43 protein-coding genes, 2 pseudogenes and 1 CRISPR repeat array (1 of these 46 cut by a window edge) are annotated in these 57671 nt (G+C 42.2%); of the genes and pseudogenes, 18 read left to right on the top strand and 27 right to left on the bottom strand.

The genetic code is table 11. From position 1 onward, the window contains the following. The 3 genes from IQ274_RS11095 to IQ274_RS11085 form a co-directional block, all read left to right on the top strand. Positions 1 to 1763: the 3' portion of a cation:proton antiporter gene (locus IQ274_RS11095; protein WP_194142338.1), read on the top strand. 376 nt of this gene lie to the left of the window's left edge; 1763 of the gene's 2139 nt are visible here — the last part of the coding sequence; its start codon lies beyond the left edge, outside the window; the stop codon is at positions 1761 to 1763. Between the two features lie 421 nt (positions 1764 to 2184). Next, positions 2185 to 3135: a UDP-glucuronic acid decarboxylase family protein gene (locus IQ274_RS11090; RefSeq protein WP_163933337.1), complete on the top strand. Its 951-nt coding sequence runs from the start codon at positions 2185 to 2187 to the stop codon at positions 3133 to 3135. A 149-nt stretch (positions 3136 to 3284) separates the two neighbouring features. Further along, the gene (locus IQ274_RS11085; protein WP_163933336.1) at positions 3285 to 4676 is read left to right on the top strand and encodes a UDP-glucose dehydrogenase family protein; all 1392 of its coding nucleotides are present in this window, start codon (positions 3285 to 3287) and stop codon (positions 4674 to 4676) included. Between the two features lie 333 nt (positions 4677 to 5009). Here the strand turns inward: IQ274_RS11085 and IQ274_RS11080 are convergent, their stop codons facing one another. From IQ274_RS11080 to glyA, 5 genes are all read right to left on the bottom strand, one after another. Then, positions 5010 to 5804: a DUF2993 domain-containing protein gene (locus tag IQ274_RS11080; protein WP_194142284.1), complete on the bottom strand. Its 795-nt coding sequence runs from the start codon at positions 5802 to 5804 to the stop codon at positions 5010 to 5012. 283 nt (positions 5805 to 6087) lie between these two features. Then, positions 6088 to 6513 carry a type II toxin-antitoxin system VapC family toxin gene (locus tag IQ274_RS11075; protein ID WP_194142283.1) on the bottom strand — a complete coding sequence of 142 codons (426 nt, stop codon included), beginning with the start codon at positions 6511 to 6513 and terminating at the stop codon, positions 6088 to 6090. Beyond that, positions 6500 to 6760 carry a CopG family transcriptional regulator gene (locus tag IQ274_RS11070; RefSeq protein WP_194142282.1) on the bottom strand — a complete coding sequence of 87 codons (261 nt, stop codon included), beginning with the start codon at positions 6758 to 6760 and terminating at the stop codon, positions 6500 to 6502. The genes IQ274_RS11075 and IQ274_RS11070 overlap by 14 nt, the downstream gene beginning before the upstream one ends. Positions 6761 to 6808: 48 nt before the next feature. After that, positions 6809 to 8059 carry a competence/damage-inducible protein A gene (locus IQ274_RS11065; protein WP_194142281.1) on the bottom strand — a complete coding sequence of 417 codons (1251 nt, stop codon included), beginning with the start codon at positions 8057 to 8059 and terminating at the stop codon, positions 6809 to 6811. Between the two features lie 107 nt (positions 8060 to 8166). Continuing rightward, on the bottom strand, positions 8167 to 9450 hold the full coding sequence (glyA, locus tag IQ274_RS11060; RefSeq protein WP_194142280.1) for a serine hydroxymethyltransferase: 1284 nt from the start codon (positions 9448 to 9450) through the stop codon (positions 8167 to 8169). 414 nt (positions 9451 to 9864) lie between these two features. On the opposite strand from glyA, the gene IQ274_RS11055 reads away from it, so the two are divergent. Both IQ274_RS11055 and IQ274_RS11050 read left to right on the top strand, forming a co-directional pair. Beyond that, a complete protein-coding gene (locus IQ274_RS11055; protein WP_194142279.1) occupies positions 9865 to 10611 on the top strand; it encodes a hypothetical protein in 747 nt (248 codons plus the stop codon). Between the two features lie 9 nt (positions 10612 to 10620). Then, positions 10621 to 11244 carry a DUF4231 domain-containing protein gene (locus tag IQ274_RS11050; RefSeq protein WP_194142278.1) on the top strand — a complete coding sequence of 208 codons (624 nt, stop codon included), beginning with the start codon at positions 10621 to 10623 and terminating at the stop codon, positions 11242 to 11244. Positions 11245 to 11826: 582 nt separating this feature from the next. Here IQ274_RS11050 and IQ274_RS11045 read toward each other — a convergent pair. From IQ274_RS11045 to IQ274_RS11035, 3 genes are all read right to left on the bottom strand, one after another. Next, positions 11827 to 14604: a M16 family metallopeptidase gene (locus IQ274_RS11045; RefSeq protein WP_194142277.1), complete on the bottom strand. Its 2778-nt coding sequence runs from the start codon at positions 14602 to 14604 to the stop codon at positions 11827 to 11829. A gap of 590 nt (positions 14605 to 15194) precedes the next feature. Then, positions 15195 to 16873: direct repeats of the CRISPR family, unit length 37 nt; unit sequence GTTTCAATCCCTAATAGGGATTTTATTTGATTGCAAT. A 367-nt stretch (positions 16874 to 17240) separates the two neighbouring features. Further along, a complete protein-coding gene (locus IQ274_RS11040) occupies positions 17241 to 18008 on the bottom strand; it encodes a circadian clock KaiB family protein (protein WP_163939652.1) in 768 nt (255 codons plus the stop codon). Positions 18009 to 18203: 195 nt separating this feature from the next. Continuing rightward, positions 18204 to 19487 carry a type IV pilus twitching motility protein PilT gene (locus IQ274_RS11035; RefSeq protein WP_194142276.1) on the bottom strand — a complete coding sequence of 428 codons (1284 nt, stop codon included), beginning with the start codon at positions 19485 to 19487 and terminating at the stop codon, positions 18204 to 18206. A 732-nt stretch (positions 19488 to 20219) separates the two neighbouring features. On the opposite strand from IQ274_RS11035, the gene IQ274_RS11030 reads away from it, so the two are divergent. Further along, complete coding sequence (locus IQ274_RS11030) at positions 20220 to 20594, top strand: hypothetical protein (protein ID WP_012409057.1); 375 nt, start codon at positions 20220 to 20222, stop codon at positions 20592 to 20594. Positions 20595 to 20849: 255 nt separating this feature from the next. Then, the gene (wecB, locus tag IQ274_RS11025; RefSeq protein ID WP_163939119.1) at positions 20850 to 21980 is read left to right on the top strand and encodes a non-hydrolyzing UDP-N-acetylglucosamine 2-epimerase; all 1131 of its coding nucleotides are present in this window, start codon (positions 20850 to 20852) and stop codon (positions 21978 to 21980) included. 203 nt (positions 21981 to 22183) lie between these two features. On the opposite strand, the gene IQ274_RS11020 is transcribed toward wecB, so the two are convergent. From IQ274_RS11020 to IQ274_RS11000, 5 genes are all read right to left on the bottom strand, one after another. Then, the gene (locus tag IQ274_RS11020; RefSeq protein ID WP_194142275.1) at positions 22184 to 22855 is read right to left on the bottom strand and encodes a peptidoglycan-binding protein; all 672 of its coding nucleotides are present in this window, start codon (positions 22853 to 22855) and stop codon (positions 22184 to 22186) included. Positions 22856 to 23159: 304 nt separating this feature from the next. Further along, on the bottom strand, positions 23160 to 23570 hold the full coding sequence (locus IQ274_RS11015; RefSeq protein ID WP_194142274.1) for a response regulator: 411 nt from the start codon (positions 23568 to 23570) through the stop codon (positions 23160 to 23162). A gap of 169 nt (positions 23571 to 23739) precedes the next feature. Further along, a complete protein-coding gene (locus IQ274_RS11010; RefSeq protein WP_194142273.1) occupies positions 23740 to 24483 on the bottom strand; it encodes a Crp/Fnr family transcriptional regulator in 744 nt (247 codons plus the stop codon). 80 nt (positions 24484 to 24563) lie between these two features. Then, positions 24564 to 25310: a Crp/Fnr family transcriptional regulator gene (locus tag IQ274_RS11005; protein ID WP_194142272.1), complete on the bottom strand. Its 747-nt coding sequence runs from the start codon at positions 25308 to 25310 to the stop codon at positions 24564 to 24566. A gap of 186 nt (positions 25311 to 25496) precedes the next feature. Further along, positions 25497 to 26234 (bottom strand): Crp/Fnr family transcriptional regulator, encoded by a 738-nt coding sequence (locus tag IQ274_RS11000; RefSeq protein WP_194142271.1) that lies wholly within the window; start codon positions 26232 to 26234, stop codon positions 25497 to 25499. Positions 26235 to 26625: 391 nt separating this feature from the next. On the opposite strand from IQ274_RS11000, the gene IQ274_RS10995 reads away from it, so the two are divergent. The 4 genes from IQ274_RS10995 (at position 26626) to IQ274_RS10980 (ending at position 30583) form a co-directional block, all read left to right on the top strand. Then, complete coding sequence (locus tag IQ274_RS10995) at positions 26626 to 26829, top strand: hypothetical protein (RefSeq protein WP_194142270.1); 204 nt, start codon at positions 26626 to 26628, stop codon at positions 26827 to 26829. 453 nt (positions 26830 to 27282) lie between these two features. Next, complete coding sequence (locus IQ274_RS10990) at positions 27283 to 28320, top strand: NADP(H)-dependent aldo-keto reductase (protein WP_194142269.1); 1038 nt, start codon at positions 27283 to 27285, stop codon at positions 28318 to 28320. Between the two features lie 144 nt (positions 28321 to 28464). After that, positions 28465 to 29592 (top strand): aryl-sulfate sulfotransferase, encoded by a 1128-nt coding sequence (locus IQ274_RS10985; protein ID WP_194142268.1) that lies wholly within the window; start codon positions 28465 to 28467, stop codon positions 29590 to 29592. A 319-nt stretch (positions 29593 to 29911) separates the two neighbouring features. Further along, positions 29912 to 30583 (top strand): glutathione S-transferase family protein, encoded by a 672-nt coding sequence (locus IQ274_RS10980; RefSeq protein WP_194142267.1) that lies wholly within the window; start codon positions 29912 to 29914, stop codon positions 30581 to 30583. 233 nt (positions 30584 to 30816) lie between these two features. Here IQ274_RS10980 and IQ274_RS10975 read toward each other — a convergent pair whose 3' ends face one another. From IQ274_RS10975 to nrdJ (IQ274_RS10965), 3 genes and pseudogenes are all read right to left on the bottom strand, one after another. Then, the gene (locus tag IQ274_RS10975; protein ID WP_194142266.1) at positions 30817 to 31830 is read right to left on the bottom strand and encodes a zinc-dependent alcohol dehydrogenase family protein; all 1014 of its coding nucleotides are present in this window, start codon (positions 31828 to 31830) and stop codon (positions 30817 to 30819) included. A 363-nt stretch (positions 31831 to 32193) separates the two neighbouring features. Continuing rightward, positions 32194 to 33267: pseudogene (gene nrdJ, locus IQ274_RS10970) on the bottom strand (ribonucleoside-triphosphate reductase, adenosylcobalamin-dependent); the annotation flags it as partial. A gap of 285 nt (positions 33268 to 33552) precedes the next feature. Then, positions 33553 to 34782, bottom strand: a pseudogene (gene nrdJ / locus IQ274_RS10965) (ribonucleoside-triphosphate reductase, adenosylcobalamin-dependent); the annotation flags it as partial. A gap of 257 nt (positions 34783 to 35039) precedes the next feature. On the opposite strand from nrdJ (IQ274_RS10965), the gene IQ274_RS10960 reads away from it, so the two are divergent. Both IQ274_RS10960 and IQ274_RS10955 read left to right on the top strand, forming a co-directional pair. Further along, positions 35040 to 35549, top strand: a complete 510-nt coding sequence (locus IQ274_RS10960) for a GNAT family N-acetyltransferase (protein ID WP_163934991.1) — start codon at positions 35040 to 35042, stop codon at positions 35547 to 35549. Then, on the top strand, positions 35546 to 36049 hold the full coding sequence (locus tag IQ274_RS10955; protein ID WP_194142265.1) for a GNAT family N-acetyltransferase: 504 nt from the start codon (positions 35546 to 35548) through the stop codon (positions 36047 to 36049). The genes IQ274_RS10960 and IQ274_RS10955 overlap by 4 nt, the downstream gene beginning before the upstream one ends. Positions 36050 to 36146: 97 nt before the next feature. Here the strand turns inward: IQ274_RS10955 and IQ274_RS10950 are convergent, their stop codons facing one another. The 3 genes from IQ274_RS10950 to IQ274_RS10940 form a co-directional block, all read right to left on the bottom strand. Then, positions 36147 to 37532 carry an AtzE family amidohydrolase gene (locus IQ274_RS10950; RefSeq protein WP_194142264.1) on the bottom strand — a complete coding sequence of 462 codons (1386 nt, stop codon included), beginning with the start codon at positions 37530 to 37532 and terminating at the stop codon, positions 36147 to 36149. 9 nt (positions 37533 to 37541) lie between these two features. Further along, a complete protein-coding gene (locus IQ274_RS10945; protein WP_194142263.1) occupies positions 37542 to 38168 on the bottom strand; it encodes a DUF4328 domain-containing protein in 627 nt (208 codons plus the stop codon). An 89-nt stretch (positions 38169 to 38257) separates the two neighbouring features. Then, positions 38258 to 38446, bottom strand: a complete 189-nt coding sequence (locus IQ274_RS10940; RefSeq protein ID WP_194142262.1) for a DUF4089 domain-containing protein — start codon at positions 38444 to 38446, stop codon at positions 38258 to 38260. Positions 38447 to 38542: 96 nt separating this feature from the next. On the opposite strand from IQ274_RS10940, the gene IQ274_RS10935 reads away from it, so the two are divergent. From IQ274_RS10935 to IQ274_RS10925, 3 genes are all read left to right on the top strand, one after another. Then, positions 38543 to 38818: a glutaredoxin family protein gene (locus IQ274_RS10935; RefSeq protein WP_163935008.1), complete on the top strand. Its 276-nt coding sequence runs from the start codon at positions 38543 to 38545 to the stop codon at positions 38816 to 38818. Positions 38819 to 38871: 53 nt separating this feature from the next. Next, positions 38872 to 40374, top strand: coding sequence for a UDP-N-acetylmuramoyl-L-alanyl-D-glutamate--2,6-diaminopimelate ligase (locus tag IQ274_RS10930; protein WP_163935011.1), 1503 nt, complete (start codon positions 38872 to 38874; stop codon positions 40372 to 40374). A gap of 276 nt (positions 40375 to 40650) precedes the next feature. After that, on the top strand, positions 40651 to 42132 hold the full coding sequence (locus IQ274_RS10925) for a DICT sensory domain-containing protein (RefSeq protein WP_194142261.1): 1482 nt from the start codon (positions 40651 to 40653) through the stop codon (positions 42130 to 42132). 325 nt (positions 42133 to 42457) lie between these two features. Here IQ274_RS10925 and IQ274_RS10920 read toward each other — a convergent pair whose 3' ends face one another. The 6 genes from IQ274_RS10920 to IQ274_RS10895 form a co-directional block, all read right to left on the bottom strand. Beyond that, a complete protein-coding gene (locus tag IQ274_RS10920; protein ID WP_194142260.1) occupies positions 42458 to 45907 on the bottom strand; it encodes a HEAT repeat domain-containing protein in 3450 nt (1149 codons plus the stop codon). Positions 45908 to 45988: 81 nt separating this feature from the next. After that, entirely contained in the window at positions 45989 to 46237 is a 249-nt protein-coding gene (locus IQ274_RS10915) for a hypothetical protein (protein ID WP_194142259.1), read from the bottom strand. Between the two features lie 198 nt (positions 46238 to 46435). After that, entirely contained in the window at positions 46436 to 46822 is a 387-nt protein-coding gene (locus IQ274_RS10910; RefSeq protein ID WP_194142258.1) for an endonuclease domain-containing protein, read from the bottom strand. A gap of 268 nt (positions 46823 to 47090) precedes the next feature. Next, positions 47091 to 47567: a hypothetical protein gene (locus tag IQ274_RS10905; RefSeq protein ID WP_194142257.1), complete on the bottom strand. Its 477-nt coding sequence runs from the start codon at positions 47565 to 47567 to the stop codon at positions 47091 to 47093. Positions 47568 to 47736: 169 nt separating this feature from the next. Then, positions 47737 to 50925, bottom strand: coding sequence for an efflux RND transporter permease subunit (locus IQ274_RS10900; RefSeq protein WP_194142256.1), 3189 nt, complete (start codon positions 50923 to 50925; stop codon positions 47737 to 47739). 162 nt (positions 50926 to 51087) lie between these two features. After that, complete coding sequence (locus tag IQ274_RS10895; protein ID WP_194142255.1) at positions 51088 to 52545, bottom strand: efflux RND transporter periplasmic adaptor subunit; 1458 nt, start codon at positions 52543 to 52545, stop codon at positions 51088 to 51090. 567 nt (positions 52546 to 53112) lie between these two features. Between IQ274_RS10895 and IQ274_RS10890 the strand changes: the two genes are divergently transcribed. Together IQ274_RS10890 and IQ274_RS10885 are read left to right on the top strand one after the other, a co-directional pair. Continuing rightward, entirely contained in the window at positions 53113 to 53994 is an 882-nt protein-coding gene (locus tag IQ274_RS10890) for an Npun_R2479 family HD domain-containing metalloprotein (RefSeq protein ID WP_012409034.1), read from the top strand. 136 nt (positions 53995 to 54130) lie between these two features. After that, on the top strand, positions 54131 to 55246 hold the full coding sequence (locus IQ274_RS10885; protein WP_194142254.1) for an ABC transporter permease: 1116 nt from the start codon (positions 54131 to 54133) through the stop codon (positions 55244 to 55246). Here IQ274_RS10885 and IQ274_RS10880 read toward each other — a convergent pair. Together IQ274_RS10880 and IQ274_RS10875 are read right to left on the bottom strand one after the other, a co-directional pair. After that, complete coding sequence (locus IQ274_RS10880) at positions 55209 to 55430, bottom strand: hypothetical protein (protein WP_194142253.1); 222 nt, start codon at positions 55428 to 55430, stop codon at positions 55209 to 55211. The genes IQ274_RS10885 and IQ274_RS10880 overlap by 38 nt on opposite strands. Before the next feature lie 125 nt (positions 55431 to 55555). After that, positions 55556 to 57671 (bottom strand): AAA family ATPase (locus IQ274_RS10875; protein ID WP_228058139.1); only part of this gene is annotated, 2116 nt, incomplete at its 5' end.

The raw sequence follows: 57671 nt of genomic DNA, 5'->3' as shown, positions 1-57671 counted from the left end.
GTTATGGCTGGAATACTTCAATTTTAATTGGCTCTTTATTCACTTCCTATACTCTTTTGGCATATCCCATAATCAGCCGTTTGGGAGTAGTAAACAATAAAGCTGTTACTGTCACCATTGGAGCTAAGATTTTTACAGATATTGGGGCAGTGCTGATCTTAGGCGTTTGCGTAAGCATCACTCATGCTGGAGCATTCAGCTTTGCTAAACTACTCACCTTGTCGGGTTGGTTAATTATTTACTCTGTTGCCGTTGTTACAGGCTTTGATTGGGCAGGTAAGGAATTTTTCAAGCGGTCTGGAGATGATGAAGGAAACAAGTTTTTGTTTGTATTACTTTCCGTATTTCTGGCGGCTGTAGGCGCTCAATTGATTGGGGTAGAAAAAATAGTTGGTGCTTTTTTAGCAGGTTTGGCGGTGAATGAAGCTGTGGGTGAAGGCCCTGTCAAAGAAAAGGTAGTATTTATTGGCAGTGTGTTGTTTATTCCCATTTTCTTTGTTGACCTTGGCTTACTGATCAATCTATCCACCTTTGTGAACAACGTGGATACGCTCAAGTTAACGCTGTTGATGATAGTCGGATTGATTGCCAGTAAATTGATTGCAGCTTTGTTGGCAAAACTGCTTTACCGCTACAAGTGGCAAGAAACGTTAACCATCTGGTCGCTATCACTTCCTCAGGTTGGTACAACCTTAGCAGCTACGTTAGTGGGATATCAGGCTGGGTTGCTGCCACTAGGAGTATTACACAGTGTCATTGTCTTAATGGTGGTAACTTCAACTTTGGGGCCGTTGATAACCAGTCGAATAGCTGTTGGTTTGAATTCCTTACCAGAGGAAGATCCGGCACCACCTCTACCTGACCAGAATGCACTAGAGAAAGATAGCGCTTTTACGATAGTCGTACCTGTCTATAATCCTCATACCGAACAGCATTTAATTGAAATGGCAGCGTTATTAGCGCGTCAGTCCCAGGGGAAAATTATACCACTGGCGATCGCAACTGCTGCGGCTCAGATGGATGCACCACAGTTAGAAGCTTCTCTACAACGCAGTGAGCAGTTATTGACCAAAGCGACGACACACAGTCGATTATTGGGCGTAGTCGCAGAACCAATGCTGCGAATTGATGATGCCTTTGCTCAAGGAATTAGCCGAGCCGCCCGCGAACAAAAGGCTAATTTAATCGTGATGGGTTGGGGTAAACGGACTGGGTTACGAGCGCGTTTATTTGGGAATGTGATTGATGGTGTGCTTTGGGCATCCCATTGTCCAGTAGCAGTAACACGTCTAGTAGAATCACCGAAAAAAATTCAGCGTATCTTAGTACCAGTAGAAAACTTAACAGCACCTATATTACAGCCTGTACAATTTGCCCAGATGCTGGCAGAGGCAAATCAGAGCCACATTACTGTGCTAAATGTGTGCGATCGCCGCACGAGTTCCAGTAAAATTGCTTGGAGGCGATCGCACCTCTCCCTAATGGTATCTAATTTAGCTTTGGCTAATGCTCCAGAAGTTCAAATTATCGCTCATGAAAATGTTGCCCAAGCAATTTTGCAGGCAGCACGATTATATGATTTAGTTGTTTTACCTTTTATACGCAATCGTACCAGTCCTGGAGGGTTAGCCATTAGCGATGTTACAACCCAGTTAGCCAGACAACTAACCTGCTCCATTGTCATGCTTGGAGAACCGCAGCGCACCCAAACCACAAACGCAGTTATGTCTAACACGGTTACTAGTATTACATCTGCTGTATAATATCAAGCAGATTTTAGTCTATCTGAGTGAACTGGGGCTGCGATCTGTATTCAAAAAAAGCTTTGCAACAAAAGAATTGACTGTAAGAATATATAGATATTCCTACGGTCAATTCTTGACTGCTTTGCATCCAACTGAGAACAGCAATAACCGTAAAAACATTTTATATTATTGAAGATTTGATGAACTTTAAGTGGAAGACTAACAATATTGAGACTAAGTTTGTTATTTTGCTAGTTAAATTGTTAAAAAAGCAGGTAAAAACATCACAAGACTATAACCATAGCAAAATAAGTAAGTTCAATAACACTTTTTGATTAAGCCTTGTTCTTTTTTGAGTTCTGTATTTTTGTCCCCAAGCTGGGTAATCTAAAAGTAAGTGCAATAGGTACTGAAAATATTTGTAAGTAACTGGGAAACTATGAGAATTTTGGTGACGGGCGGTGCTGGGTTCATTGGTTCCCATCTTATCGACCGATTAATGACCGATGGGCATGAATTAATATGCTTGGATAACTTTTACACTGGCCATAAACGTAACATTCTTAAATGGTTAGGTCATCCGTATTTTGAAATGATCCGCCACGATATTACCGAACCAATTCGGTTAGAAGTGGATCAAATTTACCATTTAGCTTGCCCTGCTTCACCAGTACATTACCAGTACAACCCAGTTAAAACCGTTAAGACTAACGTCATGGGAACCCTGAATATGTTGGGGCTGGCTAAACGTGTGAAAGCTAGATTTTTCTTGGCTTCAACTAGTGAAGTATACGGAGATCCAGAAGTTCATCCCCAAACTGAAGAGTATCGGGGTAGCGTCAATCCCATTGGGATACGTTCATGCTACGACGAAGGTAAAAGAATTGCTGAAACTTTAGCATTTGATTACTACAGACAAAATAAAGTTGATATTCGAGTTGTGCGGATATTTAACACCTACGGCCCGAGAATGTTAGAAAACGATGGTCGGGTAGTAAGTAATTTTATAGTTCAAGCCTTGCGGGGTAATCCTTTAACCGTGTACGGGGATGGTTCGCAAACTCGTAGTTTCTGCTATGTTTCCGACTTGGTAGAAGGATTCATCCGCCTGATGAATAGCGACTATATTGGCCCAATGAATTTGGGGAATCCTGGTGAGTACACGATTTTACAGTTGGCACAAGCTGTGCAGAACATGATCAATCCAGATGCACAGATTAAATTCGAGCCATTACCTTCGGACGATCCCCGCCGTCGCCAGCCCGATATTACCAAGGCAAAGAATTGGTTAAATTGGGAACCTACCATTCCTCTGCAAGAGGGGTTAAAACTGACAATAGAAGATTTCCGCGATCGCATTCAAGGCGATGTCAATAATTCAACCAACTAAGTAGCGCCTAGCGTTGCTCTGAATTTTTATGCAGGCTCACCCACAGGGTAGCTGGTATGCTTAGTTACTGAGTTTTCTAACTGTGTGTTAAGTGTCATATTGATAACTTCTTTTTGAAGACTACACCAAAAAAATTAGGGAGTTAAAGAATGCGTGTTTGCGTGATTGGTACTGGCTACGTTGGTTTAGTTACAGGTGCTTGCTTGGCTCATATTGGGCATGATGTAATTTGCGTAGACAACAACGAAGAAAAAGTTAAGTTAATGAAGTCTGGACAGTCCCCAATTTTTGAGCCGGGACTCTCAGAAATTATGCAGTCTGCCATTCAAACACAGAAGATTCATTTTACAAGCGATCTTGCTGCTGGAGTTTCCCACGGTGAAATTCTGTTTATTGCTGTGGGAACACCACCTTTGCCCACTGGTGAAAGTGATACTCGTTACGTTGAAGCTGTAGCCCGTGGGATTGGCGAAAATCTCAACGGTGGTTATAAGGTGATAGTGAATAAGTCTACAGTCCCCATTGGCTCAGGTGACTGGGTGCGGATGCTTGTTCTAGATGGTGTTGCAGAGCGGCAGAAAACACTGATACCCGCAGGTGGAGTGCCGAGTGATGATAAATTACCTGAATTTGTAGCCGAGTTTGATGTAGTAAGCAATCCAGAGTTTTTGCGCGAAGGTTCGGCTGTTCACGACACTTTCAACCCCGATCGCATTGTACTAGGAGGCAATAGTCAAAGAGCAGTAGCATTAATGCAACAACTGTATGCCCCGATCGTGGAACGCAAGTACGCTGAGGATCAATCTTTACCCCCAGTGCCAATTCTGGCAACAGACCTGAGTTCGGCGGAGATGATTAAATACGCCGCTAATGCTTTTTTAGCCACTAAGATTAGTTTTATTAACGAAGTTGCTAATATTTGCGATCGCGTCGGTGCTGATGTCACCCAAGTAGCCAAAGGTATTGGTTTAGATTCCCGTATTGGTAACAAGTTTTTACAAGCTGGTATCGGTTGGGGTGGTTCCTGCTTTCCCAAAGATGTCTCGGCTCTAATTCATACTGCTGATGACTATGGTTATGAAGCCCAGTTACTAAAATCTGCCGTTAGTGTTAACGAACGCCAACGCTTGATTGCTCTGGAGAAACTCCAACAAGTTCTGAAAATTCTCAAAGGCAAAACAGTTGGACTACTCGGACTGACCTTCAAGCCAGATACCGACGACTTGCGCGATGCTCCAGCCCTTATTTTAATTGAGCAGTTAAACAGACTAGGAGCCAAAGTTAAAGCTTACGATCCAATTATTTCCCAAACAGGTATGCGTCATGGCCTTTCTGGGGTGCTAGTAGAAACCGATGCCGAAAGATTAGCTGACGGCTGCGATGCTTTAGTACTCGTAACCGAATGGCAGCAGTTCAGCACTCTCGACTATGTGAAGATGGCAAAATTGATGGCCCACCCCGTTATCATCGATGGTCGTAACTTCCTTGACCCTGAAACACTGATACGCGCTGGATTCCAATATGTAGGCGTGGGAAGGTAGAGAGTTAGGAAGTTAGGGCAATACGGTTGGTTAAAGTTTTAATCTTTTGAAGATCCCCCCCAACCCCCCTTTTTAAGGGGGGCAAAAAGCTCTCAAAGTCCCCCTTAAAAAGGGGTCGCCGCAGGCGGGGGGATCTTAACCAAACCGTATTGGGAGTTAGGGGTAATAAGTAAAAATGAATAACAACCTATAATCAATTACTCCGAAATCCCTTAAAAACCTAAAGATTTAAACTACCGCCTAGAATAATCTAGGCGGTATTTAATTTGTTTAAAGTTTTGCACAAAGTTGCTCAGAAAGACTTTACTTTGATTTTTTGCGTGTTAATTCATACTAGCTGCTACTTGGTATACGTTCAATTTCAGCATATCCACTGAAAATAAGTTTTTGACCTTCAGTTTCTAATCGGTTGAGCCGCATTTTCACTCCATCGAGGTCAAAACGATCCAAATCAACCATATTATCTAAAATTTCTACCAGCGCTACGCTCAAGGTTTGCGAGATTTCTCGTTGTGCTTCTGGCACTTGATCAAGTTGAATTTTCGGATCTTTGAAAGAAACTCGCCGCCGCCTTTCAATACCTATAGTTAGGATCATGCTCAGGGGTACAAGTTCGCCATTGTTTAAATCTGCTTTTGCTACAACCTGCAACCGATTTTCAGGTAATAGCTGTACCTGAACTTCCGTAAAGGAAACGGGTTCACCGCCAGATAATGCCGTCAGAGAGGGTACGGAGAGGTTAAGCAGACGCTTTTTCACCAGTTCCGCACTAAAGGCTTGGTTAATGCCTGCTTCTGATAGAATTACTTGAGCGATCGCTTGAGTGGGTTGCTTAAGACTAAGTTTGCCACTTAAAACCGAGCCGAAGTCAATAGCCACCGCATCGGTTTCAAAAGACATCTCTTCTACCGCGAAATCTCTCCGAATCACTAAGCCACGACCGCTCATTTTGAAGCTATCAATGCTGCCTTGCAAGAGCTTGCTGGAGGGGTAGCAGCGCACAAAGACTTCTACTGACTCGCTTTGGGTAAACAGGTGGCGAATCGTTTGGCTGGCGACCGTGTTGAGCATCCGCTCACCCCAATCAGTGCCTTTAGGATCTTGTAAACCAGTAAGTCCGCCGAACATGTGGTTTTGGGTCTCTAGAAGTTCTTTGTACTTTTGTAACAAATCGTGAAGAATACAGCAAGCGATCCCGTGATTAATTGTGCTGATGGGTAGGAGTTGGATAACTGATGATTAGAAGTTTACTGTGTCAAATGTTACTTTTTATCTAGTGAGTGGGAATCATTGAACTAAGTTATTGCAAAGATTCTCACCAATACTAAATATGATACAGCTAAATATTCTAGAACTTGCCAAGCAGGGTGATACAAATGCGATTAACACTCTGGTAAGTCAGTGGTTAAATTTACCCAGAATTACCCCAAAAACTAGTTTCAAACGGATACTGATTTTTCCAACGGTAAGCATTAAAATCTCTGAAATCTATAGACAAAATTCTTCCATGTCCCAGATGTTCTGCCAAAACTACTAACGAAGCATCGGCCAGATCCATTGGTAAGTTCGCATATTTTTCCATCAGTTCACAAATGCGTTTACCATGATGGGGTTGCAAATCAAAAACCGTAAAGGCCCCTAAAAATAAGTTATTAATGAAACTTACTTGGGCGTGGTTTCCCATCTTTGTTAGCAATAGATAGCAAGTCTCTGTAACGACAGCCCAAGTCGTAATCAGAGGTTCGTTGACATTGGCAAGTACTGTTATTGCTTGAGTGTGGTACGAGTCATTGCGATTTGCCAATGCTAACCAAAAGCCAGTATCAACGATAATCATACTTAGCTTTCAAGCCATCTCTCAAAATTGATTTGTAATTTACGGATAGATCCAAATGTGTCTCACCGCAACCAATAAAGCCTGTTTGGGTGAGCATTGAGAAAGGATTCTTTTGCTCCTGCTGAAGCTGCTGGTAGTACAATTCGAGAGCAGATTTAATTACATCTGTTACTGCCTGATTAGTCTGCTGTTGAATGAAGGCTAGTTTGTCAGCATACTCGTCATCTAATCGCGCATTAATTCGCATGGTTAGGTTTGTTTGTCATACATTTGTATGACAAAGATAACATACCTTCTACCTCGTCAACAACTTCCGCCGCAGATTATCTAACGCTGCATTCGCACTGACATGACGAATTAGAGCGCGGCCTCTCACTGTACCAAACTGATATTCAAAACTTGCTACTTCATCCTTTGGCCCAGCTAAACCAACGTAAACTAAACCCACTGGCTTTGTATCTGTCCCTCCAGTTGGGCCAGCAATACCAGTAATACTCAATCCCCAAGTTGTTGCAAGGTGAGTTTTGACTCCAATTGCCATTTGCTCTGCAACAGTTGCACTTACTGCCCCAAATTTATCTAAATCTTCCTGGTTAACCCCCAGCAGCTTAACCTTCACCGAATTGTCATAAGAAATTACTCCACCCCAAAAGTAATCAGAACTTCCAGAAATTTCGGTCAACATTTGCCCTAAACCGCCACCAGTGCAAGATTCTGCCACTGAAAGCGTTTCTTTTGATGCCCGCAATAACTCTCCGACAACGGAAGCAAGAGTATCATTATTAACGCCGTAAAAATCTAGTCCGGCAATTTCTTTAAGTTGTTTCTCAATGGGCGCAATTAGTTCTTCTGCGGCGGCTTCAGAAGTGGCTTTAGCAGAAACTCGCAATCTTACTTCCCCCTTACCTGCGTAAGGCGCTACTGTGGGATTTGGCAACTTCAAATAGGAAGAAACCTTTTCCGCCAAAGCAGATTCACCAATACCCCAAAACTTTAAACTGCGGCTGTAAATAATTTCTTTACCCCAACCTTGACTTTTGAGAAATGGGACGGCTGTTTCTTCCCACATTGGGTACATTTCACTGGGAACACCGGGAAAGGTAAAAATCGTGATTTCAGGACGGGGTTGCCAAATGATACCGGGTGCTGTTCCTGTGGGGTTGGGGAGAATTTCTGCACCTTGGGGAATCAAAGCCTGTTTGCGGTTACTTGGTGACATAACCCGACCTCGTTGGGCGAATTTCTGGGTTATGTCTTCGATGATTTCTGGGTTTTCTACCAAAGGGGTTTTAAAAAAATCGGCGATGGTTTCGCAGGTGAGATCATCTGGTGTGGGGCCAAGTCCACCAGTGAAAATGAGAATTTGCGCTCTGGAAATAGCAATTTCTATAACTTGCTTCAACCGTTCTGGATTATCCCCAACTACTGTTTGATAGTAGTGGGGAATTCCTAGCTGCGCTAATTGTTGCGCCAAATATTGAGCATTGCCGTTGAGGATATCTCCTAGCAGCAATTCAGTACCAACACAAATAATTTCTGCACTCATTGGAATTGGGAATTGGGAATGGGGAATGGGGAATTGGGAATGGGGAATGGGGAATTGGGAATTGGGGAAGAAGAACTATTTACCAATGCCCTATGCCCCATGCCCAATTATGCTAGTGCTGGTACAGGAATTTCCAGGTGAGGATATAAGGGGAAGCGATCGCACAATGCTGCTACCCGTTGCCGACAATCTTGGGTTACTACGTCGGAATCTGGAGAAAGCAGGCGATCGCTAATAATATTTGCAATCTCGGTAAATTCTGCTACTCCTAAGCCTCGTGTGGTCATTGCTGGCGAACCTAACCTCAGACCACTGGTAACAAATGGCGATTGTGGATCGAAGGGAATAGTATTCTTGTTAGCAGTAATATTCACAGTGCTGACTAGCTGATCTGCCTGCTTACCAGTTAGATTTACAGAACGTAAATCCACGAGAAGTAAATGGTTATCAGTGCCATTTGACACTAATTTTAAACCCCGATTTTGTAGTTGTTCTGCCAAAGCACGAGCATTTTCAATTACTTGAGCAGAATAAGTTTTAAACTCAGGCTTTAGGGCTTCTCCAAAAGCCACTGCCTTACCAGCAATGACGTGTTCCAATGGCCCGCCCTGAGTGCCAGGAAAAACAGATTTATCTAGCTTTTTACCTAGTTCTGCATCGCTGGTCAAGATTAAACCACCTCTAGGGCCGCGTAGAGTCTTATGTGTAGTTGTTGTTACTACATGACAATGAGGAATGGGATCGGGGTGAAGACCACTAGCAACTAAACCAGCGATATGAGCGATATCGGCAAGTAAGTAAGCACCGACTTCATCAGCAATACTACGGAATTTTTCAAAATCAATTATCCGGGGATAAGCCGAATAACCACAAATCAAGAGCTTAGGACGCTCCCTCAGCGCCAGCTCCCGAATTTGGTCATAGTCAAGTTGTTCTGTTTGTTGATTCACACCGTAGTGGCTAACTTGAAACCACTTACCTGAGACATTTACAGGTGAACCGTGGGTGAGATGCCCCCCGTGAGACAAATCCATCCCCATAATTTTGTCCCCTGGTTGCAGCAGCGACAAGAATACAGCAAAATTGGCTTGTGCGCCAGAATGGGGTTGGACATTTGCATGAGCAGCGCTAAATATCTGTTTAGCACGATTGATCGCTAGTTGCTCAATTTTGTCAACATACTCGCAACCGCCATAGTAGCGTTTACCAGGTAATCCCTCGGCATATTTATTTGTCAGTACTGAACCTTGAGCCGCCAGTACAGCAGCAGAGGTAAAGTTTTCGCTAGCAATCAACTCCAAGTGATCTCGCTGGCGTTGTAGTTCGTCGTTGATTAACTCCGCGATCGCTGGATCGGTGGAGGAAAGAAAGTCTGAATTAGTCCTAGTCACTTCAATTATCCTTATGGAAATTTGTACAACGGCTGATTTTGGTTTGGCACAGCACCTAACAGCTTTATAGAGGCGATTAATCGTCTCCGTATTCTAGAGGTTTGTTTGTGCCAACTTATTTATTATTAGGCGTAAGCTTGATTAATGCATTAATTATCATAACGTTGCTTTTTGAAGCTGCACCAAATAATACTTCTGACATAGGCGTAGCCCTTCTCCTGTCGGAGACGCTTCGCGTAGCTTGCTTCCACGAAGTGGTACGGCTGCGCTCAGGAACCACCCGTCGGAGACATCGCTCCTCGGTAGAACAAAAATCTGAACGCTTCGACAATTAACTATCGGTAATACAACCCTTGCGAAACATGGCTAGGAACCTCTACCCTGGGAAACTTAATCAGTCAGAATTGTGGACAAATGAAAAATCCTGTGAAACTTACCTTTGACAGAGGACAAACAGCATTAGCTATTCGAGTCGATCAACAAGCCGAATTACCAGATGCTCTTGAGCAAATAGGGCTTGGCGGTTCGCGTTCTATTTTAGTAGTGGTAGGGGGTGCAAGTAAAATCAGTGAAGCTGATTTTCTTCGTATTAAACGGTTGTTTACGGAAGTTTTAGCCCCAATAGCCGAAAGTTTGGGTGCTTATGTTGTGGATGGAGGTACGGATGCAGGAGTTATGCAATTGATGGGTGAGGCTCGTAGCCAGATAGGTGCTAAGTTTGCTTTGATTGGTGTAACACCTGAAAACAAAGTGGCTTTACCTAATCAACAAGAACCCGGCGCTGATTTGACACCGTTAGAGCCAAACCATACTCATTTTGTACTGGTTCCTGGCGATAATTGGGGCGACGAATCACCTTGGATATCTAACGTTGCAACTATGCTGGCTAATAATGCACCTTCGGTGACTGTACTTTTAAACGGTGGTGAGATCACCTTTGATGATGCGTTTTATAGCGTTAATACTGGAAGGTTAGTTGTTGTGATTGCTGGTAGTGGTAGAACCGCAGATATCCTTGCCGATGCTTTGCGTGGAAAAGCTACTGATGAGCGAGCTAAAAAGTTAGCAAAATCTGGTATATTACAATACGTCAACTTGATTGACATAGAGAATGGGGTTAAAAATTTAGGACAAATAATTAAAGATTTGCTTTCTAATTAGGAGTGAATAATGGCAAAAAAAGATAGTTATCAGGAATTTTTAAAGGAAGATTTTAACAAGTTATTTGAAGGTATGAATTTAGGCGATGGGCAAAAGCATTTTTTGCGATCGCGCTGGTTAGACCAAGTACTCTGGATGGAAGGTAAGGCTAATTTATCACGCGATCGCCATTATTTTTTGCGGATAACAACTATTATTGGCGGTGTAATTCTCCCAGCGCTGGTAAGTTTAAACATTAACACTAATTCTACTTTACAAGTTAACGAAAGATCCAGAAATATCATTATCTGGTCAACTTTTGGTTTGAGTCAAATTGTTGCTATTAGTGCTGCCATTGAAGAGTTTTTTCATTACGGTGAACGTTGGCGGCACTATCGCCGTACAGTCGAATCTTTGAAAACCCAAGGGTGGCAATTCTCCCAGTTGACAGGCCCTTATCGTGATTATACAAGCCACCAACAGGCGTTTAATCTTTTTGCGGGTAATGTAGAAGATGTTATTCAACGAGATGTTGAAATATATTCCACTCAAGTTATACAAGAAAAGAAAGAAGAAAAACAGAGCCAGGAAAACTATATCCTGATGCCAAATGCAAAGATAACCAATTTAGAAGAAAAGAAAGAAGAAAAATAAAATCGGAAAAACAAGATATTGCGAGAGTTAGAAGTTGAATTTGCTCTATTTACATGCTTCTTTACGAATTACATTAACAATGTGGAAGCGTCATTAAAAATTATTTTCACGAAGGTTAGGGATAATCAAGGCTTAAACTAAGCTGATTGATTTGAAAAAACTCTCATCTCGTTGGTGCAGCCATCGATTGTTTAAATAAACTCTCCCCCGTTAGATAAAAACATGGGGAGAGCTAGAACAAAGTTCGGTAGGGTAATCGGGCTACTTAAGTTTTTATTATTTTTAGACTTTATGTTATTCCTCCTAAAGACAGATAAATATTTTATTGGAATTCCATGTTGGTAGCTTTTGAAAAAAATTCCCCATTTCTATCTAGAAATGAGGAATATAGGAGTTAAAGTTCGTCAGGTGATCGGAATATCTGTTTATTTTGTCCTGATACTATCTTTCTTAATTCCTCCATTAGATAGAGAAATACTCTCTCGAAATGTTCAGGTATGTGTTTCTTAACACTGTCAGGTTAAATTTGGAATTTTGAATCTTTCAATTCCATTATCCAAAATTAAAAATTCAGTGAGCTAATTAACCGCCTTTAGGTAAAGTTTCTCCAGGCCCGGCGGTGACAATTACCAGATTTTCTGGCTTAATTAAATCCTCAATTGCCTGTTGCATCTGAGCCATAGTGACTGCTTGAATCCGTTGAGGAAAGTCTCGGATTTCCGATCGTGAAAGTCCCAAGACAGCATTATCCAAAATGATACTTGATACATTACTGGGATTAGCTAAATCCACGGGGTAGCTATTAGTAAGTGAGCGTTTTGCCGTGTTGAATTCAGCCTCAGTTACTCCTTGTTCGCGCAACTGTTTAAGTAAAGCGAGAGTACTGGCGATCGCGTTTTGGGTATCTCCAGGAGCAGTCTGCATCTGAATCAAGAATGGGCCGGGATTGATGCCGGCGGCAAAATTACTATAGATACCGTAGGTTAGACCAAGGCGATCGCGCACTTCCGTACCCAAGCGGCTCGATAATGTATCACCACCCAAAATTTGATTCAGTATCAGTGCCGCATAATAACGCGGGTCTTTGCGAGAGATGCCGTTGTAGCCGATGTAGGTAACAGCCTCAGCTTTACCAGGAATTATTTTGTTTAAACGTGTTGAAGTTTGCGGTAATGGCACGGGTGATATTTTCAGCACAGGTGGCTTACCTGTGGCTTGCCATTTGCCAAACGCCTGATTCAGCAAAGTTTTTACCTTAACTGGATCAAAGTCTCCAACTATTGCGATCGTTGTATTATCTGGTCGGTAGTGTGTCTGATAGAAGCCAAGCAAATCATCACGACTAATGCTTTTTAAGCTCTCAAATGTAGGAAAGCTATGAAATGGATGAGTTTCAGGATAAATTGCCTGCTGGAATACTTGTCGTCCTAGTCCTCTAGGATCATCTAGCTGGACTTTAAGACTTGTCAACGCTCGTTGACGGCTCAATTCTAGCTGGTCGGCTGGGAAAGTGGCGTTTTCTAACACATCTGCCAGAGTTTGAATCAGTATCGGCAGGTTCTTTGAAAGTGCTTCACTGCTAACGTTCACTCCCTCACGGCTAGCACTGAAGCTCAAATCGGCTCCTAGGTCTTCTAAGGTTTTTGCTAGGGTAAGAGCATTTTTAGTCTGCGTCCCATTCATTAAGTTGGCCGCAGTCAGATTCGCTAATCCAGCTTTTTGATTACCGTCAAATTCAGTACCAGCGTCAATTTGTCCACTTAGGTTAATAGTGGGGAGACTGCGATCACGTAACAACAAAACCCGCAAACCATTATTTAAGGTAAACTCATCTGGTAGCGATTGTTTGGCCGAATCTGTAGCTGATGTGGCAGGTGGGAGATATTTAGCTAGTTCTGCCGGATCTACAGGTTTACCGGGGCTGAAATTTTCTACTGTGCGACCAGAACCAGCGCTAGAAGTCCCTGGTTTCCCATCCGGTTGAGTCGGCTCAAAGAAGCCGATAGTTTGTTTAGCCGGATTTAGGTAAGTTTTCGCTACTTTTTGTACTTGGGCTGGGGTGACTTTAGCGATCGCAGCGAGGTACTGTTCAATAAAATGATAATCGCCCGCGATCGTTTGGTTATATCCGAGTTGGCTAGCCTGACTAGTAATATCTTGATTACCCAAGATATATGAAGCTTGCAGTTGCGTTTTTGCTCGGTTCAATTCTTCTGTGGTGACAGGCTGCTGTTGCAACTTTCCTAAAGATTCCTGAAGCACCTGGGCAATTTTACTTAACTCTTGACCTGGAGCCGCCGTAGCATTAATTTCATACCAACCTGGTTCGATGAGTTCGGCAGCACCGCCACTTACTGAACTGGCAAGTCCAGATTCTACCAAAGCCTGGTAAAGTCTAGAGCTACGTCCACCCGTGAGAATGGCATCCATCACATCAATTGCCGGCACATCAGGATGCTTGATATCTGGTAAAGGATACACTGCTTGTAGTAGTGCCGCGCTTCCAGGTTGCTTCAAAACAATCGGTGCTTTTTTAGTAATAGGGGCAACTGGAGAAGATGGAGCGACATTTCTCCTTACATTGCCCTGTTGCGATCGTTTTGCCAATTTCCCATAAGTTTCTTTAACAACTTTGAGTACAGGTTCTGTGGCGAAATCCCCCGTAATTACTAACGTGGCATTTTCTGGGCTGTAGTAGGTTTGGTAATAATTCCGTACCTGCTCCACCGTGAATTTCTCTACATCAGCTTTTGTGCCTCCCACTGGTAAGCCATAAGCTCTGTTAGGGAAAGCATCTCGCATTACTGCCCGACTCAGACGATAGCCTGGTGAATTTTCGTACCCTTGTAACTCGGATATCACCACTCGCTTTTCACTTGTGAGTTGTTCAGACCCAACTAAGGAATTTTCCATGCGATCGGCTTCCAGTGTCAACAATGCTTCGAGTCTGTCTCGTTGCACTGTGCCAAAGTAAGCTGTTTCGTCATAACTAGTAAAAGCATTGAACTGGCTACCCAAGGCACTAAACAATCTTCCAAACTGCACTGGGCGGGCAGTTGTACCCTTGAACATCAAATGTTCTAGCTGGTGAGAAATACCATTTTCTCCCTTAACCTCGTTACGGGAACCAACTTTATACCAAACTTGCACACTCACCACTGGAGCAGTATGAACTTCCTTGGTTAGCACTGTTAAGCCATTGTCCAACACCGTTTTTTTAACCCCTTGGGTGAATGAGGCCGCAGATACAGGTGCGACTGCTGTCGGTATTGCAGCATTTATGAAATTGCTCGAAAAAGGCAAAAAAGTTAGGAGCAGACTCAGAAAAAAACCTATAAACATATATGAACGTAACTTCATAAGCAATGCCAAATGCAAACTTTCTAATTTTGAAGAAGAATTCAGAAGCAAAGCCGGGGACTCCGCAACTCCGGTCACAATCAATTAGTAAGGGACTCACTACCTCTGTGCTATCCACCAGTTGTACAGCATTCATTCTGTAGCTTGCTTCCCTGAAAGGGTATTCTGACTCCTGAATTCTGTTTTGATAAAACAAAACCTTAGTACCACTTCGTGGAAGTGAGAAGACTTAACATTCTCAGCTTTTTTAACATTTTTAATGGTAGCTTTATTTTTCCTATGCCGTAATAGTCGGTTTTCACGTTGACTTATTTGCAATACACTTACAAGCAATAGTCCACAATAATGGTATAAAAAGTTTTGTTGCTATCCCATAACATTTGTTTTATCTTTTCAAGCTAGATATAAATTTACGTACTGTTACTAACTATTTTAATTATATTAACTACTATTGCAATGTGTTCCATTTGACAAGTGTTCTGTGTTGGCCTCTGCTGTCTCAAACTCTAATTCCGTAATATTATCCGCCTGTCAATAGGGTTTGAGACGCGCTAACCCTGGACTGGGTATCAGTAAAATTTATTAAATCTGTTTCAATCCCTAATAGGGATTTTATTTGATTGCAATTCGGTCAGCCAGGTTATCCCCAAGGGTAGTTGAGCCTGTTTCAATCCCTAATAGGGATTTTATTTGATTGCAATCTATTAATGCAGCCATCGCAGAACGGAGTACTTTGTTTCAATCCCTAATAGGGATTTTATTTGATTGCAATAAATTTAGTGGACGGGGACTTTGTTTTTGGAAGACGGTTTCAATCCCTAATAGGGATTTTATTTGATTGCAATTTCACTCCCGGCTCTGGGTTCGCTCCCCTGCGGCGTTTCAATCCCTAATAGGGATTTTATTTGATTGCAATTCCTGGCTCTGCGTGTGCGCTTGCTGGTTCGTCCGTTTCAATCCCTAATAGGGATTTTATTTGATTGCAATCTTCCCGTTCTTCTATATTTGGAAGCCCAACAAAAGTTTCAATCCCTAATAGGGATTTTATTTGATTGCAATTTTCAGCGAACCAGCCATAACTTCAAACCCTTAAAGTTTCAATCCCTAATAGGGATTTTATTTGATTGCAATCCATAATTTTTCCCCTTTGAATAGAACGTTTTACCGTTTCAATCCCTAATAGGGATTTTATTTGATTGCAATCTGCTCAAGTAGATGAAAGAACTGGAGAGCTTGGTTTCAATCCCTAATAGGGATTTTATTTGATTGCAATCTGTAGCTGGTCTTATGTCAGCGTGCTTGAAATACGTTTCAATCCCTAATAGGGATTTTATTTGATTGCAATGTAACAAGGTGCAATGTAGTGTATATGGAGTACGGGGTTTCAATCCCTAATAGGGATTTTATTTGATTGCAATATTAGAGAATACATAGCTATTCTAGAAACTGTTTCAATCCCTAATAGGGATTTTATTTGATTGCAATTCCTGCTTTCGGGCAGATTATCCCAATTCTTCTGTTTCAATCCCTAATAGGGATTTTATTTGATTGCAATCCAATTTTTGATTAGTCGGGGAGATACTTCGTCACTGTTTCAATCCCTAATAGGGATTTTATTTGATTGCAATTATTTAATCCGTTCACCCACGAGATTGAAACTGTTTCAATCCCTAATAGGGATTTTATTTGATTGCAATAAGTTAAAGCCCAATTAACAGCAATTCAACTAACAGTTTCAATCCCTAATAGGGATTTTATTTGATTGCAATTTCCATCTTCTGATAAATAGCCCACCAAGCGAAAAGTTTCAATCCCTAATAGGGATTTTATTTGATTGCAATTTGTCTCGTCATCTGCCAAAATATCGCTTGAGATGTTTCAATCCCTAATAGGGATTTTATTTGATTGCAATCATTTCATGGTTCTGCTAATTATGCATTTTTTGATGTTTCAATCCCTAATAGGGATTTTATTTGATTGCAATTTCTAAGCGATACAAGATTAGAAGTATTATTGCTGGTTTCAATCCCTAATAGGGATTTTATTTGATTGCAATCACGCCTTGGGATAATTGGACTCCTCAGCAAAGTTTCAATCCCTAATAGGGATTTTATTTGATTGCAATTACAACCAGACAAGGAACCTGTCAATCTTTCAAAGGTTTCAATCCCTAATAGGGATTTTATTTGATTGCAATCTGTTGGGGCAGAGAATAATCCGAGTGCATCCGTTGTTTCAATCCCTAATAGGGATTTTATTTGATTGCAATCGCTGGCATTTAAAAGCTTTGTGTTATTTGGTTTTCAAGGTTCAAGAGCGCGAATAGAAAAATCATAACATGAAGAGTGGCAATGTGTCATACGAAAATCGCTGAAAGTCAGTCCACATAAGGTGCGCGGATGTCTTCAAGATTCTACAGTCGTCAAGTCTTTGCATACACGGCAATTCAGCCATGTTTGTAGTCACCTCTTCACCAACACCTACCCATTCGCGCACTTGGCAAAAAAACTAGTCTTATTGCAAAGCGGTTCACGAGCCATGAGCTTACTACAAACTTTCTTTGATTTCTAGCAAAAACAATTGCCACCTCTCAAATCTCTGCATTTTACTTTTAACGCTCAATTTCGTTATAAAACTTAAAATTTTTCCTTAGCAGCTAACATCTGTAAAATCTTTTCTACATGATCCAACTCTCCAACGATTCGCCGAATTGGGTGCGGCCAAACTTTGACAAGGGTAGGAGTTGCAGAAACTTGATTGAGTTCTGCTTGTTCTGGATGACTTAAAACATCAATTACTTTCAGAGTATAAGGATGTCCGAGCGATCGCTCCAACAATTCGTGTAAATTTTGCAGAATGCGTTCGGTTGTACTGCTATGTCCTGCAACAAACAAGCGGAGAACATAGCCTTGTGTGATGACTTCCTTTTTTTGTACTATTACCGGCTGGTGGTATTTTGGCACAGGCTCAGAAAGGTCTAGACGAACAATTAAATCGTGATCTTCCCAAAGCTGCCCAAATGAAGAACGATAAGATGTTAATACCATGCGATCGCACAACCCCTCTTGCCAAGGAGCAGCTTGCCATACTAACTCCCCTGTACCAAAAATGGCATTAAGCAAAGCTTGATGTCTAATTACAGCCGGATAAGCTTCAGCAAAAGTTCGCACTTGTTGAGTGCGCGGATCTAACCAGTGGTCAATAGTCGCAGTATAACAAGGTACTAAAAAGTGCGGTGGCTCTGGCAAATCTAGAATTTCTTGCAAAGCCGAACACAAATGCAAATGCCATCGACCTTGTTTGCTAGGGTCGATGCAGTAAATTAAATCTCCTCCAGGTGTAAATAGGGCAATGCCTTTAAACAACTGGGGTGTAGATAGTTTGTTTGTTGTCAAGTTATTCACAAAGGCTAGGAAGCTAAAAGTAAAAATTCTCTCTTTTACCTTTTACCTTAGCTATAACCGTAACCAGGATGACAAAGATATTTGGGAGTGGGGGATGGATGAGGGAGCAGGGGAGGCAGGGGGGCAGGGGAGGTAGAGGAGAATAATTAATAACCAATGCCCAATGCCCAATTCCCCATGCCCAATGCCCAAATCTTAAACTCTACCTCGGAGAAACTGTGCCATTTCATTAGGAGTTGGTGACATTTCCAAAGCAGTTTCTTCAGTGATGCGACCCTCTTGATAGAGATTGAGCAAGGACTGATTCATCGTAATCATGCCGTCAAAACCAGCTTGTTTCATTAACTCGCCAATTTCATCATACTTACCGTCTTTGATCCATTCTTTAATAGCCTCAGTATTGATCAGCACATCGTGGAAAGCAGCTCGCTTCCCGTCAGTTGTGCGGCACAAACCTTGAGCAATTACCGCTACTAAAGACTCAGAAATTGCTACCCGCATTGCATCCTGTTCGTCACCAGAGTAGAGGTTGAGAATCCGTTCAATGGTTTTAACCGCGCTATTGGTGTGTAGGGTTCCCATGACCAAGTGACCAGTCTGAGCAGCTTTTAGGGCAGTGTTGACTGTTTCCTTATCCCGCATTTCCCCCACCAGAATCAAATCTGGGTCTTCCCGCAAAGCTGCTTTCAAAGCGTTGTCAAATTTCCGGGTATGCATTCCCACTTCCCGTTGTTTGACTAAAGATTTGCGGCTTTGATGGATAAATTCGATTGGGTCTTCAATGGTAATGATATGCTTGGCCATCTCTTTATTGATATAGTCAACCATCGCTGCCATTGTGGTGGACTTACCAGAACCAGTGGGCCCAGTTACCAAAATTAAACCTTTGTGGTGATGACAAATATCTCGAAAAACTGGGGGTAATCTCAACTGTTCCATAGTTAAGATTTTCAGAGGAATCAACCGCAACACCATTGCAGGCCCTCTAAGAGTGCCAAAAACGTTAATCCGCACGCGAGCAAAGTCATATTGAGTTGCTCCGTCAAATTCTAAGTGTTCTTCAAAGCGCTGAATTTCCGCCTCACTCATTACCTCCCGCAACCAACTCATAAAAGCTTCTTTACTTACTTCTGGATAATCCCATGATTGAATTTCTCCTCGGGTGCGGAAGCGCGGTACTTCACCGACACCTAAGTGCAAGTCAGAATATCCTTGATCGTAAGCTTCTCTGATTAACTTCTCTAAAGTGGGCCCCGCACTGCTGGTTTTAGGAAGAACTGAAGTAGGTATTGGCGGTGGACTAACCGGACGATGACCTGCAACAGGCGTGTTGGTACTCCTATCCATTGACATATCCAATGTTTGTGTCATCTGCCTCTGTGTACTAAAGGTTGGCGGAGGTGGCGGCATTGGGGGCATTGGGGGCAAGTTATGTTCGGTAACAGGGCTAGAATTTGATGGAGACTGTGATTCTGTCATATATCTTCACATTTAGCGGGTAAAAATTTGAATTAGTGAGAAGTCAAGTCACTTACTTTGATGACTTTTGGAAAATGCTTGCGTGCAAGCCCTAGTGGTGATGGGAGGCGATTGAAAATCTAGAACCACGGTCAATCCATTTCATCCACATAAACTGGTATCTTTTTTTCCTAAGATTCCGCTACTCAGAATATTTAGAAAAATTATTTAACCTATATATAATGGTTAACACACCTAATAGCTTAGAACGCCTCAGCAAAAGTCCAGAGATTGCATGGTGCTTTATAATACTTTTGATATAAAATATGAATATTCTCAGCCATTAGATGAGAAATTTATCTTGGGCATCAATACAAATTGCCAGCAATTAACAGCATAAATACTGACTATTCATTTATTCAGCCCATCTATCAATTATGAGAAACGCTATCAATTTTTATAAGAAATGTTAAGCTTGGTAGGAGCAATATCTGGGGATCAACGTTAAAAGCCCATAAGTTTTAGGTTATATACCTGAAGACAGATGCAGAAAGCAAGTTATTCTAATAGATATAAACTTGGTTTTAAATTCACAATTACAAAAAACTAACTGTAAACTTTAGTAAATAAATGCTCATTTTCCCGATTAGTTTTTATATACTGAATTTCACTGAGAAACAAATCAGTTAACTCGCCAAAAGCGAGATATCACTGAAATTAAAATTTGCTGTGTATTTTTTGGGAGGAAAAGTCATGGTTTCTGCTGAAAGCTCTAATCTAGGAAAGACCTACTCCTTGTTGATGATTAAAAGCTTTTTAATATGGACTTTTACATTAGCAGTATGCTTGTTGGTTGTCGGTTTTCCATTAGTTGTCTTAATGGCTACGGTTGGATGTCTGTTATCGATCATCTTGCAATCTGTGATGCCTGTTAGTGCTGTTTTGCTTGTAGCAGGCGCTTTAATCATGTTTAATGTCATGGCAGTTGTATTTGCTGCGGGTGTGCTAACTATTAAAGGAGTTCATCCCAGTGAGGTTAAATGGTTAAGCTGGCTGCATGGAGAGGCAGACCAAATGCAGACTACTGTTTATGCTGCTTGCCCTTTAACTTGTGAGATTAAAATGTAGTCATCACAGGTGAATAAGACAAACAGTGCGTCTGCCCGGTTAAGCCGGGTTTTTTCATGCTCTCTAATAATAATGTGATTAAAATTGAATTCGATATACAGTTCATCTACCCGATTAAGCCGGGTTTTTTCATGCTTTTTATATAATTTTTCCTTTTATATTTATGATTTGTGTAATGATTGACCGTCAACTATTGACTATTGGTCATAGACCATTGACTATAACCATTGGCAAATGACAGATGACTAATGACTAATGACTAATCAAAAACGGGTTTGCATTATCTTGGGTACTCGTCCCGAAGCGATTAAACTTGCTCCAGTTATTCAGGTTTTCCAGAAGTCTTTAGCTTTTGAGTCGCAAGTAATTCTGACTGGACAACATCGGGAGATGGTTGAGCAAGTTATGCAGCTGTTCAACATTAAGGCAGATTATGACTTGGAAATTATGCAGGTTCAGCAATCTCTAAATGATATTACCTGCCGTAGTTTACAAGGGTTAGAAGCGTTATTTAAAGAGAAAAAGCCAGATTTAGTGGTGGTGCAGGGAGATACGACAACGGCTTTTGCCGCAGCTTTAGCAGCTTTTTATCAAAAAATCCCTATTGGTCATGTAGAAGCAGGTTTAAGAACTGATGATATCTTCAATCCTTACCCAGAAGAAGCTAATCGACGGTTGATTTCTCAAATTACTCAGTTGCACTTTGCGCCGACACCTTGGGCTGTGGAAAATTTGCACCGTTCTGGTGTTTTGGGTGAAATTCACATGACGGGTAATACGGTAATTGATGCGCTGTTGAATGTAGCTGCAACTCAAGCTGTTTGTAATGTACCAGGCTTAGACTGGGATTCATACCGCGTTCTGTTAGCAACAGTTCATCGACGGGAGAATTGGGGAGAACCCCTGCAAGCGATCGCAGAGGGGTTTTTACAAATCTTAGACAAGTTCCCTGATACAGCTTTGTTGCTACCATTACACCGCAATCCCACAGTGCGAGTCCCATTGCAAGAGCTTTTAGGGAATCATCCCCGAATTTTCTTGACGGAACCTCTAGATTATGGTGAACTAGTGGGAGCAATTGGGCGATCGCATCTTTTGCTCACTGACTCTGGTGGTTTGCAAGAAGAAGCCCCCAGTTTGGGAAAACCAGTACTAGTTTTGAGAGATACTACCGAAAGACCAGAAGCTGTTGTAGCTGGTACAGCCAAACTTGTAGGCACTACGAGTGAGAATATTTTTGCATCTGCGGCTGAGTTACTGAGCGATCCAGATGCCTATGAAGCAATGGCAAATGCAATTAATCCCTTTGGGGATGGTCATGCAGCAGAGCGCATTTTGCAGATTGTGCAAAATTACTTGGGTGTTTCATCCGAAATATCAACTTAGATTAAACAAAATACAAAATTTCTGTTTTTCAGGGTGTATAAAATCGGCTTTTCTTATTTGCATTCAACACAGTTTCAATGTTGTCAAGTTAGCATCTTGCCCGCTTTCAGACGGGCGAGATGTTTTGGATTTCTAAGAAAATAGGTATAACCTAGAAATGAGATTTTTCAAAAGTGGCTGGTTTATCGAATTGTCTCTAACTTTTAAATACCCAGAGCTGCTCTAGTTTCGGGCCCCACTGTACCATCTACAAGTAGACCTTTACTTGCCTGAAAGCTTCGGACTTGGTTAACAGTTTCTTGACCGTAAATTCCATCAACTCTGAGATTACCTAAAGCTGTCTGAACGTCTCTTACAAGCTGACCTCTAGAACCACGGGTAAGAATGACTGAACCGCCAACGCCACCAGGTCTACTAGTCACAGGAGGGTTGTTAGGTTTATCAGCAACCCATCGGGCATAAACATATTTACCCGTAGAAAGCCGAGCAAAACCGTTTTCATACCTTTCAATCGCTGGAAGTGTTGCACCGTTAGATACACAATCAATATAAGAGTAGTTGGTGCTTGGACCTGTACGGATACGCAAACAACTGCCGTTAGTCTTTACATAAGCAGCCGAACTTATTTGAATTTGGGTAGCAGCAAAAAGTAAGACACCAACACCAGCTAAAGCTAACCAAGCTGAAGATTTAAGTAATTTTTTCCAATTGAACTTAGTTTTGCTGTTTGCAGATGCCTGTTTTTCAGCAATAACTATGTTAGAAGATTTAAGAGGTTCTTTCCCATTTAATTGAGATTTAGGGAGATTATATTTGGTGTTTCCAGATGCCTCTTCTTGAGCAACAAACATGTGAGAATAAGCAAGATATTCCATAATGCAGCCCTTTATATGAAGAAATGAGTACTCACAGAGAATTACTTTAGCCTTCTCTGTATTTATTCTTAGTATATTTTATATCTCTGTTCTTTCAAAGGTTTTTGCTGGTAGCAGAATTAAAAAAGAATAAAATTAGTCAAAAAATTCCTAAAAAAATACGATGTCTATCAAGGGCTACGCCAACACGCTGATTTAGTATAAAAATTACCAGGCGTTGGTATAATCCTCAATAGACATCGTATTTTCAAAATAATTTAAAGCTTTATTGCTTAGTGACTATCACCTTAAGCATCCAAATGTGTCAAGCGTATTCTTCGAGCATAACTAGACTAGCAACTGTAGAAGATAAATCATCTAAGTCTATCGGCTTGCATCGGTATATATCATAACCTGCTAATAATGCCCGATTCCGGTCTTCGTCGAAAGCAGATGCTGTCAGAGCAATAGCTGGAATCTTTCTCCCTCGCTTTGCCTCCAGATTTCTAACCTTCATGAGCAGTGAGCAGCCGTTTTCATCGGGTAAGTAAATATCACTAATAAAGATGTCTGGTTTAAAAAATGACATTATTTCTATAGCGTCACCTGCCGAAGCAGCTGTGATAATTTCTGCTCCGTCTAATTCAAACAAGAAGGTAAGTAAAGTTCTCGTATCAGGGTCATCATCTACGACGAGCAATCGTAGACCTTTAAAAGACATTGATTGATTAGACATTATTCTCACCGCCGTCTAGCTCAAGCACTTAGAGTAGCAATCGCATCAAATGGCACGCATTTGTCAATACCATTTGATGCATTCTTTACTAAATCTTAATAGAACTAATTGCTAAGTGTCTGTCCGGTTTCGGACATAATAACTTAGAAAATTGATTCATCGGTGATGTCTACGACGGGCTACGCCTACGCACCTTGGCTGATTGATTCCCCAGTAACCGAGTAAATTCTTTTTGTATAACTCGATAGCACTCGCAGGAAGTTGCTTCCAAATCCTCTCGGTTGAGAATACTAATTTGACCACGCTGATAGCGAATCATTCCGGCTCGGCTGAGGGTGCTAGCCGCTACTGTTACACCAGAACGACGTACACCTAGCATCTGGGCGATAAATTCTTGTGTGAGTGGAAAATTATCTGATTCAAAACGGTCAGAAACTGTCAGTAGCCAACGAGCTAGGCGTTCTTCTAATGTATGAAGACGGTTGCAAGCACATCCTTGCGTAAGTTCTGTATATATAGCTCGTACATAGCGCAGCAGCAGCTTTTGAATAGCTCCACCCCGATTGAACTCGGTTCTCAGAACATCTGCATCCATCTGCATTCCAGCGCCCGCAACTTGGACAAACGCTTTTGTGGTTGTTGTGTTGCCTCCTAAAATTACTGGGATACCCACCATGCCTTCATTGCTCACTATCCCAACTTCTACCGTCGAACCATCTTCCATAATAGTGACTATAGAAACCACTGCATTTTGGGGAAAATAGACCTCTGTTATGGGTTCTCCTGGTTCGTAAATGACTTGCCTAGTGGGAAACGAAACAAACTTCAGGTGCGGAACAAGACGCTCATAATCACTAGTTGGCAAAGCCGCTAGTAATCTATTTACTTGCGGCTTAAGAGTATTTTCGCTCACTGAACATTAAAACAGAAATTTTCTCAAAATACTTTAAATCAAGTTACTTTTGCCAGTCTGTTCGGTTTCGCACACATAACTCAAAAAAATTTTCTGGCTCGGTTACTGGGCTTTTTGCCCAGTAACCGAGCAAATTCGTTTTGGATAACTTGATAACACTCACAGGAAGTTGCTTCCAAATCCTCTCGGTTCAATATCCTAATATGACCGCGTTGGTAGCTGATCATTCCGGCTCGGCTGAGGGTGCTAGCCGCTACTGTCACGCCGGAACGACGTACACCTAACATCTGGGAGATAAATTCGTGCGTAAGTGGAAAATCTTCTGATTCCAAACGTTCAGAGACTGTCAGTAACCAACGGGCTAACCGTTCTTCTAGTGTATGAAGACGGTTGCAAGCCGCTCCTTGCGCTAGTTCAGAGTATATAGCTTGTACATAGCACAGCAGCAGCTTTTGAATAGCTCCGCCTCGATTGAACTCGTTTCTGAGTACATCTGCACTGATTTGCATAGCCGCGCCCGCAATTTGTACAAACGATGTTGTAGTTGTGGTATTGTCTCCTAAAATTACCGGGATACCCACCATGCCTTCATTGCTTACGATCCCAACTTCTGCCGTTGAGCCATCTTCCATAGTGGTGACTATAGAAACCACTGCCTTATCAGGAAAATAGACCTGTGTAATTGGTTCAGCTGCTTGGTAAAGAATTTGCCCAATTGAGAGCGGAACTAGCTTTAAATGGGGGGTAAGACGTTCATAATCACTCGCTGGCAAAGCGGCTAGCAGCTTATTTGGTTGTTGCTGAAAAAGGCTTTTATCTAATGACATTAGAAGTCACTCTCCTTAAGTAGGTGACTTTAGAAAAGTCAACTCCGGGCACAAGGAAAGAATTTAAGGATCTGATCCTAATGTCAAAAGGTGTATTCTCTAAAGGAACATGGGCACAATCTAAAAAATCTTAAATAAACACACTTATGTAAGTCTGTGCGTTTTCGTACATAGAAGCCAAAAAAATTATTTTTGGCTTCTATTGGGCTTATTGCCCAATAAACGGACAAATTCCTTTTCGATAATTTGATAACATTCGCAGGAGGTTTTTTCTAAAGCCTGTCGATTCAGGATGTTAATCTGACCACGGTGGTAGGTGATCATTCCGGCTTCGCTCAAAATATTAGCTGCTTCGGTGACACCAGAACGACGTACACCCAGCATCTGCGAGATAAATTCTTGTGTAAGTGGGAATTCATCTGATTCCAGACGATCAGAAACTGTTAGCAACCATCGAGCCAACCGCCCCTCTAGCTTATGAAGACGGTTGCACGCAGATCCTTGTGCTATTTGAGTGTATACACCTTGCACATATCGTAGCAGCACGCTTTGGAGAGCTGTACCCCGATTGAACTCGCTTCTGAGTATGTCTGCATCGATCTGCATAGCACTGTCTGGAATCTGCACAAATGCAGTTGTGGTTGTGATGTTATCTCCTAAAATTACGGGCATACCTACCATGCCTTCATTACTCACTAAACCAACTTCCACAGTTGAGCCATCTTCCATTGTAGTGATTATAGAAACCACTGCCTTATTAGGAAAATAGACCTGTGCGATCGGTTCGCCTGCTTCGTAAAGTACTTGCCGATTGGAGAGCTTAACCAACTTCAGATGGGGGACGAGACGCTCATAATCATTGAGCGGCAGAACTGCCAGCAAACTATTTGCTGGTTGCTCAAAGGTATTTTTGTCTAATGACATTGGGATTCTCCTGAATGTGGCAGTCTTTAAGAAAAGGCAACTTGCGGCATAAGGAGAAAATCAAGAGCCTAACCCTAATGTCAAAAGATGTATTTCCTAAAAAAGTTATAATAAAGCATTGAGATTCTTATACTCATATCCATAATATAACATAACTAAATTTAGTTTATTGATAGTAAGAAAAATCTAGATTATAGACTAGTAAAGCTTGTTACAAGTGTCTGAGGCATCTATCTAAAGACTGAAAAGAGAATACAAATTAAATAGTAAATTATTAAGTACATACTACTATAAAAAACTATATTCCTCTTGTTAAATACTGACTTTAGCAAAGTTAATAGAAAGTATAAAAAAATCAGTAGGTCGATTTCAAGCTAAGGAACCCCAACAATTGGAATTGCGAAATTTCACAGGAATTGCGCTTGCGATCGCAGAATTAAACCAAATTATGTTCACTAATCATATAGACATGAGCATCTTTGTCAGCGATCGCAGCAAAAAATTCTTGGTTACACAAGCAAGCCTTTACAACCCTAAGTCTTTGTCGTTGCGATCGGATACTGTGAATTTTTCCGATAAACTCAGTATATTTTGATTGTTCACGAAAATAATATACTTTTTCAGAAGCATATTAACATGAACATTTATTAAGACTTAATTCCGGAATAATCTTAAGATTTCTGATATACTACGGTAAATTAACTGATTTATCGTAGTATATGCTAAGGCTAAAACAGTCAATTCCACAAAACCCTAATAAAAGCAAGTACTCTGTACTACAATTTTAGATTTTATGACTCCACAAACTACCTTAATCATCGGGTTGCTTTATGCAATAATAAGCAACTGCATCTATTAACTACGATTTAAATATCGATTTTTAATCGTATCGGCAAAATATTATTCTGCTGAAAAATTTATATTGGCTTGGTGCCAAACTAAGTGTTGTTTGAAGCTAAGTTAATTAGAAATAATAACATACTTGACAAAATGTAAAATTAACAATAAAAATATCACTGTTAAATTAAACAAAAAACAACACGAAAACATGAAGTATAACCAGCTTGGTAAGAGTGATTTAAAAGTTTCTGAAATTTGTCTGGGCACTATGACTTATGGACAGCAAAATACTATTGAAGAAGCCCATGCTCAATTAGATTATTCTATTGCCCAAGGAGTCAACTTTATTGATGCGGCGGAGATGTACCCAGTTCCAACAAGTGCCGAAACTTATGGATTAACTGAAACTTACATTGGAGAATGGTTAAAGCGCCAACAAAGAGAACAACTGATTATAGCTACTAAAATTGCTGGTCCAGGTCGTGGCTTTAAATGGTTACGTGATGGAGCTAAAGCAATTGACCGTGATAATATCAAACAAGCTGTAGATGATAGTTTAAAAAGATTACAAACCGATTATATTGATCTCTACCAAATCCACTGGCCCGATCGCTACGTGCCAAGGTTTGGGCAAACAGTATTCGATCCAACTCAGGTGGGAGAAACAGTTCCCATCGCTGAACAGCTAGCAGTTTTTGCTGATGTAATTAAGGCAGGAAAAATTCGCTATATCGGTTTGAGCAATGAAACTCCTTGGGGAGTGGCACAATTTAGTAACGCTGCTAAACAATTAGGTTTACCCAAAGTTGTCTCAATTCAAAATGCCTATAATTTGCTGAATCGAGTATTTGATGGAGCTTTAGCAGAAGCAGTTTATCACGAAGAAATTGGATTACTGGCTTATAGTCCTTTAGCATTTGGCTTCTTGACCGGCAAATACCTAAATGGCAAACCAGAGAAAGCAAGAGTCAGTTTGTTTGAAAATTTTGGTCAGCGCTACTTAAAACCAAAAGTCACCGAAGCAGTAGCAGCTTATGTGGAAATTGCCAAGCGCTATCAACTAAGTCCAGCGCATTTGGCTTTGGCATTCGTGCGGAGTCGTTGGTTTGTCCCTAGCACAATTATTGGTGCTACGACACTAGAACAACTCAAAGAGAATTTGGAAAGTGTGGATGTGGTTCTCAGTAAAGACATTTTGGAAGAGTTGGATATAGTTCATGCTCAGTCTCCAAACCCAGCACCATGAACAATTAAAAATTAAAAATTAGAAATTAGAAATTCAAACATTTTAGGCGGTTCACCTCGTTACCAGGCTCCAGCCTGGTAATGCCTCCCTAGAGGCTCTGGCTCTCATTATTAGATCCAAAACTACATATTTAGTAGGTAGGATATGACTTTTACAGCAACATTAATTGACCAGAATACTATTCGTCGTCGGGGTACTGGCTTAAAGGCTTATAATCCCGAAAAAGCATTTAAAGGATACACACTTTTCACACCTCTGACAGGTCAAGGTGAAGTCTACCTTCTGAACTTAGAAGGAGAAGTAGTACACCAGTGGAATTTGCCATATCCACCAGGGTTATATGGTTATCTCTTACCTAATGGCAACCTTTTTTATAACGGTAAGACTCCACCAGAAGAACCACTACGTTTTGCTTTGTGGGCTGCATTTAAAAGTGGTGTTGTTTTAGAGGCAGATCCCAAAGGAAATATTATTTGGGAATATAAACATCCAGATCATCATCACGATGGACGCAGATTAGCCAATGGCAACACAATTTTACTCGCCATTGAAAAAATACCTCAGTCGTTAGTTCCTCGCATCAAAGGTGGCGTACCAGGTACAGAACCAGGTGGGAATATCTATGCGGATGTCCTTTATGAGGTGACTCCAGCAGGTGAAATTATTTGGACTTGGCACGCCCACGAACACCTCGATCCAAATATATTTACCATTACACCACAGGATCATCGGCACGAATGGACTCATGGGAATACTGTGGGGGAACTCGCTGATGGCAACATCATAGTGAGCTTTCGTAATATATCCACAGTTGTCATTATCGATCGCAAAACTGGAGAAATTATTTGGACATTGGGCGATGACGTGCTAGCACAGCAGCACTTTCCCAACGAGCTAGCTAACGGTAATATCCTGATTTTCGACAATGGCGCACATCGCCGTAACGTCGCTCTTAATTTCTCTCGTGTGATTGAGGTAAACCGTCAAACGAAAGAGATAGTTTGGGAATACACCGATAACCCGCCCCAAAATTTCTTCAGTGCATACATATCAGGAGCGCAACGTTTAGCAAATGGCAATACCTTGATTACAGAAGGTGCTTACGGTCGAATATTCGAGGTAACAGTTGCAGGAGAGATTGTTTGGGAATACATCAACCCCCACTTTGCAACTCGGAATATTCCAGGTGAAAAATCGCCGGTCACTCGTGGAGAGCAGAATACAGTCTTCCGCGCCTTTCGTTATGCACCTGAAGAGGTGCCCTGGCTTTAGTTAGGGCAGGGGGGTAGGGGGCAGGGGAGCAGGGGAGCAGGGGAAGCAGGGGGCAGGGGAGGCAGGGGAAGCAAGGGAGAAAAACTATTGATTATTAGCCAATTCCCCATTCTCCATTCCCCATTTCCCATTTTCCATTCCCCATTCCCTAACTTTGCCTAATAGTCAAATTTAAAAGTTGGGTTAGTGTCGAGAATTTTTCACGCTACATTCGCCTCAAGAAGATTTTGTGACACTAACAATTTAAGATTTGGGATTTTGGATGAAAATTCAATTCCCAATGCCGATTAACAAGTCCTATTTACCAAGGTACTTAAACATGGCCCAAATCAAAGTATACAGTGCAGTTGTTTGTCCTTATGCTCACCGTACCCGTTTGGTACTGCAAGAAAAGGGCATTGACTTCGATTTGATTGAAATTGATTTGCAGAATAAGCCTGAAGGTTTTACCAAAGTTTCCCCTTATGGTAAAGTACCCGCACTAACTCATGACGATAACCGAGTTTGGGAATCAGCAGTAATTAACGAATATCTCGATGAGGTATTTCCCAATCCACCACTGTTGCCCAGCAGCCCCATTGCAAGGGCACAGGCTCGGATTTGGATCGATTTTGCTAACACCAGATTCGTTCCTGCTTTTTCTACCCTACTGCGGAGTTCAGATCCCCAAAAACAAGAAGAAGCTAAACAGGAACTATACAAACACCTGGAATTCATTGAAAACGAAGGTTTGGCAAAGCATTCTGGGGAAGGCCCTTACTGGTTTGGTGAATCTATCAGTTTGGTGGATTTCACCTATTTCCCCTGGTTTGAGCGCTGGGCTGCACTAAAGCAGTATCGTGGTTTTGGAATACCAGAAGAGTTTACCCGTCTACGCCAGTGGAAACATGCTTTGAAAGAGCGTGAATCTGTGAAAGCGATCGCTCATTCTAAGGAATTCTACATAGAGCGATATGCTAAATTCGCTGCGCCTACTCTCGCTGCTGTTTAAACGTAATTAATAATTATGTTTCAAGTGGAAATTTAAACCCTGCTTGAAACATAGAATTAAACACTCAATACGGTTCGGTTAATGTTTTTTGATGGAAATTCTAAATCGTAAAGACACGATAAACCATCACAAAGACGCGATAAATCGCCGTCTCTACAAAAGACTGATTATTGTAGAGACGGCGATTCATCGCTGTTGCCTTAACCGTATAGTATTGATTAAACTCTTTAAAATTACGAATTACGAATTACGACTTTACCAAAGTGAGCCGCACTTTTGAGATAAGCATAAGCTTCTCGTGCCTCAGTGAATGGGAAAACTCGATCAATAATCGGTTTAATTTGATGCTGTTGCATCGCCTGATTCATCGCCTCAAACATTTCCCGACTGCCGACATAAATGCCCTGAACTGTTAAACTCTTAAAAAGTATTGGTATGGGATCAATTTCACTTCCTCTACCTGACAATACGCCAATCAAACTAACCCGTCCCCCAATACGGACTGCTTGTAGTGATTTTGGCAGAGTACCTGCACCGCCTACTTCAACTACATGATCTACACCAGTGCGATTGGTTAATTGGTAAACTTGCTTTTCCCAATCTGGTGTTGTTTTGTAGTTGATTATCTCGTCAGCACCAAGCTGTTTAGCTCGTATTAATTTAGCATCACTGCTAGAAGTAATAATTGCTCTAGCACCATGTATCTTGGCAAACTGGAGAGCAAAAATCGAAACTCCCCCAGTACCGAGTAATAAAACATTATCACCTGCGCCAATATTGCCTTTTGTCACCAGTCCATGCCAAGCTGTGACTGCTGCACAGGGTAAAGTTGCCCCTTCAATGTAAGATAGATAGTCTGGTAATATCACCAAACCATCTTGGTGTAATACGACATATTCAGATAGCATTCCATCAATACCGCCTCCGAGATCGGATTTCATTTTCTCTTTGGTTAAAGAGCCATAAATCCAGTCTTGGAAGAAAATACCAGCGACGCGATCGCCTATTTTTACCCGTGTTACACCTTCCCCTACCGCCACGACTTCCCCTGCACCGTCAGATAGGGGAATTAACGGATACTTCTGTCCAGAACCGTAAGCACCCTCAGCGACAAGCAAATCGCGGTAATTTAGGGATGTTGCTTTGACTTGAATGAGAACTTGTCCCGCAGTTGGTTTTGGTTCAGGGCGATCGACTAATGCGATCGCATCAATCCCGGCGTTGCTTTGAATTTCGTAAGCTTTCATTGGCGGACTCCTTTTGACAAGATAATAATGTAGAGAAATTTTGTGTTGCTTTTCTATAGCAAAATAATTATTGTTACCAATTCTGTATGAAGATGCGCTAAACCTAAGTACAAGAAGGAAGGAAGAAATAGAGAAAGAAAGAAGTTAAAAGGCAATACAGTTCAGATAAGAACAAAACACTTGTAGAGACGGCGATTTATCGCGTCTCAAAACCCACGATTGTGTACAAGTAGCATTTTGAACAGTATTGAGTTAAAAGGGATAATTTAAATTCATATAAAAAGCAGTAGTTTAATTTCATATTAAACCACTGCTTTTTATTGTAGATAAATATTGCCTACCCTAAGTTGATGTTATCTCGCCTTATGAGCTTGGTTTCTGATCGGGAAACATACACTTATCAGAATCACAACCACTAGGGCCAGCCTCTGACATTTCACCTAAATCATAGCGGCTTAAGACTGCACAGAAATCATCTGTTTTCCGCCGTGCTTTTACCTCTTGATTCAAGCGATCGTAGGTTGATTTATCTATTGGTTCAAATGGCAAACGGGGGAATGATTGCAAGTCATCAAAACGAGCTAAAAGGGCTGCTGAAATATATCCTTGATCGCTCTGAATAGTTTCATAGATTTTCTGTCCCAAAGGTTCGATTTCATCAGAACGCAGTTCCAAAGTAGCTGATGTGTTATGAGTCACATACCAGCGTTGAACCTGGAGGACAAAATCAAATTGGGCTAAGACTGAAAACTTAGAAACATCAATTTCATCAGCACCTGGTAAATCAGCCCAAGATACAGAAACAGGGATTTCTACTAACCATTCACTCACCCGTGAATCAAAGGGATCGTTGAGCAAATTGCCCTGTTCATCTTTGTCTGATTGTGAGGGAATGACATTGTAACCGTAGTCAATACAGGCTAAGGCTACTGGGTCATTTTTGCCGAAGGTGATGCGGCGAATAAATCTTTGGGCTTTGGGAGGATGCCATCCTGAACTAGCATTAGTTAACAAAGCCTTAGTACCACTGGGTTGGACTGTGGTACAGCGATTTGGACGTTTGAGATTGTGGCGATCGCAATAATCCCAAACTACACGATGTACAATATCTCTCCAAGAACTTAGATATTTTTCCTCCTCACGCTTGAAAGCTAATCCTTGGGGAGTTGCAGGTCTTCCTGCTTCCCACCAACGCAGCCAATCAACACCAAAAGCATGGACAAAGAAATCAAATAAACCTGTAAAAGAAACTCCCACAATCGGGTCTAATTCACGGCTGTATTGATAGCGTGGTTCTAAGAATTTGTGATTTAAAAGTGCTGCTACAGATAATGCCCCAGCAGTGAAAGCCTCTTCTTGTTCTTTGTAGTTACGTGGGTCGATTTGATTAAGGTGAACCTCAGATAAATTGCAGTGGAAGTTACTACCGATGATTTCCATATTTGTTACCCTAGAGGCTTTTTATCCCCTAGTTCTACTGCTTGATTATTTGCAGTAGCTCCGCGTACCTTTTGTAGATGTGACTTCAGATAATAAAAGTGTTTTTCACATTCACCCCCGCACTCTTGGAAAGATTATATTCTAGACACAAATGCTTGGTGTAATCTAGTTTCACTCTCTACGCTGTACGGTGTCAAAGACTTTTTAATTCCTTTGATTACCACGGGATTAGCATCTCAGCTTTCCCCGTTTTTGCGAGGTTTTTAACGTGAGGCAAAATCACTTACCACACGGATTTAGCCCATAGCGAGCTAAACGATGTTCTAACTCATTAGCATCAAGATTTGAATAGCGTTCTTCTAACCACTGTTTTGCTGTTCCTTGTTCATAAGCTTGTAAAAATTCAACTTTTAGAGCTTGTGTTGGCAGCAAATCAATATTTGATCGCGCTACAGCTTCACCAGCCCATTGAATCGCTCCCTCGCCGCTATAATACTGTTTACGGACAGCATTCAGACATTCTTCTAAGGTTGGCTTGCGGTGAAAAACTCTGGTATGGTTTGCCATCCTGAGTGCATCACGCTCTGGATCAATTCGCCAGTTGCCATTTTCATCTTGCTGCCATAAGTTATCTTTGGCGGTAGCTCCTTGTTCATCGTCAGCAATAAACTGACGCATCCCCGCGCTTCTACGTATATTACCTGCAACAATTGTTACAGCAGCTTGATCGATTAACAAACAACATTCAACTGAATTTAATTGCCGTCCTACAGCTTTACTCAGGATGGAAGCACAACGCTGATAGAGTCCGGGCAATTTTACAGGATTAGCAACTCCTCCAAAGCCGTTGAGAGTTTCTCCTGCTTTTCGGACATCGCTGATATCAACTAATACTTCAACTGCTGCTGAAAACTGTTCATTAGTAGAAAGTTCTAATAGGGCTTGATATGATTCAACCCAACCTTCACGGCTATCTCCAACGTGAATAGTGACGTTATTGCCTTCTATATGAGTTTCAGTATATTCACGTCGCTGTTGCACAGGAGTGCTGCCAATTTCACCTTGTACGGTGACATTCAGTTGATTACGGATAGGAGGTAACTGGTTAATAAATTGTGGTTCTAGGACGGCTCCGGTACCACAGCCCATCATTGCCAGATCCATCATTAATCCGAAGGCACTCCAGTCTTCGAGATTGGTAGAGGTGCAATTATAAGCGCCGGAAAAATTCTTTGGTTTGGTTATCCAGTCTGTGCCACCAACCCATAGCCAGCGTCCACTGGGCATAGCTTTCAAGTTGCGCTGCATCTTATCCAGTATGGCAGCTTCTTCTTGAGTGAGCTTTCCCAACTCGACTAAGCCGAGGAGAGTGCGATCGCATACCTCATCCCATGTTTCCCTTAGTCCCGCCTTTGTTCTGCGGCTATAGGTTCTAAAAAATACGGGATTCGCAGCCGGTGCTGTTTCGGGAAACTTTGCACTCTGGCGTTTTCTTTCTAGCTCTCGAACCATATATTAAGTGTCTTGCGTTCTTGTTGCGTGCGGACAGATTATGACTATACGCCAAGTAGTTTTAGTATTAAAGATTGTCAAATTGTCCACTTTACGCTAGCTCTACTCAGCACTAATTACAACAGAAATTTATGATGTATAATGTCACTCGCCCTTGGGTAGGATCTCGATACGGGGTTTTAATTGGCACAGATTAACTTACAAGTAAATTCTCTTTATACCGATTTTTGTGCAATTACTTAGTGGAGGTATAAACTTTGCTTAAAATTATACAAGTAGAGACTGACGAACATAAAACTCATACACAAAAACTATTTTGGGAATATTTTAATGAGACTAAGTTGATATTCAGCCATCAGTTCGGCATTAATTTAGATGCTAATAAATTCTTTGAGCAATATATGACTCAGCTTCACGAATTTATACCCCCTTCAGGACGCTTACTTTTGGCACAATACGAGGCAAAAATAGCAGGCTGCGCTTGCTTGCGAAAAATTGGCGAAGATGTTGGCGAAATTAAAAGGATGTATGTAAGTCCAGAATTTCGCAGAAAAAGAATCGGTAGAGCATTATTAGGAACTATCCTCAATGAAGCTTCTAGTATTGGTTACTCAAAGATTCGTTTAGACAGCGCCCCTTTTGCAAAAGAAGCACATACACTTTATCGTGTATATGGCTTTCAGGATATCGAACCGTATTTAGAAAAAACAGAGATTCCTTTAGAATATCGAGCAAACTGGGTTTTTATGGAATTGGTTTTAAAATGATCAATATTCGTTGTGAAACTCTGCCAGACTACACAGTAATAGCTGAAGTGAATACATTAGCTTTTGGGCAGGAAAATGAGGCTAAACTTGTGGAGAAAATTCGCCATTCTGACCGCTACATTCCAGAACTTTCTCTGGTTGCAGAGGTTGAAAATGTTGTAGTCGGTCATATTTTATTCAGCTACATTAACCTGGTGAGTGAAGAAACACTACAGATAATCGCTCTAGCACCTTTAGCGGTTCATCCACAGTTTCAACAACAAGGTATTGGTAGCGCACTGGTACAAGCAGGATTAGAAAAAGCAGATGCAAAGAAAGAAGCCGTAGTTATTGTACTTGGTCATCCTCATTTCTATAATCGTTTTGGCTTTCAGCCTTCTGTTATTTATGAAATCGAGTCTCCTTTTCTAGTACCAGAGGATGTCTTCATGGTTAAAACACTGCAAAGCTATGAAAAAAAGTATAAAGGTAAGGTTGTTTATCCGGCTGCTTTTGAGTAAGTATAGTATTATTTATGCCTAACAATGAGGTGATTTTAGAATAGGAAAAATAGAACAATATCGCACATATATATCCAACACTTATTATTTGTTATAACTACACTATAACTGCCGCAACTACGCCCTTTGTTTGTAACGCAGCCGCAACCCGTAAAATTAAAGCTTCATTATATGGTGCTGCTATCAATTGCACACCTAAAGGTAAAGCATTTGGACGCTGAATTGGTACTGATAAAACGGGTAAGCCGATAAAAGATAATGGTTGAGTAAATAGTCCTAAATGAGGACGGACAAGAATTTCCTCCCCATCCAAAATCATACTTTCTTGACCGATTAACGGTGCAGAAATTGGTGTCGTTGGGGCAATAATTATATCCACATTTTGAAATATTTCTCGAACGCGATCGCGATACCAGCTTCTAAACCGTTGTGCTTGCAGATACCAGCTACTAGGAATTAAAGCCCCAGCCAAAAAGCGATCGCGTGTCGCTGGATCGAAATCTTGAGGGCGATATCGCAATTTTTCCAAATGCAGATTTGCACCCTCGCTAGCTGTAATCACAAAAGCTGCTGCACGGGCGCGGTGTGCTTCTGGTATGGTTACGTATTCAGTGATATTCAAAGCATCAGCTACCTTTTGAACTGCTGCTAAAGCTTCCGGTTCTGCGCCTTTGGTGAAATAATCAGCAGCAATGGCAATTCGGATATCAGAAATATCTTGTTTAAGTTGTAGTAAAACCAATTCAGCCGGACGCTTTGTACAAATTGGATCGCAATCGTCTTCTCCTTGAAGCACATCAAACACCGTAGCAATATCTTGCACCGAACGCGCAAAAGGGCCAATGTGGTCAAAACTGCTAGAAAATAAAGCTACCCCAGCACGAGATAACCTTCCATAAGTTGGCTTAAAACCAAAAACGCCACATAATGCTGCCGGAACGCGAATTGAACCATTAGTATCAGAACCCAGCGTTAAAGGTACTAACCCAGCAGCAACCGCCGCCGCCGAACCACCCGATGAACCACCAGCAACTCGCTGTAAATCATGGGGGTTGTGAGTAGCGCCGTAATGAGAGTTTTCCGTAACAAACCCGTATGCGTACTCATCCATATTCAAAGCACCAACCAGCACAGCACCAGCTTGTTTCAGCTTCACTACTGCTGTTGCATCAAGGCTTGCTGCTGGGTTTTCTGCATTGATTTTCGATCCCGCCAGAGTCGTTAAACCAGCAATATCGAAGAGATTTTTCACCGCAAAAGGCACACCAGCAAGCAAACCAGGATTATTACCTTGGGCAATTTCTTCATCAATGCGGGCTGCATCCCTTAAAGCTGTTTCAGCAGTCACAGCCGTAAAACAGTTGAGTTGATTATCCCGCGCTGCTATTCGTGCTAACGCCGCCTGAGTAAATTCTACTGCGCTGACTTTGGCTGCACGCACCGCATCTGATATTGTTATGGCATCGGCAGAATCAAAATTCATGCTGGAATATTAGGAGATAGCACTTTTAGCTTTTTGAGTAATAGCAGTCCGCATAGTTTTTGCTAGTTGTAGCAAAATAGCCGTAAGACCTAAATCTAAAATACAAGAGAATAAAAACCAAAAGGGCAGAAATTTATCTTCGGGATTTTTAACAGCTTCTGTAAAAGCGAGCCGATTCACAAGATTTGACCCAATCATACAACCATATAGCGGCCCGATTAACGATCGCACTTGTTCACTTAAACGTGTTAAATCCTCACCTTCACCTTTAAATCGATCAGCAAAAGTAGATAACGTGTTGGCTATTCCCCAAAGGCTATATATAGGAATTAAAAATCGCGCGATCGCACCTACTGGCGTAATCGGATATTCCTTGAAAATATCCTTTAAATCGGCATGGAGACGATATAGCCAAATCATAAAAACAATGATTGAAATTAAACTAAAAAGTAATGTCACTATTGATAGCAGTGCATCTAGAGAAGCAAGTAGCCCATAAAGTGGCTTTGCTATTACTTGCAACAAAGACAATACCGTAGAAGCAACACCAAATCCTAGCAGCACCCAAAGTAACCGCACCAACAATCTACCGACACCCGCAGACTTCAATGAAATAACAGTATTGAAATTATTCATCTGATTTTTCCAAGGTATAGTCGGCTATATCTTAGTATTGTTGGTTATATTGCAAACTCAGCAAAATTGCTTAAACATTAAAATAGCTTTTATGGTTCAAAAACTGGTGCAACTTCAATTTCCTCTGGTAAAGGGAAAGAATTTACAATATTTGCGATCGCACTAATTCTCTCAAAATTTGCTATTACCCCATCCCGATACTCATCTCTTATTTCTAGATCCAACAACAACGCCATAAGATCAACATACTCACCCACATTAAACCCTTCTCTTCTCATCTCTCTTCCTTTGCGCCCTTCGCGCCTTCGCGGTAGCCTGCGGCAAGCCGAAACGTCTACGTTATTCTAAACTTATAACTTCTTACCCCAACTGAAATGCGGTTAATTTTATACAGTAAACCCGGCTGTCATTTATGTGAAGGCTTGCAAGAAAAGCTAGAAAAAATCCAAAATCTCAGTTTCGAGTTGGAAATTAGGGATATTACGACTCGTGAAGATTGGTTTGCTGCGTATGAGTATGAAGTGCCAGTACTTTATTTATCGAACCACAGAGGCGCAGAGGACACAGAGGAAAAACCATTGCCGCGTCCTTCTCCTCGTGCTAGTGTGCAACAGTTGGAGCAAATGTTGCGTAAGTATTTAGCCAATTAGAAAAAAATAATGCAGAATAAGCGCAAGATTAAGAATGTGACGAGGTTCACAACATGAAATTGCGGGAATTACTAACGGCGGTAGACAGTGTTGAACAATTGGCTAGCCATCCGACTTTGGAGGATGTGGAAGTTAGGGGTTTGAAGACCAATTCCCATGCTTGTGGTGTGGGAGATTTGTTTATTGGGATGCCAGGAACGCGGGTTGATGGTGGGGAATTTTGGCAAAGTGCGATCGCATCGGGGGCTGTAGCTGCGATCGTTTCTCCTGAAGCTGCACAAAAAAATCCCCCTACAAATGAGGCTGTGGTCATCAGTGCAAGTAATATAACTCAAGCTTGTGCCCAGATAGCTAGTGCTTTTTATGGTTATCCAGGGCAAAAACTCAAGCTGGTAGGCGTGACTGGTACCAATGGCAAAACTACAACTACCCATATTATTGAATTTCTCTTAATCAAAGCTAATCTCGCCACAGCTTTGATGGGAACTCTCTACACTCGTTGGGCAGGTTTTGAGCAAACTGCTGCCCACACTACTCCCTTTGCAGTGGAACTACAACAGCAACTAGCAGAGGCTGTAAATGCTGGTAGTGAGTTCGGAGTGATGGAAGTAAGTTCTCACGCGTTGGCTCAAGGTAGAGTGTTGGGCTGTCAATTTGAGGTAGCGGTGTTCAGTAATCTTACTCAAGACCATCTCGACTATCACCGCGACATGGAAGATTACTTTGCCGCTAAAGCGTTGTTGTTTAGCCCTGATTATCTCAAGGGACGGGCAATAATTAATGCTGATGATTCCTACGGAAAGCGGTTAATTGCCTCGTTAGATTCCGAACGGGTTTGGAGTTACAGCGTCAACGACAACAGTGCTGATTTATGGATGAGTGATTTAAGTTACGAGCCGAATGGTGTCAGTGGGACATTACATACACCAAAAGGTGATGTAGCTTTTCGATCGCCACTAGTCGGACAATATAATTTAGAAAATCTTCTCGCAGCCGTAGGAGCAGTTTTACACTTAGGGCTAGATTTGCAGTTAGTGGCATCTGTAATACCTGAGTTTCCCGGAGTTCCCGGACGAATGGAACGGGTACAGATTAATTCTGACCAGGATATTAGCGTAATTGTGGATTATGCCCACACACCTGATAGCTTGGAAAACTTGCTGAAAGCTGCACGTCCATTTATACCTGGGAAGGTAATTTGCGTGTTTGGTTGTGGCGGCGATCGCGATCGCACCAAGCGCCCAATTATGGGTAGAATTGCTGCTGAATTAGCTGATGTGGCAGTGGTGACATCAGATAATCCCCGCACAGAAAACCCAGAACGGATTTTAGAAGACGTTTTGGCGGGAATTGCCCAAACAGTAAAACCAATGGTAATTTGCGATCGGGCTACTGCGATTCGTACTGCTATTTTACAAGCACAACCAGGTGATGGAGTGCTGCTTGCTGGTAAAGGTCACGAAGACTACCAAATTCTCGGCACCGAAAAAATCCATTTTGACGACCGAGAACACGCACGCGACGCTTTACAGCAAAGATTTAATAGCCAAGCTTAATTTATTTGGGCATGGGGATGGGCAAGACGACTTGGGGACAAGGAGAATTGGGGACAAGGGGAAAGACTTGTTTCAAGTTCTCACCTCTTGTCCCCTTGTCCCCTTGTCTCCTTGTCCCCTTGTCTCCCCTGCCCCCTGCCCCCATTCCCTGCCCCTTATGGGTGTAGTTTTTGATATTTAATGTTTCTTTCCGTGGGGATTTTGTAAAAGATGGACACATAAAGGTGAAAATCGAGACAGAATTATTTCTTGCTTCATCCTTTTTGTGCTTGACTCATGAATGTTTCTCTGACTAAGGATCTGTCTGTTTATCAACTGGTTATGGGAGTGCAAGTGCCTCCAAAACCATTGTCTCTCAGTCCTGCGACTCTGCTATCACTGGTGAGAGCGCAAATTGACTTACTAATTGAGCAGCAAATTGCAGCCACTTTATGGGTGAAGCTACCACCAGAAAAAATTTGGCAATCAGAATTAGCGCGTTACCAATCCTCAGTGGGTGCGTCTAGTATTATTTATACTTGCCAGATTGACGAGAATAGAAAAGGGGGAGCGGGGGAAGATGATGAAGCAGGGGAAGAAAATAATTCCTCATCTTTCTCATCTGCTCATCATGTCACCGTTCACCTGCCACCAGATAGTCAACTGCGACGGGAAAACTTTTTGATGGTGTTATCGCCCCAGTTTTGTAGTTTAATTTTGGCTCATCGACCACTTAAAAAACGCAAAAATCAGATATTGGGGAAGGTAAATACTAATAAAAATCAGCCATTGCTGATTATCACTACTGTTGAGGGGAGAGTAATCCAGCAAGTATTAAATGGTATCCAAAAAGCGATATCTAACGACCATCTGCCAGGTGTCTACGTGCCAGATTCATCGCCAATTGTACCTGCTGATTTTATTTGTCCAACGATGCCGGAAGCGGCAACGATGAGTCAACTGTTTACAAAACAACTCCTGCGACAGGATGAAATTAATCGCCAAATCATCACAGCTCGCACTACCAAGTTGCAGCAGATAAATCAAGAATTGCACAACAAAGAACAATTTCAAGATGAATATCTGAAAAATCTCTGTCAGGAACTGCGTATACCCCTGACGCATATAAAAACAGCACTTTCGTTATTGAATTCTCCTAATCTCAAACCTACACAGCGACAACGTTATTTACAGATGTTAAATACCCAGTGCGATCAACAAAATTCTCTAATTACAGGTTTGTTGGAACTGGTGCAACTAGAACGTAATTTGGAGGGGATGGTTTTGGAGTCGGTGCGGCTCTCAGAGATTGTACCTGGAGTAGTGAGTACGTACCAACCTTTAGCCCAAGAAAAAGGGATTATGCTAGCCTACACTGTACCCACTGAACTCCCATCTATTTGGTGTGTGAGTGGTGGGCTGAGGCAGATTGTAATTAATCTGCTGCACAACAGCATTAAGTTTACTCCTAATGGGGGTGAAGTATGGGTGCGTGCCCGTCTTCAAGGCGATTATGTCCAATTAGAATTCCGCGATACAGGTATTGGTATTGCCGAAAGCGAGATTTCGAAAATATTTGAGCGATTTTATCGTGTGCGTACATCAGCTACAGAAGATTATGCTGGTGCTGGCTTGGGGTTAACAATAGTACAGCAATTGCTGCTGCGCTGTGGGGGATCTATTTCTGTAAAAAGTAAATTATATGAAGGTTCCACATTTACAGTGCAACTGGCAATTGTTGGCGATGCCCCAAGAGCGATCGCAATAGAACATGAGTGATCGGTTATGATTATCCCCTAAGTTAACTTTGTGGTGCTATGCAACTTTGCTTCAGAGGTTGTTTAAAAAGTATTTGGCTGTGATTTTAGACACTTATTGATCCCCCCTAACTCCCCTTAAAAAGCTACGGTGTACACACAAGTCTTTGAGATTTGCCCCATAAGCTTTAGATCCCCCCAACCCCCCTTAAAAAAGGGGGCAAAAAGCTCTCAAAGTCCCCCTTTTTAAGGGGGATTTAGGGGGATCTAAAAGGATTTGATACATCACTAATAACTTTTCAAACATCCTCTAAAACATAAAGAAAATAATCATGCCCAATGCCCACTTATCTAGTCCGTAACAACTGCACAAAGGTATTACTCACCGTATTGTCTTTAGTATCCGCCGCGTATTGAATCAATTTTTCTCGCAGTTCTTTGGCTGCATCTAAAGGAAGCAACGTTGCTAGCAAGAAATAAACACCACGAAAACGCGGATCGCCCATTCTATCAACTAATAGTTCTTCGGCGGTATCAGTTTCGCCGAGAAAGTTTTGCACCAAAAAGAAATCCATGATTTTATCGTGGCGGAAGTACCATTCTTTCTTCGCTTCGCCTTTTTCATCTTGCCACTGACGGCTGACTACCATTTTGTATTTATCGTCTTCTAAAGACATGGCAACTTGGTGAAATTCATCGGCGGGTAAGGCTTGTTTGTCTTCGAGTCGCATTTGGTAGACGGCGGCTGAGAATCTTTTGAGGGGAAATTCTTGTTTCCATTCTTGCTGGTATTCTGCCGCCATTAAATTGTATTGCTGTTCTTGCAGGCGAAACAAGTTTGGCTGTTTACCTTGTGATAACATCAGCGCTATCACTGTTAGATCCATTGGATTGGAAAGAATTCGGCGGACAGCATCTAACTCTTCTTTGGCTTGCTGGTGATTGAGGACTTCTGTTAAATAATTGGTGCAAGCTTGGGTGTAATCAGCACCTTGAATTTTGGCATCTTTGGGGAGTCGCGGCTGACGGGAGATCAAAAACTCTTGAATTTGTTGTTGTTCAAGGGGCTGCAAGTAGTAAGTTTTGGCTGTTGAGGGGGGTGTCCACTCTAGGGGCTGGGTTGTCATAATAATGTTGCCCCGGAAATAGCTTTCGACAAACTGGCAGATTTTTGCCCGTGTTTCGGCGGTGACTTCGTTGAGTCCATCGATGCAGATATCTATCGCGCCACTGTATATCAGGTTTTTCAGGAAGTCGGCATCTTGGGCTTGGCCGTGTAGCTTGTCTTGGATGGCTTCAATTACGCCTTTATGACATTTCTGGGCGGGGAGGTAAACGACGATGCGCTGGGAGTTTTGCAACAGATGACGGAGAAACATCGACTTGCCTAAGCCGGAATCTCCTTCTAAGATAATTTGTCCTTGAATGCTGGGTAAGGCTGCGGTAATTGGGAGGATGTCTCCTGATGTGGGGACTTTGACTTTTGATTCTGGGAAGTATGATTGGTCATAAAAATTATCTAAGCCGGCATCGGCTAATAGGGAAGGTTTGAAGGGTTCAAATAATTTGCGGCGGAAGGGGGAAAACCAGGTGAGGAGAAAGCCGACATAGCCCACGCCGAGAATGCGGCGTACCCAAGGGTTCCAGAAGAAGATGGCTTGGATTTGGGGAAATTTGGGGTAGGCAAAGATCAGGGCTAGCCAGAAAGCGGCGTGAGAGATGATAGTTATTCTGGCGTTGAAAAACCACTGCCAACCCTTAAGGTTAACTATGACTGATTCCAGTGAGTCAGCTTCGTTGTATCCTGCTTTTTTGAGGTTGTGGTAGTGAGTTTCTAAAATTACAATATCTTGGGGTTGCCAAGAAACTTTTCTGGCGACTACTGCAATTTGCTTGGCTAAGTCTTCCCGTAATCGTGCTAAGTCTTCGCTGGGTTTCCAAGCGTTGCGGAATACTTCTAGTGTTTTGACACCTTCAGCGTATGTGAGCTTATCAGGAATTGCTTTCGGTCTGCCTAGCCATTTGAGCAGTAACTTAACTTCCTCAGTCCCACCACCTAGAAAATAAGTTAAGAAACGCCACTGTTCTGCATCTGATTGTCCTACGTAATAAACGTTATCCAAAATAACAACAACATTACTTAAATTTAATTGTTCTATTTCTCCTGAAACACTTGCCAAGCTATAACGCAGTGAAGTGTCAAAAGATTTATCCTTAATGATGTTAATAATATCTTTGATATAAGGTTGAGCAACTTTTCCTAAATTACGTAAGGCATATATTGCGTTTGATTTATAAGTATTCTCAGGGTCAGTCTGATTGCCAACGTTTTTTTCTTGGATGAAGCCAAGTATTTCCTGAATATAGGGTTGAGCATGATAACCTAAATTCCCTAATGCCTCAGATGCGCTGGAACGCATTGAAATCTCAACGGTTTTATCCTTCAAGATGGCAGCAATATCTTTAATATAGGGTTCTGCTGCATCCCCTAATTTACCTAATATCTGAACTGCACTAGAACGAACTTCAGGCGTAGTCGTTTTATCCTTGAATATGTCAAAAATATCTTTGACGTACGGTTTCGCTGCATCTCCCAAATTAATCAAAATAGAAGCTGCGCTGGAACGAATTTCAGGCGTAGTTGTTTTATCCTTGAAGATTTCAAAAATATCTTGAGCGTAAGGTTTCGCTGCATCTCCTAATTGACCCAAGATAGAAGCTGCGCTGTAACGACTTTCAGGATTAACTGTTTTATCCTTGAATATGTCAAAAATATCTTTGACGTACGGTTTCGCTGCATCTCCTAAGTAATAAAAAATAGAAGCTATTCTGGAACGAATACTGGAGTCAACCGATTCATCTTTGAGAAGGTTGAGTATATCTCTAATGTATGGTTGAGTAGCTCGTCCAAAATATCCAAATGCTATGAATGCGCGATCGTGAACTTCAGCATCAGCTGTTTTATTGGTCAGGATATCAGCTAGGTCTTTCAGATAGGGTTGGGCTGCATCTCCTAGATTTTCTAGTGGGGAGAATCTACTACCGGAATAAGAAATATAAATGCTAGAAGAGTAGGTGTTTTTATTCTTAAGGAAGTCGATTATATCTTTAACATAGGGTTTGGCAGGTTCTCCCAGACTACCTAATGCCAAGATCACGTTGAAACCCGTATCATAATCAACGGCTTGATCCTTGAGAAGATGAACCATATCTTTAACATAGGGTTTGCCTGTATCTCCTAGGTTACCTAATGCTAAAGCTGCACCTGCACGAACCGTAACTTCTACAGTTTTATCTTGGAGGATAGCTGCAATATCTTTGACGTAGGGTTTGGTAGTCTCACCCAGATTTCCCAATGTAAAAGCTGCATTGGCACGAACGTTTGACTCAACAGATTTATCTTGGATGATAGCTATAATATCTTTGATGTAGGGTTTGGTAGCCTCCCCTAGATTTCCCAATGTAGAAGCTGCACTGGCACGAACATTTGACTCAACAGATTTATCTTTGAGGATTTGGACAGCTTTCTTAGCAATTTCATCTGGTTTCTGTTCTAGAGTTTTTAAATTTTGCAGGTCATATCCAAATAATAATTGGTTAAAAGCATATCCCTTAACTTGGTCGTGTCCATCATCAAGGGCTGCTAATATACCGTTAATCTGCCAATCTTGGGGTTTGGGTTTAGGGGTTTCTTTGGCGTTTACCCAAGGGAGGGAGAGGAAGAGAGTTAGGAGTAGGGTGAAACAGAAAAGGAAAAAGACGGAGATCTTGTTAGTGTGGTGGGGAGTTATGAGCATAAATCAGGGCAAGGCGGCAGATTACACGCGGGTATGGGTATAATACCAAGCTTGCAATTCCTAATTCCTGATTTAGAGCCTCTAATGCTTGTGGACGAGTATTAAAGACTCATTAACGAAGCTTTGAGGTTCACCGACGAAGCTTTGAGGTTCACCGACGAAGCTTTGAGGTTCACCGATGATGCTTTGAGGTTCAGCGACGATGCTTTGAGGTTCAGCGACGATGCTTTGAGGTTCATCGGCGAAGCTTTGAGGTTCATCGATGATGCTTTGAGGTTCATCGACGATGCTTTGAGGTTCATCGACGATGCTTTGAGGTTCATTAACCAAAATATACATCTCGTTTTGTAAATCAAGATACTCTCAATATGATTCGGTTAAGGTGCATAGCCATTGGAGATCCCCCTAAATCCCCCTTAAGAAGGGGGACTTTAAGAGCTTTTTGCCCCCCTTTTTAAGGGGGGTTGGGGGGATCAAAAGCCTGGGGCGCAACTCTAGAAGACTTGTGTGTATGTACACGGTAGCTTTTTAAGGGGTGCTAGGGAGGATCAGATGCTGTATCTCCTCACACACACTATCAAAGTGATTTAAAACTTGACTATTGGTAAACCTAATAATCTTTAAACCATAGCCTTCCAAAATATTTGTTCTCTCCAGATCGTAATCTTGAGCTTCATCTGTAAAATGGCTATCCCCATCAATTTCAATAACTGTTTTTAAAGTAGGGCAGTAGAAATCAACAATGAAATAATTAATCGGTCGTTGTCTTAAAACCCGATATTGAAAATTTCTCAAATATTCATTCCACAGCTTTTTTTCTGCTGGGGTCATATTTTTACGAAGTTCTTTCGCTCTTTCTACAAGCTTTGGATTGTAAGGTAAATGGTGATTGCTGCTATTGAGTTTGTTTATCATAGTTTCTAGTATTTATGCTCCCTACCCAATACTGCGTGGGTTTTGGTGCATAGTCATTCGAGATCCCCCCTAACCCCCCTTAAGAAAGCGGGGAACCAGAGTCAAAGTCACCGTTTTTAAGGCAATAAATAGGGTTTACTTAACGTTTTGATCCCCCCTAACCCCCCTTAAAAAAGGGGGGAACCGGAGTCAAAGTCCCCCTTTTTAAGGGGGATTTAGGGGGATCTCAAAGTATTGGCTACATCACTAAAGGCTTTTTTAAAAGCCTTTAAGAATCGACAGCAGCTTTGGCGGGTTTACTTTTAATAGCTTTAAACCGTTCGCCTAATTGTTCAGCAATAGTTTTTAACCCTGGAGTTTTTTTAGCAGCAGTCTTGACGTAATCATAAACTGTCAAACTACTACCCATTGCTTCGCTACCGACAGCCATTAGGGTATCATCTACCTGTTCTGTCAGTTGTCGCAATCCAATCAAAACTTCGGTGAGGTTGGCGGCTAATTGGTAATCCCGCACAAATTCATCTAAATCAAAACTGGCTGGCAAAATGTCTCGGTTAGATTGGGCAGCAATCAGGCTATTGTTGACGAAAGCTAGTCTTTTATCGCCCATCTTAAATAAGTTGCGTCGTTCTTCTGCACTCAGGGTAACGAGAAAAGGTAACTTTGCTTGGATAGTCGCAAAGGCTGCTTTAATTTCTTGGATATCTGCTGGGGTAAGGGAGCCTGTAATATTTTGGTAAGCCATTGGATATTTACTGTGGTGAATCTGTTTGTTATGATTCCCACTGGTAAATGCGATCGCGCAATAGTTAAGAAGACGCGATAAATCGCCGTCTCTACAATCAATCTCTTGTAGAGACGGCGATTTATCGCGTCTTTATTATTGGGGATTTATCGCGTCTTTATTATTTTTATTAACGCGATGGTTTCTTACCAAATCCATAGCGCAATCTATCCATAATCCAAGTTTGGAAGTTGTCTATGTAGCTAAATATCACTGGCACTACCACCAGTGTCAGCAGAGTAGAAGTTGTGAAACCGCCCATAATGGCAATTCCCATTGGTTGGCGAACTTCAGAACCTGCGCCAATTCCTAACGCTAGGGGCAGAATACCGGCGATCGTTGCCAGAGAAGTCATTAAAATCGGACGCAGACGTGACACGCCAGCTTCTACGAGTGCCTGACGCTGAGTTTTGCCTTCTTGTATGTTGATGATTGTATAGTCCACCAATAAAATCGAGTTTTTGGTGACAATCCCTAACAGCAACACGATACCAATCAAGGCATATATCCCCAATGGTTTTTGAGCAACCATCAAGGCTACCAGTGCGCCGCCTAAAGAAAATGGCAACGCCGCCATAATCGATAATGGATGGAGAAAGTTGTTATACAGCAACACCAGAATTGCATAGATACACATTAATGCCAGCCCCAATGCGCCACCAAAGCGCCCAAAAATCTCTTGCATAATTTTGGCGCTACCGGAGGGTTGCTGTACTACCCCTGGCGGTAAGTTTTGCATCACAGGTAGTTTATTGATTGTTTCTACCGCCTCTCCCAAAGAAATCCCTTGCAAATTGGCTTCTACAGCAACTTGACGGGCGCGATCGTAACGGTTGATGGTTGCAGGGCCACTACCAAAACGGATATCTGCAACAGCCACCAGGGGAATCAATTTGCCATTTTGACTGAGGACTTGGAGGTTGGTGATTGTGTTAATGTCAGCCCGGACTTTCGGATCGATTTGTACGCGAATGGGGATTTGCCGATCGCTTAAATTAAATTTTGCCAAGTTGGCCTCATTATCGCCGATGGTGGCCAGAGAAGCTGTCCGAGCGATCGCTTGTACTGTTACTCCCAAATCTGCTGCCCGTTGTGGGTTCGGAATTACTAAAATCTCTGGTTTAACCAAACTCGCAGTCGAAGACACTTCTACCAATCCTGCTAGCGATCGCATCTGCTTTTCTAGGGCATCAGCCGCTTGATTCAATGCTTCGGGATTTTCACTTCTGAGAACAATTGATAAACCCTTCCGACTATCTCCTGGTGACTGACTTTGAAAACTAATTCTCGCTCCTGGTATTTGCTCAAAGGCAGGGCGTACTTGTTCCTCAAACTGTTTTTGAGAAATATTTCGTTCTTCTCTAGGTTTGAGATTAATTGCCAGATTTGCAGAATTGATCTCTTCGGTTGCTAATACACGTTCAACGACTGGGTTTTGCCGGATGAGGTTAGTCGCTTGTGTGACTACCTTATTAACGTCTTCTAATGTCGAACCAGGGGGTAATTCTATAGATATGTTGGAAATCCCAAAGTCGCCATCATCAACAAAACCCTTGGGAATTAAAGGAACCAGCATCAGACTGGCAATAAAGAAAGCTAAAGCGATCGCCATTGTGGTCAATCTATGGCGTAACGCCCATTGTAGTAACGATCTATAAGGTTGAAACCCCCGACGATTTTCAGTTCTGAGTGTTCTGTTTCCCTGCTTTCTACCTGGAAGTGCAAACTTGAAATTAAACAATCTTATTACTCCCCCTGCTCCCCTGCTCCCCTGCCCCCCTGCTCCCTCTACTCCCCCTGCTCCCCTGCTCCCCTGCTCCCCTGACCCTCCACTCCCCTCTTCCTTTAAAAGATACGCCCCCATCATCGGCGTAACCATCCGCGCGACAAGAGTTGAGAAGATTGTGGAAACGGCAACGGTAACACCAAATGGTTGGAAAAATTGCCCCGGAATCCCACCCATAAAAGCAACGGGCATAAACACGGCAATAATCGTTGCTGAACTGGCGATTACCGCTAATCCTACTTCGTCGGCAGATTCAAAAGCAGCATCCCAAGCTGATTTGCCCATAGCGATATGCCGTTCCATGTTTTCAATTTCCACCACGGCATCGTCTACCAAGTTGCCCACCGCCAGCGCTAATGCCAACAAAGTCATGTTGTTGAGGGTGTAACCAAGGGCTTGCTGCACTGCAAAGGTGGGAATTATTGACAATGGTAAGGCAACAGCCGTAATTAATGTTGCTCGCCAGTCCCGCAAAAATACTAAAATAACGATGACAGCCAGCACCGAAGCTTGAATTAATTCATCAATGGTGCTTTGGTATGATTGGCGAACAACATCGGCTCTAGTAAAAATCAAATCTAGTTTGACATCTGCGGGAAGGGTTTTTTCCAGTTCTTTGACAGCTGCTTTCACTCCTTGTTCTACTGTCACCAGAACGCTGCCAGTACTACGCAACACTTGGAAAGCTACCACAGGTTGATTATTTAAGGTGGCGGCTTGGCGCACATCACCAAATTTATCTTCTATAGTTCCCAAACTGGATAATGGTACAGAACCGCCTTGTGGTAAGAGGATTTCGTAGGTTTTCAAAATATCCACACTAGCGGCACTTCCTAATGTGCGGATACTTTGTTCACTACCGCCGACTTCGGCCCGTCCGCCAGGTAAGTTAATGTTTAAATCGCGGATTTGGTCGTTTACCTGAGTGGCGGTGATACCCAGAGATTGTAAGCGGCTGGGATTCAGGTTAACCCGAATTTCTCGGTCAACTCCACCCACACGTTGAATTTGGGCGACACCACGGACTCCCAACAAGGCGCGGCTAATGGTTTGATCGACAATATTGCTTAATTCTTCTACAGAACGCTTATCTGATTTAACTGCGTAAGTAATCACCGGGCCGCCAGCAAAGTCCAGACGTTCCACAATTGGATCGTTGATCTCTTGGGGTAAATCTTGGCGAATTTGAGCGATCGCATTGCGGACATCATTGGTGGCGCGATCGCTATCTGTACCCAAAACAAAATTGATTGTCGTTTTAGAATTCCCATCGCTGACGGTGGAAATCATAAAATCGATATTGCCCAACCCCGCGACGGCATCTTCAATTTTTTTCGTCACTTGGGATTCTAGTTCGGCTGGGCCTGCACCTGGTTGAGTGACTTTGATCGAAACTGTTGGGACATCAATATTAGGGTTAGTATCAATCCCCAAGGATAAAAAGGAGAACCAACCCACAACCGTCAAAATTAAAAATAAAACTATCGTAGGAACAGGTTTTTTAATCGACCAAGCTGAGATATTAAAGGACATGAGAAAATTTTAGATTTTGAATTTGTCATTGGTCATTTGTCATTCGTCATTCGTCATTAGTCATTGGTTATTTCTCCCATTCCCCATTCCCCATTTCCCATTCCCCATTTCCCATTCCCCATTCCCCATTCCCCATTCCCCATTCCCCATTCCCCATTCCCTTCAATTTGCAACTCGAACCTTATCACCATCTTTGAGATATCCTGCACCATCAACTACAATGCGATCGCCCAACTGCAACCCACTCTTGATTTCTACTTTGTCGCCGTTTGTAGGATTTTCTAAGTCCACTTTCTGGCTGCGAACTATATCTCCACTTGATAAGGTGAATACAATTACACTTCCATCTGCTTGAGATTGGACTGCTTTTTGCGGCACTACCATCGCCATACCTGAGTTAGTAGTAATTGCAGCATTCGCAAACATTCCTGGTTTAAGTAAAGTTGTTGGCGGTAAGTCAATTTTGACTGTAGCCTCTCGCCTTTGATCGTTCACTTGTGGTTGGATCTCTCTGACTCGTCCTTGCGATCGCACGCGCTGATCGACATCGGAAGTAATTTGCACAGATGCGCCAATTTTCACTTGATTTAATTGAATTTCAGGAACCTTCGCTTGAAGTTCTAACTTTTCATCTCGGATAATCGAAAATAGCTTTTGTGTGCCACCAATCACGGTTCCCACCTGCGTTTGCGGCGGTACACCAGTCACATCACCGACTCTGGCCAATTTCTCCGCAATGACTCCAGAAACCGGCGCACGCACTACAGTTTGTTCCAATTGAGTTTGTAGTTGTTGCACCCTAGCGGCACTGCTGCGGACATCAGCTTTGGCTTTGTTGATAATAGCTTGAGCGTTACTAATATTAGCCTGGGCGCTGCCGATATTGGCCTGGGCACTACGCAGGTTTTCTTGGGATAGATTCACAACTTGTATGGCAGTTTTTACAGCGTAGGAACGAGTATCAAGTTCTTGCCTACTAATGGTTCCAGAATCAGCTAGTTGTTGATAGCGCTGATAATTTTTGGCGGCTTCTTCTAGCTTTGCCTTCGCTTGAGCTAAATCTGCTTGTTTTTGCTGGACTATGGCTTGATTTGATGCTAAATCTGCCTGCTTGGATGCCAAATCTGCTTGTTTGGATTCCACATCGGCTTGTTTTGATTCGACATCTGCCTTTGCTTGGGTAATTTGGCTTTGCAGTATGGAACCATCCAACACCGCCAAAACTTGACCTTTTTTGACAAAAACCCCTTCTTTCACATCTTCAGGGATACTTTTGATTTGTAAACCGTTTGTCTGTGGTAAAACCGGAATTAAATCACGTGCTGCAACAGTTCCAGTAGTTTTAAGAGTACGCACAACACGGGCAGCTTCTACTGTGGCAATGGTAACTGTCATTGATGGGTTAATTTTTTTAGCTGCTACCGCGCTTTGTTGGCGGGATGGAAGATGACTTAATACACTCATTCCACCAAAGGCGATCGCAATTCCTAAACCAGCACCCAAAAATAATGGCTTCAACCATGCCTTAGTTGGTTTTTGCTCTGATTTGCTCAAAAAGCTAGCATCCTCAGAGGTTATAGGTTCTTCCACCTCGATTTCTGAAACACTTTCATCGCTCACAGTCCGACCTCCACTTTCTGTCTACCCATACCAATCTTGGTATTTTCTTAAGAAAACTTGAAATTTATTTACTTCCCATCAACTATGACGCATTTCATAGTAAATGTCTTTTATTTTTAACCGTATATAATAGAACTTCTTTGCTAAGAAAAATTACTGCTATCAAATACTTGAAGCCTTTCTGTAGATTATGATACAAGAAATTATTTCATCTCATCTAGCTACTCTAAATCACACAATATATCCATTTAGATCACCGTCAACCAATGCTTATATATGAAAAACTGATAAAGCTAATCTAGAATTATTTAATTAAAATTTGAGCTATCAATGTATGTTATTAAACCAGTAAAAGCTTTTATCTACGCAAACCCTAATTCTTTTAAAGCCTTTGTCTCGTCAGGAAGTCGTACATCCAGGGATAGTTCAAGCTAGCGTCTACAGCTAGACGTGAGTTACAAATGAGCAAACTCCATTACCCTAAATTCCAGCCAGGGCGATCCTGATGGTGGAATTTTGAAATCAATCAAATCAATAAATAATTGATATTTACCAGAGTCACCAGATATGTTCAATGCCACTGAAATTTTAATTGATGCCTTTGTAAATGAAATTAGAGAAGGCTACCGTCGCACTTATGGCTGCTTCAAAAATGATTATCAGGACATTATCGCCTGGGCTGGTAACATGGCTTTGGAAAACATTGCCAATAGCGATGCCCTTTATCACAATGTTGAACACACAGTTCTTGTCACCCTTGTGGGGCAAGAAATCTTACGTGGCAAACACATCAGAGAAGGCGGTGTTTCCAGTGAAGACTGGTTGCATTGTATTATTTCTTTAGTGAGCCATGATATTGGCTACGTTAAGGGAGTTTGCCGACTAGACCAAGAGGCAGTAGGCTTATATTCCACAGGTAAAAATGGCAAAATGGTTTCTGTAGCTCCTGGCGCTTCTGATGCCAGTCTCACGCCGTATCACGTTGATAGAGCCAAGCTTTTTATTGATGAGCGTTTTGGAGGTCACAAGTTAATAGATGCTGAGGCAATTAAAAGCAATATTGAACTAACACGATTTCCCGTGCCTGCGGCAGAAGATCATCAAGATACAAAGTGCTTTGCCGGGTTAGTCCGGGCTGCTGATTTGATTGGTCAACTAAGCGACCCACGTTATCTGAAGAAAATTACTTCTTTATTTTACGAGTTTGAAGAAACTGGTGTAAATAAAGTTTTGGGCTATAAAACCCCTGCCGATTTACGGAATAACTACGCTAAGTTTTACTGGAATGGTGTCTATCCCTATATCCAAGAAGGGCTGCATTACCTATCATTGACACAACAGGGCAAACAAATTCTTGCCAATCTCTACTCAAACGTGTTTGTTGTAGAACACGAAAAACAACAGCAAGAACAGCAGAAGTATTTAGAGAAGTTAGGAGTGGGGAGTTGAGAGTTAGGAGAGACGCGAAAAATCTGTGTCTGTACAGAAATTAGGAGTGGGTAGTGGGAAGTTGAGAATGATGAGTTATGAATTAAGATAAAACTTTAATAACTCATAAACTCATAACTTATAACTCCTAACTACTATGGATTGGTGGCGACGACTAAAGAAAAATCCTTTGGCACAATTTGGGGCCATTTTGCTGTTAATTTTCTACATAGCAGTAATTGCAGCAGATTTCGTGGCTCCTTACGACCCTTATGCCTCACAGCCTAATGGTTCACTGCTGCCACCAACTCAGATATACTGGGTTTCTCAATCAGGACAGTTTATCGGGCCCCATGTTTATCCCACAACTCAGGGAGACACAAATTTAGAAACAGGCGATCGCCAACTCATTGTAGACTTCAAAAAGCCATCACCTGTACGTCTATTTGTTTCCGGGCCAGAATACCGATTGTTGCAGATGAGTTTGCCACTACCCCCCAAGTGGGATGAAGTCACAATTTTTCCTGGTATTCCCTTAAATTGGCATTTATTTGGCACAACAACTGACGCAAAAGTCAATATCTTGGGTACTGATGACCAAAGCCGCGACCAATTTAGTCGCCTCTTACATGGCGGCCGCATCAGTATGTTTATTGGGATTTTTGGCATTATCATTACCTATCCCCTCGGTTTGCTCATCGGTGGAATTTCGGGCTATTTCGGCGGTGTGACTGATAGCGTCATTATGCGCTTGGCAGAAGTGCTAATGACTTTCCCTAGTATTTATCTTTTGGTAACTTTGGGAGCAGTCTTACCACCTGGTTTAAGCAGTACTCAGCGCTTTTTGCTGATTGTGGTAATTACTTCGGTTATTAGCTGGGCTGGTTTAGCACGGGTCATTCGGGGACAGGTACTATCAATTAAAGAGCGAGAATTTGTCCAAGCATCACGCGCGATGGGCGCAAACCCACTTTATATAATTCTCCGCCACGTCTTGCCGCAAACGGCTAGTTATGTAGTTATCTCTGCTACTCTTGCAATTCCCAGCTTTATTGGTGCAGAGGCGATACTGAGTCTCATCGGCTTGGGAATTCAACAACCAGACCCCTCTTGGGGCAATATGCTTTCTCTAGCTAGCAATGCTTCCATTTTGGTACTGCAACCTTGGTTAATTTGGCCCCCGGCTGTGCTGATTATTCTCACAGTGTTAGCATTCAACTTACTCGGAGATGGGCTCAGAGATGCTCTTGACCCTCGGAGTTTGAGAAGATAAGCTCTGAGAATAGCAAATGCGATCGCCGAAATAACAAATGCTGTCGCTGAAATAGCAAATGCGATCGCCGAAATAGCAAATGCGATCGCTGAAATAGCAAATGGGTTCGCCGAAATAGCAAATGCTGTCGCCGAAATAGCAAATGCGATCGCTGAAATAGCAAATGCGATCGCTGAAATAGCAAATGCGATCGCTAAAGTAACAAATGCGAATCCCGAAGTAACAAATGCGATCGCTGAAATTAGTCCGCGAAGGCGGACTTTGCCTGTGTAGCCGCGAATTCTATTCGCCCAATACTGCTGCAAAAATCTACTGCTGCAAAACCCAACGGCGAAAAAGTTCTACCATAATCCGCCAGCTTCCCTGAGTTTCCTCAACAACATCATGACGCTTCAGAGTATTCAGCGCTTCCTGTAAATCGGCATCGTTCATACCTGTAGATTGAGCTAAGGCATCCAGACTTAGCCCTTCTGAGTGAGGTGCAAGCACTTGTACAATTGCTTGTTGACCCTCAGCACCCCGCGCCGCCTGACCCCAAATCCCATCAAAGTAGTAGCGTCCCCGCTTGAAAAACTCAGGGTCATTGATAACTGCTTCCACGTCTTCGACCGTGAAAACCGGGTCACGCGATCGCCCTTGCTCAAAAACAAAGTTATTGTAGCCGCGCACTAGTTGAAAACCCAGCAGTTGCACTAAATATGGTTGACCGTGTGTCAAAGCATAAATTTCATCTAAAGCTTCCGGGATGTAGTCGAGGGGGAAGTCTTCATTATCTGGGTTAGCGAGAATTTGGCGAGTAGCTGCACGTTCTTGAAAGCCTACATGAATAGGAATGACGCTGGCAAAGAAGGGTTGAAAATAATCTGCTGTCATCTCTTCTAAAGTGTGCAAACCAGCAAAGGCAAAAGCGATTTTAGAACTCATTTGCACTAAACCCCGCAGAAAACCCATAAAGTCGATAGGGATTTTTTTCGCTTCAATTAAATCTTCAATTTTCTCGAATTCGTCTAAAGCGATGATTAACCCACCATCTAGCTGTGCTTCAACCTGTTTTAAATAGCGTTCAAAAGTCCGGTAGGGAAGATTTAGTAAATCAGCGTCAGCTGGTGGTGGAAGTTTTACAGTTTGAGAAATTTCATCACAAATTGCCATTAGCACTTCACCGACACCTTGAGGGCTATCTCCCAAACGTAGCAAGTTGACGTATGCTAGGTGTATTTGTGAGCCTAGACAGTTAGCAGCATTAAGCAGAATAGAAGTTTTGCCCATACGCCTATGACCGTAGAGAACTACAGACTGGAGTTGATTACCCATTACCCAGAGTTCTTCTAACTGTCTGATCATATCTTCTCGCCCAACAAAGAGATGACCTTGAACGGGGTCGCCTACAACATAAGGATTAACCACAGGCTTGGTGATGGAAATTTCTCCCACTTCACCAGCAATTTGTAAAAGGCTTTCTTTCCAAGTTTCAGCGATATCTATGATTAACCCTTGCTCTGCTTGCGGCAAGGTATCGGCTTGATTTAGGATGCTTGTTAGTTCGCCTAATGCTCGATTGAGAGCTAAAGACCTAGCTGAACGTGAGACGCTGCGGTTAACAAATTGAACATCTTCAACAACTCGACGTAGATTAGCAAGGATTTTCCAAGTAATTGGACGTAAAAGCGGTTCCTGTGGAAAAGGAGGAACTTGGATAGCTGCAATAGACGCTGATGTTTGAGCTTTCTGAAACGCTGTTAGAGTTTGGGCAAGGGTATACATTTCCTGACCGTAAAGTAGAGAACGCACTACTGTAAAAGCCTTTATTGCTCTCGCTGGTTCTTTTTCATGCAGATGCCAGAAACCAGCCGCAGCAGCACGAGCAGGAGTATCTAAACGAGTGTCTGTGTTAAGACGAGCCTGTAAACCTTCTTGCCAAGAATGAGGCAAGAAAGAGTATAAGGAAAACAAATATCTGACAAACCTTGACTTTAGGGTTTCATCTAGAGAAGCCGAAGTAAAACGTACTATATTCCAATCAAAGGGATTTGCTGCCAGTCGAGAAACAGTCCAAACAAGTTGGTCAGAAGGGATTTTGGCAAGTACTCTATTGACTGCTTGTACAACGGGAATAAATTGTAGGGTATATGCCAGTAGTTCATTGGTATTATGTAAACCTGTTTCCCAATCATTTTGCAACCAATTTTGCAAGTGCCAGACAAGATTAGGAAGGGGAAGCGGAGTAATACGGGGAAGTAGCCAACTACTGTTTTGAATTATTCGCAAGTTCAAAGGTGAGCCAATAAGCCAGGTTTCTGGACGCAGTGCCGTAACGCCTACCGCCACGCCTCCTGCCACGCCTACCGCCACGCCTCCTGCCACGCCTACCGCCACGCCGAACGCCACGCCGAAAGCCACACCTCCTGCCACGCCTACCGCCACA

The sequence above is a fragment of the Nostoc sp. LEGE 12447 genome (assembly GCF_015206985.1).
Taxonomy (GTDB): domain Bacteria; phylum Cyanobacteriota; class Cyanobacteriia; order Cyanobacteriales; family Nostocaceae; genus Nostoc.
The sequence above is the reverse complement of the archived record's forward strand: the minus strand, read 5'-3'. Positions and strand labels throughout refer to the sequence as shown.

Coding starts and splice junctions, on each gene's coding strand:
- IQ274_RS11000 (WP_194142271.1), bottom strand. CDS start 26,234: ATGTCATTAGACAAAAATACCTTTGAGCAACCAGCAAATAGTTTGCTG.
- IQ274_RS10900 (WP_194142256.1), bottom strand. CDS start 50,925: ATGTCCTTTAATATCTCAGCTTGGTCGATTAAAAAACCTGTTCCTACG.
- IQ274_RS11070 (WP_194142282.1), bottom strand. CDS start 6,760: ATGCGAATTAATGCGCGATTAGATGACGAGTATGCTGACAAACTAGCC.
- IQ274_RS11015 (WP_194142274.1), bottom strand. CDS start 23,570: ATGTCTAATCAATCAATGTCTTTTAAAGGTCTACGATTGCTCGTCGTA.
- IQ274_RS10935 (WP_163935008.1), top strand. CDS start 38,543: ATGCGGTTAATTTTATACAGTAAACCCGGCTGTCATTTATGTGAAGGC.
- IQ274_RS10950 (WP_194142264.1), bottom strand. CDS start 37,532: ATGAATTTTGATTCTGCCGATGCCATAACAATATCAGATGCGGTGCGT.
- IQ274_RS11050 (WP_194142278.1), top strand. CDS start 10,621: ATGGCAAAAAAAGATAGTTATCAGGAATTTTTAAAGGAAGATTTTAAC.
- IQ274_RS10990 (WP_194142269.1), top strand. CDS start 27,283: ATGAAGTATAACCAGCTTGGTAAGAGTGATTTAAAAGTTTCTGAAATT.
- IQ274_RS10890 (WP_012409034.1), top strand. CDS start 53,113: ATGTTCAATGCCACTGAAATTTTAATTGATGCCTTTGTAAATGAAATT.
- IQ274_RS10980 (WP_194142267.1), top strand. CDS start 29,912: ATGGCCCAAATCAAAGTATACAGTGCAGTTGTTTGTCCTTATGCTCAC.
- IQ274_RS11090 (WP_163933337.1), top strand. CDS start 2,185: ATGAGAATTTTGGTGACGGGCGGTGCTGGGTTCATTGGTTCCCATCTT.
- IQ274_RS10920 (WP_194142260.1), bottom strand. CDS start 45,907: ATGCTCATAACTCCCCACCACACTAACAAGATCTCCGTCTTTTTCCTT.
- IQ274_RS10945 (WP_194142263.1), bottom strand. CDS start 38,168: ATGAATAATTTCAATACTGTTATTTCATTGAAGTCTGCGGGTGTCGGT.
- IQ274_RS11055 (WP_194142279.1), top strand. CDS start 9,865: ATGAAAAATCCTGTGAAACTTACCTTTGACAGAGGACAAACAGCATTA.
- IQ274_RS11035 (WP_194142276.1), bottom strand. CDS start 19,487: ATGACAGAATCACAGTCTCCATCAAATTCTAGCCCTGTTACCGAACAT.
- IQ274_RS11075 (WP_194142283.1), bottom strand. CDS start 6,513: ATGATTATCGTTGATACTGGCTTTTGGTTAGCATTGGCAAATCGCAAT.
- IQ274_RS11005 (WP_194142272.1), bottom strand. CDS start 25,310: ATGTCATTAGATAAAAGCCTTTTTCAGCAACAACCAAATAAGCTGCTA.
- IQ274_RS10905 (WP_194142257.1), bottom strand. CDS start 47,567: ATGGCTTACCAAAATATTACAGGCTCCCTTACCCCAGCAGATATCCAA.
- IQ274_RS10985 (WP_194142268.1), top strand. CDS start 28,465: ATGACTTTTACAGCAACATTAATTGACCAGAATACTATTCGTCGTCGG.
- IQ274_RS11085 (WP_163933336.1), top strand. CDS start 3,285: ATGCGTGTTTGCGTGATTGGTACTGGCTACGTTGGTTTAGTTACAGGT.
- IQ274_RS11020 (WP_194142275.1), bottom strand. CDS start 22,855: ATGGAATATCTTGCTTATTCTCACATGTTTGTTGCTCAAGAAGAGGCA.
- IQ274_RS10885 (WP_194142254.1), top strand. CDS start 54,131: ATGGATTGGTGGCGACGACTAAAGAAAAATCCTTTGGCACAATTTGGG.
- IQ274_RS10975 (WP_194142266.1), bottom strand. CDS start 31,830: ATGAAAGCTTACGAAATTCAAAGCAACGCCGGGATTGATGCGATCGCA.
- IQ274_RS10955 (WP_194142265.1), top strand. CDS start 35,546: ATGATCAATATTCGTTGTGAAACTCTGCCAGACTACACAGTAATAGCT.
- IQ274_RS10940 (WP_194142262.1), bottom strand. CDS start 38,446: ATGAGAAGAGAAGGGTTTAATGTGGGTGAGTATGTTGATCTTATGGCG.
- IQ274_RS10910 (WP_194142258.1), bottom strand. CDS start 46,822: ATGATAAACAAACTCAATAGCAGCAATCACCATTTACCTTACAATCCA.
- IQ274_RS11030 (WP_012409057.1), top strand. CDS start 20,220: ATGGTTTCTGCTGAAAGCTCTAATCTAGGAAAGACCTACTCCTTGTTG.
- IQ274_RS11065 (WP_194142281.1), bottom strand. CDS start 8,059: ATGAGTGCAGAAATTATTTGTGTTGGTACTGAATTGCTGCTAGGAGAT.
- IQ274_RS11045 (WP_194142277.1), bottom strand. CDS start 14,604: ATGAAGTTACGTTCATATATGTTTATAGGTTTTTTTCTGAGTCTGCTC.
- IQ274_RS10930 (WP_163935011.1), top strand. CDS start 38,872: ATGAAATTGCGGGAATTACTAACGGCGGTAGACAGTGTTGAACAATTG.
- wecB (WP_163939119.1), top strand. CDS start 20,850: ATGACTAATCAAAAACGGGTTTGCATTATCTTGGGTACTCGTCCCGAA.
- IQ274_RS10925 (WP_194142261.1), top strand. CDS start 40,651: ATGAATGTTTCTCTGACTAAGGATCTGTCTGTTTATCAACTGGTTATG.
- IQ274_RS11080 (WP_194142284.1), bottom strand. CDS start 5,804: ATGTTCGGCGGACTTACTGGTTTACAAGATCCTAAAGGCACTGATTGG.